Origin of the sequence: Gimesia chilikensis (assembly GCF_007744075.1) — a bacterium.
Taxonomy (GTDB): Bacteria; Planctomycetota; Planctomycetia; order Planctomycetales; family Planctomycetaceae; genus Gimesia; species Gimesia chilikensis_A.
The window spans coordinates 5349318-5406988 of the sequence record NZ_CP036266.1; the positions used below are offsets into that span (position 1 = coordinate 5349318).

The 57671-nt window shown below is 49.2% G+C and carries 56 protein-coding genes, 1 tRNA gene and 3 pseudogenes (2 of these 60 cut by a window edge); 40 read left to right on the forward strand and 20 right to left on the reverse strand.

Going from position 1 to position 57671, the window contains the following annotated elements:
• On the reverse strand, positions 1-823 hold the 5' portion of the coding sequence (locus HG66A1_RS20230) for a hypothetical protein (protein WP_145188108.1). The gene continues 521 nt to the left of window position 1, outside the view; the window shows 823 of its 1344 coding nt (coding positions 1-823); its start codon is at positions 821-823; its stop codon lies beyond the left edge, outside the window.
• A 48-nt stretch (positions 824-871) separates the two neighbouring features.
• The gene (locus HG66A1_RS20235; protein WP_197996704.1) at positions 872-2671 is read right to left on the reverse strand and encodes an ArnT family glycosyltransferase; all 1800 of its coding nucleotides are present in this window, start codon (positions 2669-2671) and stop codon (positions 872-874) included.
• A gap of 364 nt (positions 2672-3035) precedes the next feature.
• On the opposite strand from HG66A1_RS20235, the gene HG66A1_RS20240 reads away from it, so the two are divergent.
• The 6 genes from HG66A1_RS20240 to HG66A1_RS20265 all read left to right on the forward strand — a co-directional run bounded on the left by HG66A1_RS20240 (position 3036) and on the right by HG66A1_RS20265 (position 7732).
• Entirely contained in the window at positions 3036-3353 is a 318-nt protein-coding gene (locus HG66A1_RS20240; protein ID WP_197996705.1) for a BON domain-containing protein, read from the forward strand.
• 235 nt (positions 3354-3588) lie between these two features.
• The gene (locus tag HG66A1_RS20245; RefSeq protein WP_145188117.1) at positions 3589-3831 is read left to right on the forward strand and encodes a hypothetical protein; all 243 of its coding nucleotides are present in this window, start codon (positions 3589-3591) and stop codon (positions 3829-3831) included.
• 62 nt (positions 3832-3893) lie between these two features.
• Positions 3894-3980, forward strand: a tRNA-Ser gene (locus tag HG66A1_RS20250).
• A 120-nt stretch (positions 3981-4100) separates the two neighbouring features.
• Complete coding sequence (locus tag HG66A1_RS20255) at positions 4101-5459, forward strand: tyrosine-type recombinase/integrase (RefSeq protein WP_145188120.1); 1359 nt, start codon at positions 4101-4103, stop codon at positions 5457-5459.
• Between the two features lie 68 nt (positions 5460-5527).
• Positions 5528-7492, forward strand: coding sequence for a hypothetical protein (locus HG66A1_RS20260; RefSeq protein ID WP_145188123.1), 1965 nt, complete (start codon positions 5528-5530; stop codon positions 7490-7492).
• Between the two features lie 57 nt (positions 7493-7549).
• Positions 7550-7732, forward strand: a complete 183-nt coding sequence (locus tag HG66A1_RS20265; RefSeq protein ID WP_145188126.1) for a hypothetical protein — start codon at positions 7550-7552, stop codon at positions 7730-7732.
• 369 nt (positions 7733-8101) lie between these two features.
• Here HG66A1_RS20265 and HG66A1_RS20270 read toward each other — a convergent pair whose 3' ends face one another.
• From HG66A1_RS20270 to HG66A1_RS32840, 3 genes and pseudogenes are all read right to left on the reverse strand, one after another.
• Entirely contained in the window at positions 8102-9325 is a 1224-nt protein-coding gene (locus tag HG66A1_RS20270) for an IS91 family transposase (protein WP_145188128.1), read from the reverse strand.
• Entirely contained in the window at positions 9322-10191 is an 870-nt protein-coding gene (locus HG66A1_RS20275; RefSeq protein WP_145188130.1) for a tyrosine-type recombinase/integrase, read from the reverse strand. The genes HG66A1_RS20270 and HG66A1_RS20275 overlap by 4 nt, the downstream gene beginning before the upstream one ends.
• 648 nt (positions 10192-10839) lie before the next feature.
• Positions 10840-11066, reverse strand: a pseudogene (locus HG66A1_RS32840) (helix-turn-helix domain-containing protein).
• A 365-nt stretch (positions 11067-11431) separates the two neighbouring features.
• Between HG66A1_RS32840 and HG66A1_RS20285 the strand changes: the two are divergent.
• From HG66A1_RS20285 to HG66A1_RS20350, 14 genes are all read left to right on the forward strand, one after another.
• Positions 11432-11881 (forward strand): hypothetical protein, encoded by a 450-nt coding sequence (locus HG66A1_RS20285; RefSeq protein ID WP_145188133.1) that lies wholly within the window; start codon positions 11432-11434, stop codon positions 11879-11881.
• Positions 11882-11956: 75 nt separating this feature from the next.
• Positions 11957-12490 carry a hypothetical protein gene (locus tag HG66A1_RS20290; RefSeq protein WP_145188136.1) on the forward strand — a complete coding sequence of 178 codons (534 nt, stop codon included), beginning with the start codon at positions 11957-11959 and terminating at the stop codon, positions 12488-12490.
• 477 nt (positions 12491-12967) lie between these two features.
• Positions 12968-13540 carry a hypothetical protein gene (locus tag HG66A1_RS20295; protein WP_145188139.1) on the forward strand — a complete coding sequence of 191 codons (573 nt, stop codon included), beginning with the start codon at positions 12968-12970 and terminating at the stop codon, positions 13538-13540.
• 1 nt (position 13541) lies between these two features.
• Positions 13542-13910: a DUF1257 domain-containing protein gene (locus HG66A1_RS20300; protein ID WP_145188143.1), complete on the forward strand. Its 369-nt coding sequence runs from the start codon at positions 13542-13544 to the stop codon at positions 13908-13910.
• Entirely contained in the window at positions 13907-14101 is a 195-nt protein-coding gene (locus tag HG66A1_RS20305; protein WP_145188146.1) for a DUF2997 domain-containing protein, read from the forward strand. The genes HG66A1_RS20300 and HG66A1_RS20305 overlap by 4 nt, the downstream gene beginning before the upstream one ends.
• Before the next feature lie 59 nt (positions 14102-14160).
• Complete coding sequence (locus HG66A1_RS20310; protein WP_197996707.1) at positions 14161-14766, forward strand: hypothetical protein; 606 nt, start codon at positions 14161-14163, stop codon at positions 14764-14766.
• Positions 14767-14810: 44 nt separating this feature from the next.
• Positions 14811-16307: an AAA family ATPase gene (locus HG66A1_RS20315; protein ID WP_145188149.1), complete on the forward strand. Its 1497-nt coding sequence runs from the start codon at positions 14811-14813 to the stop codon at positions 16305-16307.
• A 31-nt stretch (positions 16308-16338) separates the two neighbouring features.
• Complete coding sequence (locus tag HG66A1_RS20320; RefSeq protein WP_145188152.1) at positions 16339-17277, forward strand: hypothetical protein; 939 nt, start codon at positions 16339-16341, stop codon at positions 17275-17277.
• 9 nt (positions 17278-17286) lie between these two features.
• Positions 17287-17532, forward strand: coding sequence for a hypothetical protein (locus HG66A1_RS20325; protein WP_145188155.1), 246 nt, complete (start codon positions 17287-17289; stop codon positions 17530-17532).
• A gap of 95 nt (positions 17533-17627) precedes the next feature.
• The gene (locus HG66A1_RS20330; protein WP_145188157.1) at positions 17628-17843 is read left to right on the forward strand and encodes a hypothetical protein; all 216 of its coding nucleotides are present in this window, start codon (positions 17628-17630) and stop codon (positions 17841-17843) included.
• Positions 17844-18044: 201 nt separating this feature from the next.
• The gene (locus tag HG66A1_RS20335; RefSeq protein WP_145188160.1) at positions 18045-18269 is read left to right on the forward strand and encodes a MoaD/ThiS family protein; all 225 of its coding nucleotides are present in this window, start codon (positions 18045-18047) and stop codon (positions 18267-18269) included.
• Positions 18270-18358: 89 nt separating this feature from the next.
• A complete protein-coding gene (locus tag HG66A1_RS20340; RefSeq protein ID WP_145188163.1) occupies positions 18359-19375 on the forward strand; it encodes a hypothetical protein in 1017 nt (338 codons plus the stop codon).
• Positions 19376-19487: 112 nt separating this feature from the next.
• Positions 19488-19955, forward strand: coding sequence for a hypothetical protein (locus HG66A1_RS20345; RefSeq protein WP_197996708.1), 468 nt, complete (start codon positions 19488-19490; stop codon positions 19953-19955).
• On the forward strand, positions 19952-20611 hold the full coding sequence (locus HG66A1_RS20350) for a HesA/MoeB/ThiF family protein (RefSeq protein ID WP_315851611.1): 660 nt from the start codon (positions 19952-19954) through the stop codon (positions 20609-20611). Before HG66A1_RS20345 ends, HG66A1_RS20350 begins: the two co-directional genes overlap by 4 nt.
• Before the next feature lie 519 nt (positions 20612-21130).
• On the opposite strand, the gene HG66A1_RS20355 is transcribed toward HG66A1_RS20350, so the two are convergent.
• Both HG66A1_RS20355 and HG66A1_RS20360 read right to left on the reverse strand, forming a co-directional pair.
• Entirely contained in the window at positions 21131-21433 is a 303-nt protein-coding gene (locus HG66A1_RS20355) for a hypothetical protein (protein WP_145188166.1), read from the reverse strand.
• Between the two features lie 996 nt (positions 21434-22429).
• Positions 22430-22777, reverse strand: coding sequence for a hypothetical protein (locus HG66A1_RS20360; protein WP_145188169.1), 348 nt, complete (start codon positions 22775-22777; stop codon positions 22430-22432).
• Between the two features lie 212 nt (positions 22778-22989).
• Here HG66A1_RS20360 and HG66A1_RS20365 point away from each other — a divergent pair, with 212 nt between their 5' ends.
• Entirely contained in the window at positions 22990-23250 is a 261-nt protein-coding gene (locus HG66A1_RS20365) for an integrase core domain-containing protein (RefSeq protein ID WP_409999451.1), read from the forward strand.
• Positions 23251-23294: 44 nt separating this feature from the next.
• Positions 23295-23756, forward strand: a pseudogene (locus HG66A1_RS20370) (integrase core domain-containing protein); the annotation flags it as partial.
• Positions 23757-23811: 55 nt separating this feature from the next.
• Here the strand turns inward: HG66A1_RS20370 and HG66A1_RS20375 are convergent.
• The 4 genes from HG66A1_RS20375 to HG66A1_RS20390 all read right to left on the reverse strand — a co-directional run bounded on the left by HG66A1_RS20375 (position 23812) and on the right by HG66A1_RS20390 (position 27513).
• Complete coding sequence (locus HG66A1_RS20375; protein ID WP_145188174.1) at positions 23812-24186, reverse strand: hypothetical protein; 375 nt, start codon at positions 24184-24186, stop codon at positions 23812-23814.
• A gap of 3 nt (positions 24187-24189) precedes the next feature.
• Entirely contained in the window at positions 24190-25029 is an 840-nt protein-coding gene (locus HG66A1_RS20380) for a toxin glutamine deamidase domain-containing protein (RefSeq protein ID WP_145188177.1), read from the reverse strand.
• Positions 25013-26172, reverse strand: a protein-coding gene (locus HG66A1_RS20385) for an IS3 family transposase (RefSeq protein ID WP_409999452.1) whose coding sequence is annotated in 2 segments (ribosomal slippage) — positions 25013-25914 and positions 25914-26172 — 1161 coding nt in all. Because the reading frame shifts where the segments join, the coding sequence is not laid out codon by codon here. The genes HG66A1_RS20380 and HG66A1_RS20385 overlap by 17 nt, the downstream gene beginning before the upstream one ends.
• A gap of 60 nt (positions 26173-26232) precedes the next feature.
• Positions 26233-27513: an RHS repeat domain-containing protein gene (locus tag HG66A1_RS20390; protein ID WP_197996709.1), complete on the reverse strand. Its 1281-nt coding sequence runs from the start codon at positions 27511-27513 to the stop codon at positions 26233-26235.
• Between HG66A1_RS20390 and HG66A1_RS20395 the strand changes: the two genes are divergently transcribed.
• Positions 27497-30535, forward strand: a complete 3039-nt coding sequence (locus tag HG66A1_RS20395) for an RHS repeat domain-containing protein (RefSeq protein WP_197996710.1) — start codon at positions 27497-27499, stop codon at positions 30533-30535. The two genes, HG66A1_RS20390 and HG66A1_RS20395, sit on opposite strands and share 17 nt — an antisense overlap.
• Positions 30536-30542: 7 nt before the next feature.
• Positions 30543-32024: a leucine-rich repeat domain-containing protein gene (locus HG66A1_RS20400; protein WP_145188185.1), complete on the forward strand. Its 1482-nt coding sequence runs from the start codon at positions 30543-30545 to the stop codon at positions 32022-32024.
• Positions 32025-32453: 429 nt separating this feature from the next.
• Here HG66A1_RS20400 and HG66A1_RS32845 read toward each other — a convergent pair whose 3' ends face one another.
• Together HG66A1_RS32845 and HG66A1_RS20405 are read right to left on the reverse strand one after the other, a co-directional pair.
• A complete protein-coding gene (locus tag HG66A1_RS32845; protein ID WP_409999485.1) occupies positions 32454-32744 on the reverse strand; it encodes an integrase core domain-containing protein in 291 nt (96 codons plus the stop codon).
• A pseudogene (locus tag HG66A1_RS20405) lies at positions 32702-33355 on the reverse strand (DDE-type integrase/transposase/recombinase); the annotation flags it as partial. The pseudogene HG66A1_RS20405 and the gene HG66A1_RS32845, both read right to left, overlap by 43 nt.
• Between HG66A1_RS20405 and tnpA the strand changes: the two are divergent.
• From tnpA to HG66A1_RS20465, 13 genes are all read left to right on the forward strand, one after another.
• Positions 33346-33693 (forward strand): IS66 family insertion sequence element accessory protein TnpA, encoded by a 348-nt coding sequence (tnpA, locus tag HG66A1_RS20410; RefSeq protein ID WP_145188191.1) that lies wholly within the window; start codon positions 33346-33348, stop codon positions 33691-33693. The pseudogene HG66A1_RS20405 and the gene tnpA sit on opposite strands and share 10 nt — an antisense overlap.
• A complete protein-coding gene (gene tnpB, locus HG66A1_RS20415; RefSeq protein WP_145188194.1) occupies positions 33687-34049 on the forward strand; it encodes an IS66 family insertion sequence element accessory protein TnpB in 363 nt (120 codons plus the stop codon). The genes tnpA and tnpB overlap by 7 nt, the downstream gene beginning before the upstream one ends.
• Before the next feature lie 44 nt (positions 34050-34093).
• Positions 34094-35257, forward strand: coding sequence for a transposase (locus HG66A1_RS32465; RefSeq protein WP_232106626.1), 1164 nt, complete (start codon positions 34094-34096; stop codon positions 35255-35257).
• Entirely contained in the window at positions 35254-36123 is an 870-nt protein-coding gene (locus tag HG66A1_RS20425) for a HesA/MoeB/ThiF family protein (protein ID WP_145188197.1), read from the forward strand. Before HG66A1_RS32465 ends, HG66A1_RS20425 begins: the two co-directional genes overlap by 4 nt.
• Positions 36111-36614, forward strand: coding sequence for a Mov34/MPN/PAD-1 family protein (locus HG66A1_RS20430; protein ID WP_145188200.1), 504 nt, complete (start codon positions 36111-36113; stop codon positions 36612-36614). The genes HG66A1_RS20425 and HG66A1_RS20430 overlap by 13 nt, the downstream gene beginning before the upstream one ends.
• A 485-nt stretch (positions 36615-37099) precedes the next feature.
• Positions 37100-38164, forward strand: coding sequence for a hypothetical protein (locus HG66A1_RS20435; RefSeq protein WP_145188203.1), 1065 nt, complete (start codon positions 37100-37102; stop codon positions 38162-38164).
• 437 nt (positions 38165-38601) lie between these two features.
• Positions 38602-38940 (forward strand): hypothetical protein, encoded by a 339-nt coding sequence (locus HG66A1_RS20440; RefSeq protein ID WP_145188206.1) that lies wholly within the window; start codon positions 38602-38604, stop codon positions 38938-38940.
• A 161-nt stretch (positions 38941-39101) separates the two neighbouring features.
• Positions 39102-39278: a hypothetical protein gene (locus tag HG66A1_RS32105; protein WP_197996711.1), complete on the forward strand. Its 177-nt coding sequence runs from the start codon at positions 39102-39104 to the stop codon at positions 39276-39278.
• A gap of 341 nt (positions 39279-39619) precedes the next feature.
• Positions 39620-40033 carry a hypothetical protein gene (locus HG66A1_RS20445; protein ID WP_145188209.1) on the forward strand — a complete coding sequence of 138 codons (414 nt, stop codon included), beginning with the start codon at positions 39620-39622 and terminating at the stop codon, positions 40031-40033.
• Between the two features lies 1 nt (position 40034).
• A complete protein-coding gene (locus HG66A1_RS20450; RefSeq protein ID WP_145188212.1) occupies positions 40035-40634 on the forward strand; it encodes a toll/interleukin-1 receptor domain-containing protein in 600 nt (199 codons plus the stop codon).
• A 613-nt stretch (positions 40635-41247) separates the two neighbouring features.
• Positions 41248-42099, forward strand: coding sequence for a toll/interleukin-1 receptor domain-containing protein (locus HG66A1_RS20455; RefSeq protein WP_145188215.1), 852 nt, complete (start codon positions 41248-41250; stop codon positions 42097-42099).
• Between the two features lie 732 nt (positions 42100-42831).
• Positions 42832-44172 carry a DUF4339 domain-containing protein gene (locus tag HG66A1_RS20460; protein ID WP_232106875.1) on the forward strand — a complete coding sequence of 447 codons (1341 nt, stop codon included), beginning with the start codon at positions 42832-42834 and terminating at the stop codon, positions 44170-44172.
• A 72-nt stretch (positions 44173-44244) separates the two neighbouring features.
• On the forward strand, positions 44245-45573 hold the full coding sequence (locus HG66A1_RS20465; protein WP_145188221.1) for a PrsW family glutamic-type intramembrane protease: 1329 nt from the start codon (positions 44245-44247) through the stop codon (positions 45571-45573).
• Positions 45574-45778: 205 nt separating this feature from the next.
• On the opposite strand, the gene HG66A1_RS20470 is transcribed toward HG66A1_RS20465, so the two are convergent.
• Genes HG66A1_RS20470 through HG66A1_RS20480 form a run of 3 tightly spaced genes read right to left on the reverse strand, consistent with a single transcriptional unit; the run spans position 45779 to position 48771 of the window.
• Positions 45779-47344, reverse strand: coding sequence for a nucleotidyltransferase (locus HG66A1_RS20470; RefSeq protein ID WP_145188224.1), 1566 nt, complete (start codon positions 47342-47344; stop codon positions 45779-45781).
• Between the two features lie 15 nt (positions 47345-47359).
• Entirely contained in the window at positions 47360-48493 is a 1134-nt protein-coding gene (locus HG66A1_RS20475) for an SAVED domain-containing protein (RefSeq protein WP_145188227.1), read from the reverse strand.
• A gap of 44 nt (positions 48494-48537) precedes the next feature.
• Positions 48538-48771, reverse strand: a complete 234-nt coding sequence (locus tag HG66A1_RS20480; RefSeq protein WP_145188230.1) for a DUF2188 domain-containing protein — start codon at positions 48769-48771, stop codon at positions 48538-48540.
• Between the two features lie 165 nt (positions 48772-48936).
• Between HG66A1_RS20480 and HG66A1_RS20485 the strand changes: the two genes are divergently transcribed.
• Complete coding sequence (locus HG66A1_RS20485; protein ID WP_145188233.1) at positions 48937-49389, forward strand: helix-turn-helix domain-containing protein; 453 nt, start codon at positions 48937-48939, stop codon at positions 49387-49389.
• A 4-nt stretch (positions 49390-49393) separates the two neighbouring features.
• Positions 49394-50338 carry an ImmA/IrrE family metallo-endopeptidase gene (locus HG66A1_RS20490; RefSeq protein WP_197996712.1) on the forward strand — a complete coding sequence of 315 codons (945 nt, stop codon included), beginning with the start codon at positions 49394-49396 and terminating at the stop codon, positions 50336-50338.
• Between the two features lie 459 nt (positions 50339-50797).
• Here HG66A1_RS20490 and HG66A1_RS20495 read toward each other — a convergent pair whose 3' ends face one another.
• Complete coding sequence (locus HG66A1_RS20495) at positions 50798-51913, reverse strand: hypothetical protein (RefSeq protein ID WP_145188239.1); 1116 nt, start codon at positions 51911-51913, stop codon at positions 50798-50800.
• Positions 51914-52091: 178 nt separating this feature from the next.
• On the opposite strand from HG66A1_RS20495, the gene HG66A1_RS20500 reads away from it, so the two are divergent.
• A complete protein-coding gene (locus tag HG66A1_RS20500; protein WP_145188242.1) occupies positions 52092-53660 on the forward strand; it encodes a tyrosine-type recombinase/integrase in 1569 nt (522 codons plus the stop codon).
• Positions 53661-54326: 666 nt separating this feature from the next.
• On the opposite strand, the gene HG66A1_RS32110 is transcribed toward HG66A1_RS20500, so the two are convergent.
• From HG66A1_RS32110 to HG66A1_RS20510, 3 genes are all read right to left on the reverse strand, one after another.
• Positions 54327-54467, reverse strand: coding sequence for a hypothetical protein (locus tag HG66A1_RS32110; protein WP_197993579.1), 141 nt, complete (start codon positions 54465-54467; stop codon positions 54327-54329).
• 170 nt (positions 54468-54637) lie between these two features.
• A complete protein-coding gene (locus HG66A1_RS20505; RefSeq protein WP_145188245.1) occupies positions 54638-55144 on the reverse strand; it encodes a hypothetical protein in 507 nt (168 codons plus the stop codon).
• A gap of 141 nt (positions 55145-55285) precedes the next feature.
• On the reverse strand, positions 55286-57671 hold the 3' portion of the coding sequence (locus HG66A1_RS20510; RefSeq protein WP_197996714.1) for a recombinase family protein. 62 nt of this gene lie beyond the right edge of the window; the window shows 2386 of its 2448 coding nt (coding positions 63-2448); its start codon lies off the right edge, out of view; the stop codon is at positions 55286-55288.

Below are 57671 nucleotides of genomic sequence, written 5' to 3' on the forward strand. Positions count from 1 at the left end.
TGGGCAGGTCCAGTTCAGCCAGCCGCTTCGTGAGAATAATATCCCAGATTCGCTCAGTGCTGGCATGAGATTCATCCCCTGAGTCATTCACACCAGGATGGCCGTTATAGACTTCAAAGAAATTGTCGCCGATCACCTTCATCAGCTCTTCTGCGGTGACCCCATAATGAAAATTCGGATGGTTCAGGTGAATCATCATCGTCTTCCCCGAACGCTCCCGCTGGGCCAGTAGTGCGTTGGTATTGTTCTGCATCACCTCATACACGCTCTGCCCTCCGCGTGGCGTCAACAGGGAATGCACATTGGTCGCATTCATATGCACGGGCATGTTCTTGTAACGGTCCGTTACCTCTTCGCTCAGAATCAGCAGGAATTTCCCGGGCTCTCCCAGTTTTTCCGATACCTCTTCGAAAGTCCGCATCCGAACTTCGATCTGCCCTTCTTTATTTTTCCGCTCTTCAATCCAGTCGGGAAAACGTTTCTTCAATTCTTCGTATGCGTGCAGTTTGCCTTTGTTTTTTTCGGGAACGGTCCACCGTTCACTGGTTGAGAGCACGTTATGGTCCGTGAATGACAGGAAGTCGTACCCATGTGACTTATACCAGTCAGCAATCATTTCCAGGTAATCATCGCCATCGCTCCATAATGAATGCGTATGCAGATTACCTTTGTACCATTTCTGCTGCTCAGTCTCTTCCAGCACGACCGGGTCAGCTGCGAGAGTCATCGAGCTCAATCCAACCACGAACAGCGAAAGTAAAGAAAAGCAAACCACGGCCTGCCGGGCTCGTGAAGAATAAGCGAAAAGATTCAGAAGTTTCATGTAGCTGACTCCAAAGCAAAAAATCACGAAATGATTGAGATAACTAATTCAGAAACCAGGTGGTGCTTTACTGACGAGATCCGCCTGCAGTTCCTGATTTTTGTAAACATCGGGTTGTGCAACAGGCTTTAAGACAAAATCCGCGTTCAGGATATTACGTAACGCAACAGGAGATGCCCCCCAGCGAATGATCACCTGCTTCTCACCAGGTTCATCTGCATGAGTGCGATCAGGAATCTGGAGATCCTGGGGCAACACCGCCCCCTGGATCTGTTTGAGTTCGATATCCCCCCACAGATAGAACACCAGAAATTTCAGTTCCAGAGGCACCTGGTCACTCTTGCTGACCAGAAAACAGTCTCCCACATTTTCAGTCAATCGCAGTTGATTCTCAAACTGCAGCAGCCGTTCGCCAGCTGGGTGAGGTTTAGGAATGGAAAAGACACCATAGACCACATGCAGCACAGACAACGCCAGCACCAGCGCGACTTCGACAATCCTGTGGGCATGCTCTTTCTTGAATCGATGACTGTACCAGAGCACCATCACCAGTGATAATCCCAGAATGATCAACTGCCGCAGAAAACGCGCGCTGATCAATGGACTGAGCGTATCCGTATTAGAAGCGTTGATGAAAATCACCGCCAAGACACCCAGGGTAAATACCGCCAGCACAGTCGGATAGCCGACTCGTCGTAGAGCGATCTGCTGGAATTCCCAGGCAACAACTGCCATCATGGGAATGATGAAGAACAGCTTCCACATGGCCCGCGTACTGGTATTCATCTGCGGCAGGTATTGCACGCCCCACCAGAATAAGGCACCACACAATGCCCAGATTACGACCAGACGCAACCAGGCGATCTCCTGCAGATTTCCTCCCTGTGGGTTCAGTACTCGTTTGATACCGTGAAACAGGCCGAAAATGGCAAACCCCAACAGGAAGCCCATGGAAGAAATGATATCCCGGGCCAGATACGACGGGTAAAATTCCGCCTTCCAGTAAAAGCTGATCGTGGGCTGACCGGTGCCTGCAAACCAGTTGGACCAGAAGCCTTCGACCTGAGAAGCCGCCATCAGTTCCCACCAGCCCCCGACTGCAAAACCCGTGAAGGCCAGAACCAGGAGTGATTTCCAGACTCTCAATACCTGCTTCACCCCGGGCAGCTTCTGTTGATCTGCCAGGGACCGACCGCGAGGCAGATACAGGGGGTTGATAATAAACACCCCGAGCATCAGTAACACTCCCAGTGCCAGGACTCCTCCCGACAACAGACAGAGCCCCAACGATATCCCTCCGCACATGAGTTTGTACGAGACCACACCCGATTCAGACTGCAAGTGCGTGATGAAGCCCCAGATCGTCAGCAGGGCAAACAGAATGGGGAACGCAGGCGCCTCTATCAGTTGAATCTGCTTGAGCACCACCGGATGGAATGCAAGTAAGAAGCAATAGACCAGCGCATACCGCGGATTACAGACTTTACGCGTCAGTCGATACGCGACATACAACATGGCCGCTGTGGAGAAGTAGGAAAACAGAACCAGCGAAGAAGACCAGTGCCCGATGATCGACAACAGACCAGAGAAGATCCAGCCGACCAGGGGGGGCTGAGAAATCAGCGCATTGCCGCTGTCCCCCAGCAGATGCGACTTCCCAAGGCACTGTAATCCAAACCAGGCAGACAGTTCATCAATCCGGTAGGAATGGAAGGCCAGTAACCCCGGTCCCAGCGCCAGCAACGCCACCAGGGGCGACATTACGGAAGCACGACGCATCACGGGAAATAAATCATGAGCAGGTTCTGCTGATCGCTGCAAAAGCTCCTGATCACTGATGATTACCAAGGTTGTTTCCTTCTCAGAATCTCGAACCTGACTTGGCAGGGCAACCGTGATGTCTAAACCCACAGAACCCCTGACTGATTGATACTCCCTGATTGTACATGACAACAAAACACAGGAACACCTCACTGTCAGAAAAGCCTGGACCGTCGGGTGATCACATGTACGCAACCGGAGCGTGGGGGAGATCTCCCTCCTGATCAGGTCCTTTCGTACCTTTTTTTCTGATTCTAATCCTGATTCCTGACCAGCTTTACGGAACCCTTGCATTCCTCATCTTTTTCCTGATTGGGGAAAAATCAATCAGCCGAACAGTCAAAGAGTGCATGAACTGATTGCACCCATTTCTAACCTCAGGATGAGAAGCATGTATAAGGATAAGGTGAAATTTTTAAAATCCTTAAAGTATTGGTCTCCCATGACGCAACACATCAGCATTGACCGCGCCCATCAGTTGCATGAGCTGATCAGCCATGCCATTTCGCAAACCAGTCTGGCTTCTCGTCAGAATGTGAAATATCGAGTCGAACAGGAACAGGTCTATTTGACCGGAATTGTCAGCAGCTATTATGAGAAACAGCTGGCTCAGGAGTCAGTCAGCCGCATCCAGGGGGTCAGACAGGTCCACAACAGCCTCAATGTGGAACCAGCCTCCCGAGCGGCTCTCAGCGTGGATATCCCCTGAATCCAGCCCCGAGCAATCCTGCTAACATGTTCAATTGCAACATTTTGAGCAAAAAACGGGACAATACATCAGGTTACGTCCCCTGACCGTTGTCAAATCCGGGCTGATCTTGTTAGAATTCTCGTTCCTTCGGCTGCCGGCCTTGGGAAGTCAATCATTTTGCGCATAGTAAGGGGCCGAACCCCTTCCAGAGATAAACGGTCAATAACTACATCAAAAGGGACATGGGAAGACAATGTCTTTACGCAGAGAACAGTTAGAACGTCAGTTACAGAATGCAGAAGCCGCTATTTCAGACTACGCCAAAGTCCTGGATGAGCAGAACATTCCTGCAGAAGCGCGTAAGAAACACCCCAAATGGCGGCAGATCAACGCTCAGAAAACTCAGGTTAAAAACCGGCTTAAATCCCTGAAGAAGATTGAAGACCGGGAAGCTGCGATCAAAGCAGGCGCTTCCGCAGAAACTGCAGATGAATAAGCTGCCCCATTTCGAAGTGAATCAAAATACCTGAGTCGCCTCATTACGAGTGCAACTCAACCGGAGAGGTGGCAGAGTGGCCGATTGTGCAGCACTGGAAATGCTGTGTCCCGGAAACGGGACCGGGGGTTCGAATCCCCCTCTCTCCGCTTATCAAACTGACCAAACGCGCTAAGTTATTGAATTCAATAGCTTAGCGTTGTTTTTTGCGCGTCGTAATAAACCCCCTGGTGCACAGTTGGTGCACACAGCGTGCACAGGAGGTTTTGATGAGACGACGCAAAAAGTCTGCGCAACGCAAACGCGTTGGTCGCGTTTCGTACTATCTGCATCACGGTGCCTGGTATCTTTACTACCGTGATGGAGACCGGCCAGTCCGGTTGCGAGTCGCTGACACAGAGGGTGAAGCCGAGCAGATCGCGGCGCAAGTAAACGCGCAGCTGGCTTCGTCCAGCCCTACTCTGTTTTCCTTCACGTCTGTCAGTTTTTCAGAACTGCGACAGGCCTTCCTCAATCATCACGAAACCGTGGCTCCATCCTCTCCGGCCACGATCAGGCGCTATCGATCGGCGACCCAGCATCTTGAGAATTATTTCAATGAATGCCGTCCATCTGACCTGGCGCATGCGATACGTACAGACCATTTTGTAGCCTGGCTGAGGAAGCAGAAAGTTTCCCCAAACGGCCATCCCAACACGGCCAAACGGGTACTTCGTGATAAAGGCCTGCGCTTCGTTTTGGAAGTCTGTCGGTCGGTATATATCTATGCCGCCCAGCAACGATTTCTTCCCCCCTACTTCGAAAATCCTTTCTCCAAGCTCAACCTGGAGCGGATGAGAATCGAAGATGCCAAACCCATCTTTGTCTTCGATGCGGAGGATGAACTGAGATTCTTCCAGAAAGCGGATGACTGGACTTTTCCCATCCACTTTATTCTTGCCAAGACAGGATTAAGGTCGGGCGAACTGATCCATCTGCTGATCGAAGACGTCGACCTGGAAAACGGATGGCTGCATGTTCGCAACAAGCCAGAGTTGCACTGGAAAATCAAAACCAGACGCGAACGCTCTGTCCCCTTGATTGAGGAAGCGGTCGCCGTCTTACGCAGGGTGATTGGTAATCGAACAGCGGGTCCTGTCTTTATCCGGCACCAGTTTGATCCCCTCAACTCGCCTTTGGGAAACCTGGACCAGATGGCACTCCAGGAAGAACTTCGGCAACGCATCTCGCATGCTGACTCAGGAAGTGTGCTGACTCTTTCGCAAACCATGGAGGAGAAGCTCGCCCGAGCCGTCTGGCGTGAAGCCGGCGTGATTCGCTCGGAGCGTGTGCGGACATCGTTTATCCGTACCGCCAAGTCTGCAGATCTGAAACAGTCTTCCTGCCCCAAAAGCTGGCGGCACTCTTTTGCCACACTGCTTCAGGATGCCAACGTCGATCCACTCATTCGTCAGGTCACACTGGGGCATAAACCGAGCGAGGACGCCCGCAGTGGCGGTCTGGGGATGACAGGCGTGTATACGCACACTCGCGCCACCACGCAGAAGCGAGAGATCGAACGTGCTCTTCGCTTCTGGCCCCAGTCTCTCGCTTATGCGAGGCAATGGACCAATTCTAACAAAGCCTGAGTCTCAACATACTGACTCGCTTTGAACGCATTAATAAATATATATCTATTTAAAAGGGAGTTTTAAGCATGAGCTATAGAGAAGAAAATGAACTCAAACCACGGAATGGTCATACACTGGTCGTTGGGATTCTAGGACGTATTTCCGGTTGTGTAAACCAAAAAGAACTCAGTCTGGAAGATCAAGTAGATCATGGAAAACAAGTTGTCTATGAAATGTACGATGGAGAGATCGACTTCAGGACAATCACAACCAAAGGAAAAGGTGAGCGACTTGACCGTCCGGAACTTCTTGAGATTGAGAACTGGCTCAACTCAGATGAATTGGATTTATTAATTGTCGAAGATCTTGGTCGCCTGGTACGTGGCCCAGCAGCTCATCGTCTGTGTGGCATTGCGGTCGACCATGGAACCAGAGTCATTTCTCCCAATGATTTTATTGACACTAATAATGAGAACTGGGAAGACGATGTGCTTGATGCATGTAAAGAGCACCTAAAACACAATACGCATGCCTCTCTTCGATTGAAACAAAAGTTAATGAATCGGTTTGAAAAATATGGAGGTGCCACCCCTTGCCCCATCGCTGGATATATCAAACCTGAGAATGCCAAGTCGTACTCAGATTGGGTCAAGAAGGAAGATGCAACTATATTCATACGCGAAGGTCTTCAAATCCTCAAACGGACTCTCAATGGCGAAGCCGTTGCGGAATACTTTAACGAAAATGGATTTTCACCAGGTCCCTATTGTAGTAAGGATCAATGGGACGGACGTATGGTGCTACGCTTCTACCGTAATCCGACACTTAAAGGATTTCCGCAACGTGGAGATAAGCATTCCATCAAACATCATGAAACCGGCAGAAGAATCTCAGTCCGTAATCCGAATGGTCCCCGGTATCGGGAAGAACCTCACCTGGCATTTTTCTCTCCTGATGAAATTGATCCCGTTCTCAAAGCGTTAGCTGAGAAAAATGCGAATTATAAACGTAAGAAAAATCAGAATGGCACTGACTCACGGCATCGGGTCCCCAAGAAACGGACCCGGGCCTTTGGTCAGCATGCCACCTGCTTCTATTGCGGTTTTCATTACGTGTGGGGAGGGAACGGCATGACGAACAACCTGATGTGCTCCAATTCCCGCGAGTGGCACTGCTGGAACTCTGTTGGGTTTAACGGGCCTGAAGCCGCACAGAAACTTCTGGAGGTGGTTCTGGATAGCGTTGCGACTCTGGATGAAATTGATTCTCAGTTTCGAGAGATTGTGCAGCAGACGCATGCCGGTGGTCCTGAAAAACTTCTTGCCCGTGAAAATCAATTAAATCGGGAAGAGGAAGTCATTGAACGTGAACGCGCTAAGCTCAAAAAGTTTTTCAAGGAGATCGATGATATCGATGGTGAATTTCTTTCTGAGATGCTTGCCGAGTTAAAGGGTCGAGAAAAACAGTTATTACTTGACCGGAGGGCATTAGAGCATGCAAGATCTCGTCAACTCGATCTTCCGAAATCCACATTAGAGCTCAAGGGGATTTTGCAGCATCACCTCGAAGATGTCGATATCCACTCTCATGAATTCGGTGATTTGATCCGGGAATTGGTCCCGGAAATTCATGTCTACCTAGTACGGCTGATTGACGGTGGTCATCTACTGCCTCGTGCCAAGATCTGCCTTAATCTTGCAGGGAGCATTCCGGATGCAGCTGCGTCTACTGAGTTACAGCAGTTACTGTCCAGGGAACTGACTCTGGATCTCTTTGAGCCCCCTCAACGTGAATTGATCCGACCGGAAGCCGTCAAACTGGCTGCTGCCGGTTTGGAACAGCGAGAGATCGCCCGTCGGATAGAGCCAAACCCCACCCAGACGGCAGTCTCGAATGCCTTGAAGCTGCATCAGCAGATGCTGGAACAGGGACTGACAAGTCCCTACATATTTTTGGATGAACCGCCTGATGACTATAAAAAACTGCGCAGGCACAAGAACAAAAAGTATTCTTTTCAGGCGAAGGCCGGTTATCAGCGTCCTCCGCTCTGAAATTGAACACCCCCATTGATTCCTGATCCGACCCCGGCAAGTTGCCGGGGTTTTTTAATGCGCTATCTGAAAGGAGCTATTTTGAAAGCCAGACACTCCAAAACCAAAAAGAAAAACGTGAAGCCAACCGGCCCCGTCATTCCGGGAAGCCCCGTCCATCGGCTGTTACAGCTGATTGCCAGATCAATTGTCAAAAAGTATGAACCGGACGACGCAGAACGGGATTCCCGTAAAAACTAAATATTGGCCCAAAACGTGTCATAATAAGTAGGATTATATGCAGCGTGTTAGCATTCAGGTGGAGCGGTTTTTCGGGGTGCTCAACACGCTGCATATGATCTATTGGACTGAACCGCAGGGGCGTTTTCGACTATGGGGATTGAATGCCCGCAGGGTGAAAACAGCGTTCTGTTTTCTCTGCGATTGCGGGCATAATTGTCCGACGGGATCGTTCGCTCAAGTGTCGAGGCAGGCCGCTGTGGCGGGTTGTAATTGCCAAGACGGTTGTGCGGGGCGTCCCGGAGGCGGAATCCGTCACCGGCGCAGACCCCGACCGGAACACTCTATAAAGGGAGATCAAAACGAGGGGCCGGTTCTCTTGCAGAAGACTCATGAGGTATCACAGACCTCCCAGAGTTCGGAAGCCGGAAGCGAGGCACGAACCAAATATGGAGCAGGAAGTCGCTCCCAGCGGGAGTGCAATTCCTGCGACCTCTGGAGCGCGGCCTGTCCGCAGGAGGGACAGATGGCAGACGATTCCCCGGGAACCGGAGACGCTGCCCGAGGACGTTTTTCGCTCAGAGGCCCCGCTCCTTCCAGCAGTCCGCGGCACAGCGCGATCTTCTCTGCCCGGAAGCGATTGGCCAGAAAGCCATAATGCCGAATCCGCATCAGCCCATCTGGAAGCACATGCTGCAGGAACCTGCGGAGAAACTCCGTGGCGGCGAGCGTCATGGTCCGCTTCCGACTGCCTTGGGCGTAGTCTTTATAGCGGAACGTGACCTGGCCGTCTGCGACGTTCAACAGCCGGCTGTTCGAGATCGCCACGCGGTGCGTGTAGCGTGCCAGGTATTTCAGTACCGACTCGGGGCCGCCGAAAGGCGGCCGGGCATACACGACCCATTCGGTCCGCACGGACTGGTTGAGAAGACGCTTGAAGCCCTGGGGATCGGCGACGGAAGCCAGCCGCCCGGGGAATTCCAGTTTTCCCGCGACATACGTCTGCTTGAGCAGGTCCAGAAACTTGCCGCGAAACAGCCGGCTGAGTACGCGCACGGGCAGGAAGAAATCGGCCCGTCCCGCGACCCAGCGTGTGCGGTCGGGCGCCAGTCCGCCGGAAGGGACCACGCAATGCAGGTGGGGATGCGGCATCAGGGTCTGTCCCCAGGTATGCAGCACGGCCAGAAACCCGATTTCCGCCCCCAGGTGCCTGGGATCGGCGGCGACTTCCAGCAGCGTCTGGCTGGCCGCGCGGAACAGCATCCCGTACATCAGCCGCGGGTTGGCAAGTGTCAGATCCACCAGCACGTTCGGCAGTGTGAACACCACGTGGAAGTAGGGCACGGGCAACAGTTCGGTCGCCCGGCGCTGCATCCACTGCGCACAGGCGGACCCCTGACACTTGGGGCAGTGGCGATTCCGGCAGGAATTGTAACTGATCTGTCGATGGTCGCAGGAGCGGCACGTTTCTACATGCCCGCCCAGGACCGCAGTCCGGCAGTTCTGCAACGCCCGCATGACGCGGCGCTGGGCAACGGACGTGGGATAGCGCTTCAGGTATTCCGCACCGTACTGCCGCACGACGTCAGCGAGTTCCCACCGGGGACGCGTCATGAGTCCTCCTGTGGCGTGTCTGGCTGGTCTTGCTCATGGAGCAGTTCCAGGGGACTGCGGGTGCCGCCGATCAGGTGCTTGGAAACGTGCGTGTAGATCGAGGTGGTCCGCAGGCTGGCATGGCCCAGGAGTTCCTGGATGACCCGCAGTTCCGTGCCGGCTTCGAGTAGATGCGTGGCGAAACTGTGACGCAGCATGTGTGGCGTGACGGCTTTGTCCAGGCCGGCCTCACTACAGGCGTCCCGGCAGACCCGTTGCACCGACCCCACAGCGATCGGCTTGATCCGTGAGGGACCGAGAAACAGCCAGTCGGCCGGACGGGCGGCCCACCAGTAGTGCCGCAGCGTTTGCAGCAACAGGGGTGAGAGCAGTGTATAGCGATCTTTGTTTCCCTTGCCCTGCACGATGCGGATCACCATCCGCTGGCTGTCAATGTCGCACACCCGCAGACGCACTGCCTCGGAAATCCGCAATCCCGACGCGTAGGCCGTCATCAGGATGGTGCGGTGCTTGAAGGAGTGCACCGCCTGAAAGAAGCGACGGACCTCGTCAAGACTCAGCACTTCCGGTAAATGCCGTTCGGGCCGGGGGCAGCGAATGTCCTGCACGATCTCGCCGCGCTGAAGTGTATTCCGATACAGAAACCGCAGTGCCGCCAGTGCCTGATTGTAGGTTCCCCAGGCGACTTGCCGGTCCTGGACCAGATACAGCAGATAAGTCCGGATGGCCTCCGGTCCCAGGACTTCCGGGCTTTTACCGAAGTGCCGGGCAAAGCGGGACACGTTGTTGACGTAAAGCTTGATCGTTTTCGGGGACAGGTTCCGCAGTTCCATGTCCTCGATCATGCGCTGCCGCAGTGGAGTCATCACTGGACCTTTCGTGAAACAGAGATTTCAGAGACCGGGAAGGTACTGAAACTATGCCTCACAAATGGCGGAAGCGCAAATCGGAATATTCGGAACAGTCCGTACAGACGGACCGGGGTGCTACGTGTACTTTGCAGTCCGGTGGGACGAGCCCTCAGCGGAGGGATCAATCACAGTTGCCGATCCCAGGCCTACCGCGAAGCGGTTTAGTTCAATAAACAGGGAATACTTAGCTATTGAAATCGTTGAGCTGCTCTGTATCGGCAGTGTGCTTGATTGACGATGGAGTTTATGCCCTGATAAAAAGTCCCTTCGACAGAAAGGAGAACAATGATACAGAAACAAGATTTCATGTTGATCCGAGCGGCCCTGCAGTTCTGGTACGAATAGATGGATCTCAAGGACGCAGACGTGTTCGCGATCTATTCAGGTGGCCGCAGAATCAAGCCATCCTGGCAATAAGAAGATATTCAACAACTTCGCCAGCAGTTGCTGGCAGCACGGCTGCGCTATGCTGTGTCCCATCCTGACGCAGCCAGCGTAAAGACTCCCCGTCCCTTTACCTCTCCGGAGGCTGCCAGACAGGCGATGGCAGACGCGTCTGACCGCCTGGGAGTCGTTCAGGTCGCCCCAGCGGTCTGAGCTCCCTCAAATCCCTTCCATCCGTTCGGCTAGGCTGATCTCAAGTGTCTTTGCGATCCGCTCAATATTTCGCAGGGACAGTTTCTCTCCCCCCGTTCGATCCCGCCGAAGTAGGTCCGGTCCAGCTCACATACGCAAGCAAAATTCTCCTGCGAGTAACCTTGCTCTTTGCGCAGTTCACGGACCCGCTGTCCAAATCTCACCAGGAGAGTCCTCCAGGATTCAGTGGGAATGCAGCAGAACAAGCAGTCCCCAAGCAAACGTAAAAACAAAATATTTCAGCTAGATAAGATTGGTAGGTTTTATGCACGAAGAAAATAACAAAACAATGGAAAGTCCCCAGAGCCAGTGGTGGCTGGCAAAGAATGGTGTGGCTGAAGGTCCTCTATCTCACCAGCAAATTAGAGATTCCTTATAGTCAAACAAAATCAGTCTGGCTGATTATGTTTACTCATCAGATTCGAAAGAATGGAAGCCACTGTCTGACTGGAATAACTTCGAGCCTGATACTGTAGATGCCGCTCTGCAATCTCCTCCAGCTCCCCCTCTGGAGAGCTATCCCACCGACCCTCTGATCACGAATCCCAGGCTGCCCACCATGGCAAACTGGATCTGTATCTACACTCTCCTGGTGTCTCCCTGGTTATGGTGGTTCTATGTAGTATCAGCTCTGACTAGTGGTCTCACGTTTGTAGAAAACGCTCCCCTGGCGGGCGTGGATGCACTAGTAATGTTCGTCGATATGCTCACATCACTGATTATCACCGTTGCCCTGTTCATCGGTGGGATGCGACTTCGAGCATTACGTCGTTCAGGAACTACGATCATTATTCTCAGTATCGTCGTGGCCGTTGCGGTCCAGGTTCTGATGCTTTTCGGGGTGATGCTACTTCTCGCCATGTCTGATCCGATTCACTATGCCACTAAAACAGTGGCAGTCGAATTGATCGATTTCTTAGCTGTGATTGTCGGGTTGTGTGAAGCAGCCTTTATGGTCACTGCACTTCTCTGGCTGCGACGCAATGAACGGTCTCTCCCCTTAACCTGAGTAAGCGGTACAAACAGGACAGAGAATTATGTTGTTTCAATCTGGTAACAAAGAAAGGCTCTTATGAGTGATAATATGATTCCTGAAAACAGGAAAACCACTGAATGGCGGTTTGATGACCAGGGCCTGCTTGCAGGCCCTTACTCTTATAACGAACTGATAGAATATGTTGAGTTGGATTACATCCAGCCTGATACGGAGATCATTCACGAGGACGGTCGGAAATATCAGGCATTTGAAATCGGATTATTTCCCGGCTTTGTCCCTGTAATTCCAGAGCCTGCCGACGAGCACAAAAAAGTCCCCCCTTTGCCTGGCTGGAATTTTCTGGCGGGAGTGGCATTCTTGTCATGGATTACAGTCAACGCACTGGCGTTGATCCCAGGTGGTCACTGGTTCCACGGAGTGAAACCCTATTCGATGATCATTGGGGGCTGCGCTGTGCTATTGATTGGCTGTTACACGATGCTGACCGGAACAGCCCATGATTCCGGAGGGAACCCGGAACATAGACCGGTGGCCAACAGAATTGCAGGGCTGTTTGTAATTCTCATTGGTGTTTACCTGATCGGTGGTGGAGTCAGCTTCTTTATACCCGTAGGTAAATAACTGGAGCCGTTGCTCAGAGAGTCGCTTCGGCTATTTGTATCCACCGAACCTAAATTATGACGAAAAACGCGTCATAATAGATGGAAGAAGAGAGAAAGAGCCAGGAGAAATAACAAGCTGGAAAAATTAGATATCAGGTACGCGCGGTGATTCTTGCCACACTATTGGACGAGTCCCCATATCTTAATTTTGGCCTAAAACGTGTCATAATACATAGGGGATAGATTACCTATTGTACGATGGTAGTCGATCTCCAAAACAAATTCATCGTCAGTAAAAACGCCCCGCATGCCACAGGAATGCGGGGCGTTTTGTGTTTACACATCCCCAATAGAAAGGAGCCTTGCTTGGAATACATGGTTTTAACGTTCGTCTCTGTCGCCCTGTTGCTGACTGTCGTCTCTTTCATCAAGGAACGGCGGTTGCGGCTGGCGCTGCAGGGAATTCTCAGACACCTGATTCAACGCTGGAGGGCACATGGAAAAACCGACTCTACCAATCACACTAACACTGATCCTGCTGACCGGAGCCGGATGTAGTTCCGACGAAAACAGCCGTGTGGCCGAACTGGCCACGCGGCAATTGGAGCGCCAGGCCGAACAGAACCAACGGATGACGGAACTCCAGCAGGAAGTTGCCTCCGGATCACGGAAACTGGTAGAAGCAGACGCCAGATCCCGGCAGGAGCTGGTCTCGCTGCAGCGTGAGATGCATACCGAGCGAAACGATATCGGATACCAGCGGGACCAGCTGGAAGCGGAACGCCGTGAAATTGCTGACAGCAGAAATCGTGACCCGATCATTGCGGCGGCGATATCCAGGGTGACCATGGTGGTGGTTAGCCTGCTGCCCTTACTCATCTGCTGGTTGCTACTCAGTCAGAAAATCGAACCCGCAGACGAACAGCAAATGACAGAGCTGCTGCTGGAAGATCTGGTCTCAGTGGAACCCCGGCTGATGCCACCGGCCAACACAAATCCAGACAAACCGCGGTTGCCGGATTTCCCGCAGCCCCCCGATCCTGAAGATCCCACAGAAAGGAGCACATGATATGTCACATATTGTCACGATTCAGACAGAGGTCCGCGACGCGGAAGCCCTAGGGCTGGCCTGCCGTCGTCTCGAACTGGGAGAGCCCGTTCATGAAACCGTCCCGCTGTTTAGTAGAGAAGTTACTGGTTACGCGGTCCGACTCCCCGACTGGCGGTATCCTGTCGTCTTTGACGTCGAACAGGGCCAGGTCCGCTACGACAACTTTGAAGGCCGCTGGGGTAGGCCGACTCACCTCAATCGTCTGCTGCAATCGTACTGCGTGGAAAAATGTCGTCTGGAAGCGCGCCGCAAGGGACATTCCGTCCTAGAAAACCGGCTCAGCGATGGTTCCATCAAACTCACTATTCAGATCGGAGAGGGCCAGTGAAAACCATTGAAATCATCATTTCAACCAACGGTCAGTCCCGGCTCGAAACCCGCGGCTTTACCGGTTCCCATTGTCGGGATGCCAGTCGGTTTCTGGAAGGAGCTTTGGGAAAAGTCTCCTCGGAACAGCTGACTGCCGAATACCACCAATCCATTCAACACCAACCCAACCAACTCAAACAGGAGAATTAGCTTTCAATTCACAACACATACAGGAATTACCTGAACGAATTGACGAAGCCCCCTCACGGGTGCGTGTGCTGGTGGTCGTCGAAGGGACACACGACATCAAGTTCCTGAGACGCATCTCGGCACTCCTCCATTCTGCGCATCCCGCACTGCCTGATCTGGCCGCAATGGAACGTAATAGAGAACTTATCTTCCTGCCGATCAGTGGACATCCTCAAGCTTGGATTAGACGACTGTCGCCCCTCAATCTGCCAGAGTTTCATTTGTACGATCGCGAGCAGTCACCGGTTACGGAACAACGTCTGGAGACCGTCGACAGGATCAACCAACGCTCTCGTTGCCGCGGCATGTTGACGCAGAAACGGAGTCTGGAGAACTATCTGCATCCCCACTCGATTCAGGTTATCACTAATGTTCCACTGGAATTCGATGACCATGCTTGTGTGGCAACTCTGGCAGCACAACAAGTTTTTGAGAGCAGTCATGGAAAATCCACCTGGCAACGGCTCACTCGTCGTGCTCGGGTGCGACTAACGAATCGGGCCAAGCACTGGCTCAACACCAGTGCCGTTGAGGAGATGACGGTTTCCCTGCTGCAGGAACGCGATCCAGACGGGGAAATCATCTTCTGGCTGGAGACGATCCGTCAACTGGCTGAGACCGCTTAAGCACACTTCACACACCTATTTCTTTCAACCTGAGAGGAACACTTATGTTACTAACCGAACGACTAGCGGAGAACGTACGTGCCTGCTTTACCGGCATCTGGATTCAGAGCCACGAACATGACGAGGCGTTGTTGGAAATTACCCGACTCTGCCACAGTGAAGACTGGGGCCTGCTCTCCTGGGACATTGACCGGGGGCTGCAGGGAACGCAAGCCATTGGAGAGAGTGATGCATCGTACCCTGATCCCCTGGCAGCCATACACAGTCTTAACAGCCAGGCCGATTCAGACCGGCCCACGCTGCTGGTCCTCAAGAATTTCCACCGGTTCATCAATTCCCCTGAAATCATCCAGGCCCTGACGCAACAGATCGGTCTGGGAAAGCAGACCCGGGCCTTCGTGATCATTCTAGCCAGCCTGATCCAGATTCCCCCGGAACTGGAAAAACTGTTCGTCTGCCTGGAACACGATCTTCCCGACCGGAGCCAGCTGGAGGAGATCGCTCGCAGCATTGCCACGGAACCCGGCGAATTGCCGGAGGGAATGGAACTGGAGCGTGTCTTGGACGCCGCCTGTGGACTGACCCGCTATGAAGCAGAGGGAGCCTTTAGTCTCTCCCTGGTACGTCATGGACGCATCGACGTCTCCGTCGTATTGGAGCTGAAGGCCCAGACGCTGCTGAAAAGCGGGCTGTTAACGCTCCATAGCGGTTCTGAGTCATTTGACGACCTGGGCGGCCTGGAATCTTTAAAAGCCTTTTGCCGGCGTGCGCTGCGTCCCAGATCACAGGAATCATCCCATGTGCGTCCTCGGGGCGTTCTGCTGTTGGGAGTTCCCGGGACCGGGAAAAGTGCCTTCGCCAAAGCCCTGGGCAGGGAGACCGGACGGGCCACACTGACTCTTGACGTGGGAGCCCTGATGGGCGCGCTGGTCGGTCAGACAGAGGAGCGAACCAGACAGGCGCTCCGTATTGTCGATGCAATGCAACCAGCAGTCCTGTTTATCGATGAGGTCGAAAAGGGGCTGAGCGGGGCCACCTCGTCCGGACAGTCCGACAGCGGTGTTTCCACACGCATGCTGGGGACACTTTTAAGCTGGCTGAACGACCATACTTCAGACGTGTTCGTGGTCTGTACTGCCAACGACATTTCAAAACTTCCTCCCGAGCTGATCCGTGCCGAACGCTTTGACGGTCTCTTCTTTCTGGATCTGCCCGGAGATTCACAGAAGCAGGTGATCTGGAACATCTACCGGGAACAGTATGGACTCACAGAGGAGCAGAAGTTGCCCGAAGACCGGCACTGGACCGGATCGGAGATCCGGGCCTGCTGCCGTCTGGCGGCCCTACTGGATGTCCCGTTAACCCAGGCTTCTGAAAACGTGGTGCCCGTGGCCGTCACAGCCGCAGAATCAGTGGCCCGACTCAGACGCTGGGCCAGCAACCGTTGCCTGTCTGCAGAGCAGCCAGGCGTCTTTGTTCACGGAGAGCGGTCGAAAGGCCGAGCGCAGCGCAAACTCTCCCGTGATCCCCGTAGAAACTAAACCTGACTCTTATCAAGGAGTAACAATCACTATGGCTACAATAGAAGAAGAAGTGGAAACCCGCCACGATCCGATCGACTTACTCAGGGCGACGATGTGTGCGACGCGGGTCAGTTTTGAATGGTTCGGTACCCGGAAGTCGCTCACACGTGACCAGAAGGCCCAGGCCGCCGAATCGTTTGGGGCGGAAGGGGAGTTCCTGAGTGCCGGTAAGAAGCTGCTGGATACGGGACATCCCCGTTTTCGAGCCGTGAGTGCGGTTCGTAACCAGGTGCGGAAATACTGGACCTCGGTCAGTCTCCCTTTCCCGGAACCGGGTATCCGCTTATTGCGGCAGGATGCGCTAACCGCGTTTCAGAATCAGATGCACCAGTTTACGGAAGAACTGGCCGACTCGGTTGCGGAACTGGATGAACAATACCTGTCCTTGAAATCGGCGGCCCGGGAGCGTCTGGGAAGTCTGTTCAATGACGATGATTACCCCACAACGCTGGTCGGGCTATTCGAAGTGACCTGGGAGTTCCCCAGTATCGAACCGCCGAATTATCTCAGACAGCTCAATCCCGAACTCTACGAACAGGAGTGCCAGCGAGTGCAGTCGCGATTTGAGGAGGCGGTCAGGTTGGCGGAAGACGCTTTTCTGGATGAACTGTCTAAACTGGTGTCGCATCTCACGGATCGTTTGAGTGGACAGGCCGATGGCCGTCCCAAGGTCTTCCGGGATTCGGCCATCGGGAACCTGCACGAGTTCTTTGAACGCTTCCGGTCGCTGAATGTCCGCTCCAACGAACAGTTGGATGCGCTTGTCTCCCAGTGCCAGCACATTGTGGAGGGAATTCAACCCCAAGAACTGAGGAAGCGGGACGCCCTCCGGCAGCAGGTGGCTTCCGATCTGTCGGGCGTCCAGGCCGCCCTGGATGGTCTGCTGGTCGACCGGCCGCGGCGTCAGATCATACGAACTCCGAAGTAAGGAGGTCTCATGCAACTCATTATCACACCTGAGGGACAAGTCCGCTGCATTTACGCGGAAGCCATTGTACTGGCCACCATCGGTCGACTGCAGATCTCACGCGGCTCGTTTGTTGAACCGAATGCGGCTGGTCAATGGATCGTGGATCTGTCCCCCGTAAGGGGGCCACGGCTGGGGCCGTTCGCACAGCGGAGTGCGGCCCTGCAGTCAGAAATCGACTGGCTGGAACTGCACTGGCTTTCTTCCGACCACTGAGAATGGAATGTACCCACACCGTGCCCCGGTCTTGCAGAATTGTCTCTGCAGGGCCGGGGCTTTTTTATTGAACCCTTGTAATTAGGAAACGACAGATGAAACAGACAGACTTGAATCGGGCTGTCGCCCTGGCCACCGGCGAGACAATCGCCACCGTCAAACGCCTGGGCTTTTTATTAGCGGAGCCCCAGGAAACCGTTGATCCGGATTCGGAGATGTCGGGCCCACTGGTGATCGACTGGGACGAACTGGACAACCTGCGAATGGCTCCACAGACAGAGGGATTGAATCATGTTCCTTCATGGGTGTGATTCCGATCTCAAGGGATTTCACTGTCTCAGTCAGGCAGATGCTCCCTTCCACTCAAATCGACTGCAGTTGCTCCGTAGTGGGCGGCAACGGGGACGACGCGCCGTTAAAAGTCAACGTCGAAAAAGGCGTCGCAAACGAAAGTTGCTTGGTTAAAGCATTACTCCTTTTACATCTCCAATTCAATTCCAGAAAGGAATGCTATGAAAGTTTTATTGATCAACAACGATGGTGGTGGATTTGCGGACTACATCGAAGTCGCCACGGGGACCACGGTCTCTCAATTGTTCGAACAACGCATGGCGAATGCGAACGCCTCGGATTACCTGATCCGGGTCAATCGCCAACCCTGTCCTCCCGATCAGACGTTACAGGACGGGGACCGGATTTCGATCACTCCGACAAAAATCGAAGGTGCGAAAAGCTAGCCTTTGTTGAAGTGAATTATATTGTCTCTGACAGGCTGCCGGGATCTTCGTCCCGGCAGCCTGTTTTCTATTAACAGGAGTGAACGACTATGAATCAGAGTCCGAAAACGGTCTGGCGGATGGCCAGTCTCGTTGAGCAACAACTCAGCTCACTGGGCAGTGATACATACACCGGGCTGCCAGAAGCGGCCTGGTTAAGCTGTCTGCGGTTGATCCGCAGGCGACAGCAGGCTCAGGAACGAGGTTGGTTTCGTGCGGCCACCAAGCTGGAGCGAGAACTTACCAGAGAGGTGTTTCAGCTGACGCGGCAACTGATGACGTTGCAGCAGGAACTGGAATCAGCTACTGATGCAAATCCTGTCTCTGCAATACGCACCATCTACGAAGACCTGCTGGCTCTGGAAGAGGAGTTCGGTGATTACAGCATTGACCTGAAGAACAAGACGATTTCGGTGGTCACAGAGCCAATTGTGCTGGAAGGTGTCTATCTGGGGGCGTTTGAGATTCGGCTGGAGTTTACGGACCTGAATTCAGACTCGCCCTTTCACTACCAGGTATTTGCTCAAGACCCGCAGTCGCCGATCACCGATGATGCAGTCACGCATCCGCACGTGCAGTCTGACAACGTCTGTGAAGGAGACGCCCGTATGCCCATCAGACGCGCACTGGAACAGGGACGACTGCTGGATTTTTTCGTGCTGGTGTCCCGTCTGTTACGCACCTACAACCCGGAAAGTCCCTATGTCGCCCTCAGCGACTGGCACAGTGCAGAATGCAGTGATTGTGCGGATGTCGTGACCACCGATGAGCAGACTCACTGCACCAGTTGCGAAAACCGCTTGTGTCGGCAATGTGCGAATAGCTGTACCGACTGTAGTTCCTCATTTTGCCACGACTGTGCGACTCGCTGTGAAATCTGCCGTGATGACTGTTGTGAATCTTGCCTGAAAGAGTGCGCGCTCTGTGGTTCCAACTGTTGTTCAAATTGCCTCGATAATGAAGAAAGGTGCCCGATCTGTGAAACACAGGAAGACGAAGAAACATACGAGCCGGACCAGGAAACCATATCGCCGGAGACGGTCCCCCCTGCCGGCGATCCGCTTTAGCCCAACCGCCTGGGCCAAACTGCTGTTCCTACGTGATTATGGTGATACGGAAGTTGGCGGCTTTGGAATCGCAGCCTCGACGGATTTGCTGCTGGTCCAGGACCTGCAACTCGTGAAACAGACCTGCTCGCTGGTCCATGTTGCCTTCGATGATGAAGCGGTGGCGAATTTCTTTGACGATCAGGTGGATGCTGGACTCCGCCCGGAGCAGTTTGGTCGGATCTGGATCCACACCCATCCGGGAGCCTGTCCGGAACCCAGCCCCACTGATGAGGCGACGTTTGAACGTGTCTTCGGTCGATCCGACTGGGCCGTGATGTTCATTCTGGCTCGACAGGGTCGGTCCTATGCGCGATTGCGGATGAATACCGGCCCCACGTTTGAGTGTGAGATCCCGGTCAGGCGGGAATATTCAGAACCTTTCCCGGGCTGTCAACCCGAAAACTGGGAAGAGGAATATTTAACGAACGTGCATCCCGAACAACTCCAACCTGGCAGGCGGTTATCGGCGTTCGACGGTTTTGACTGCAATGCGGATTGGTTTTTCAATGAATCTAATGTGGAAGGAGACTTGAAGTGACAAATACAACGATAGATCGTTTTCAGAGGCAAAGTAGTCTGGTACCCGCTGAACGGCTTTCACAGATTTCGGTGACTGTCATCGGTGTGGGAGCCATCGGACGACAGGTGGCCCTACAGCTGACGGCGATCGGGATACCGCGGATTCAGCTTGTTGATTTTGATTTGGTCGAATTGACCAATATCACGACACAGGGATATCGGAGACAGGATCTGGGGTTAGCTAAAGTCGAAGCAACAACTCAGGCGATCCTGGAGCTCGATGTTTCGGTTCAGGTGGAGATGATTTCAGATCGGTTTCGTGCATCCATTAGTACAGGAGAGGCTGTCTTCTGCTGTGTGGATTCCATCTCGGCCCGTGCGGCGATCTGGCGATCCATCAGCAGAAAATGTGAGTTCTGGACAGATGGAAGGATGCTGGGAGAAACGATCCGGGTGCTGACTGCCACAAAGGATTCAGGAATAAATCAGTATTCAGAGACTCTCTTTCCTCAAGCCCAGGCACAAATAGGAAGTTGTACCTCACGAAGTACTGTGTATGCAGCCAGCATTGCAGGGGGATTCATGGTGCATCAGTTTTGTCGCTGGCTGCGTGGGATATCCATAGATCACGATATTTCTCTAAATCTATTGGCAGGCGAAACTGTAGTTAGCTGACCACTTGCTATTCGATATTATCCATCGTCGTTAAAAAGGAATACCTAGAACAGGCAGGCCACCTTAGCTGGTGGTCTGCTTCCATTTTTTTATCTATCAGAAAATTCAGAATATGTTTTGTGTCAGAACGAAGAAATAGGCCTTGTAATTTTAGTCTTCTCTATCCATTTAATTCGTAACTCTCTAACTATCCAATAATTGAAACTGGACTTCAAAAGTGGAGTCCTCGGCATCGTTTGAATTGCATTGTGCTTGAATCATGAAACTCGAGCAGCGTCATAAGCTTCAGGATCCAGTTAAGCCTGTAGCTTATTTTGACCCGACGTAGTCAGAAATAATTCTGACGATGATACACATCCTTCTGGCTACAGATAAGGTACAGAAAAAGTTGCCACCTTTGAACCACTGAAGGTCTTTTCAACAAAGAGTTATAGATAGTTTAATTCAAAGTGCTCAAGAGTCTGTCGGCAGGTAACGACATCCTACTTCTATTTATGATTGGATAACTATCTGGTACTTCTAGTTGTATTCATCAGTAGTTTGCTGGGCTAATTCAACTCGTCGTGAATGGTCTTTATCAGCAATTAATTCTTTTATACCAACGCATACTGCAGTCCAACCGTACCGATTTGTGTAATCTTTTTTAAATTCATCTGATGATTGAAGATAGCGATGCCATTTTTCTAAATCGTACCCAAAATCTTCCCCCGTCAATTCTTGAAGATAATGCAATGCTCTTCTCATAGCATCAATTCGATCTTCTTCCTTAGCTATGTCGCTTGGCACCCCGCAAAGTGCACCTCCCAAATTCAAGACGTACATTTGCAAACTTCTCATTCGACCAAGACCATATGTCCTCATCTTCTACCTCAATCCTGAATGAATATCTACCATAGTCCTGTTTGTTCAATTTTTCTTTTTTACTATAATCCATGATGTCATCTAAACAGTTGCACCAGGTATCATTTAACTCGTCCCCAACTCTGTACCAGTTGGAATGCGAGTGAACAAGGGTTTTCAGACCAGGTATGCCTGGTCTGAAAACTTCGCAAACTCCTGAGGCGTCCTGTTACCCAATGCACTGTGGGACGCCGCTCGTTGTAATCCTTTCGCCAGGAATCCAGTTTTTCCTAGGCGTCTTCCAGTGACAGGAGCCAGTGCTGGTTCAGTCATTCCTGTTGCAGTTGACCGTTGAAGGATTCAATAAACGCATTATTTGTACGATTTCCCGCACGACTAAAGTCTAGCTTTACCCAGCTTCAGTAAGCCAACCAGTCCAGACTCTTCGAAATAAATTCAGGGTTGATGTCGACTCGAATCGTTTTTGGATGAATACCATGCTGCCGCGTGACCTGTTCCAGAATCTGAACAACATCATCACCGGTTAGACGATAGCCGGCCTGGATCGCAAGACACTCAAGGTTAAAGTTATCGACTAGTAAACACTAGTTAATAATATTTTGTCATTCACTTCCAGCATTCCGATTTCCTTATCAATAAAATGCATCTCACAGAGTTTGCACAATTGTCCAGAATAGCGAGAGTGATTCTGGATGGAACGCATCGGAATTTTAAAAATACATTGAAATGGCAATGGCATTTTGATGGGGATAGAGTGAAGTGAAGAGACATGTGTGATAAACACTTTGAGAAAAAGGGAAACAAACGGCCAAGCTCTACAATCGGTTAGGTCCAAGCCGTGATGACTCCATCCGAATTCAATGCCAGTATCGCTTATCGGCTACGTGAGAATCACTACCGACCCTCTTATTTATGGATTATTTTTGGCAATAAATAAAATGGATGGACTAAAACATCTCAAGAGATGTTCTCATCCTCATCCAATTTCTGGGCTAGCTCAACTAGTTGTAATCGTTCTGGGTTATCAATTAATTCATTCACGTTTTTAAATACTGCATCCCAAGCGATAGCGCAAGTATATTCCGCGCTGAATTCATCTGAAGACTCTAGAAAATGATGCCATTCTTCTAAATCGTAACCAAAGTCTCGTCCAGTTCTGTTTTTCAGTTTACTTAGGGTTCGTCTCATTGAGTTCACTCGGTCCTGCACCTGCCCTTCATTCTGAAATGGGCTTAAATCAGCACCACCTAGTCGTAATAGTTGCGATTGCAACGGCGTCAGTTGCCCATATCTCGGTATTGTCATTATAATCCTCTCTAACTTGTATTATTGACTTATTCCTGAGGCACTCACGGAATGCCTCAAGATAATTCAACATTTGGCACTCTGTTTCTTTTGGAACTCTGGCAGAGCTGTTTGCTTCCAGAGGAGTCCCGCAGTGCATCCGAAGTGACAACGGTCCGGAATTTGTCTCGAAAGCGATTCGACACTGGCTGAGTCAACTGAAGATCAACTCGTTGTATATCGAGCCGGGCGCTCCATGGGAAAACGGTTATGCGGAAAGTTTCAACAGTCGATTCCGCGATGAATTCCTGGCAGTCGAAGTGTTTGAGAACCTGGGAACAGCCCGCAGGCTCACAGTTGTCTGGAAGGAAGATTACAACGGGCAATGCCCACACAGTTCGCTGGGATACGTTACCCCGGCAGAGTTTGCGAGTCGCTGTGCAGTTTCCAACCGGGCTGCGCCCTCATTCCAACTGCACAGCGAAATTACCTAAACCAACCTTCATAAGACCTGGTACAGGTATTTGAGGCAGGTCACGATCAGCTGTATTCTGGACGGAGATTTCGACTACTGACGTTAGTTGATAACTTTATCCGTGAGAGTCTGGCGATCCAGGCCGACCAGCGTGTGACCGGTAATGATGTTGTTCAGATTCTGGAGCAGGTCACGCAGCAGCGTGGTGCTCATTCAGAAAAGATTCGAGTCGACAACGACCCTGAATTTATTTCGAAGAGTTTGGACTGGTGGGCTTACTGGAACCGGGTGAAGCTTGACCTCAGTCGTCCGGGAAAGCATACAGACAATGCGTTTATTGAATCCTTCAACGGTCGACTGCGACAGGAATGTCTGAACCAGCACAGGTTCCTGTCACTCGAAGACGCACAGGAAAAACTGGATTCCTGGAGGACGGATTACAATGAGTGTCGTCCCCACAGTGCATTGAGCAACAGAACACCTCAGGAGTTTGCGAAGTTTTCAGACCAGGTACGCCCGGCCTGAAAACACTTGTTCACTCGCATTCCAGCTGGTACAGAGTTAGTAGAGGTCACAGGATTCAACCTATCCCTTCATCGGTTACCTCTTCCCAACCTAATTTAGCCTGTCTAGCAAAATCAATAGCTAAAGCTGAATTATTATCGAATTCCAATTCTTCGGAGATTGTGTTTATTCCTAACCCACCACAGTATGGAACTAATAATATACCGCCAGCATAATCATTTACTTCTTCTTTGACCCAATCATTACATTGTATATTTGCGACGATAATACAACTAGGAATATCAACTGAGTCAAGATTTAAGAGCTGTTTTCCAAGTGTCGTCTGCTGCCAATCTTCAGTATCAACTATAGCAAGCCAAATCAACAGGTATTTCATTGATAACTGATGAATCAGTTCAGGGCCTTCTCCATTTGCATTAATTATTTTCATGATCTACCTCGTGCTCATAAATAAAAATCCAATATATCCATTAAGATTGGCTGCTTTACCAGTTTGACCATCAATAAAACGAATAGTACCATTTTGATTCACAACATTAAAGTAATGCCCCGTCTTACCAACTCGAAGCCCTCCCACTATACCACGAGCACCAGGTTTTTGAACTAATCTCTTAATCTGATTAATTGATAGTACCTGCCCTATCCTACCAGGTTTTGCCCCATACCAATTACGCCCTGTAAACTTAGGAAAGTCCTGCCATCGAATTTTTCGAACATTTCGTATATTTATAGCTGATGCAGCCTTACCACCTAATGATAGATCTGTCGCTATAGCGCAACTTCCACAATTTTTGTTTCCACCAACGACATTTATCTCTCGTAATGAGTGCCCGTGTCCATGTGAGTGAAACTTGCGTGAACCAGCGGCACCTGATCCGACTGGGGTGGGGCATTTTCGTGTTCCAGGAAGCTTAGATGGTATTTTTCCTGGTCCACTTGGGCCAGGTTGCACTGCAACTATCATCTCTCCCGCCAGGCAGAATGCTTCTCCCGCTGGAAGCATTTGCTCACTGGTCGCATCTTCGTAACAAAGCGTCTTCAGTTGCCCTGCGTTTGTTACGTTGTCCGGTAAAAAATCGCCGGCATCAACTATAGTTCCCTTATTCTCAAAAAATGTATCCCACTCTTCCTCTCCCCACCCTCGAACTTTATTTCCATAGTCAAGATTAACTCGTAGGCCAATTAGTGAGATATTTACGCAATATCCAGCACGGTTACTATGAAGTTCCCCAGAAATAGTGGGCGCTGGGTTTAGGTTATACTGCTTGTTCAAACATTTCGGGGCTTTGGTATCCCAGAGACGAATGAAGCCTCTCACGATTGTAGAACACTTCGATGTACTCAAAGATGCTGTGCCGGGCTAATGCCCGTGTTTCGTATTTCTGGCGATGAACCAGCTCTTTCTTGAGCGTCGCAAAGAAGCTCTCCATCACCGCATTGTCCCAACAGTCTCCCTTGCGACTCATACTGCATTGAATCCCGTTGACCTTAAGGGCTCGCTGATACGCTTCGCTGCAATACTGACTTCCACGATCCGAGTGATGTAACAGACTTCCTTTTGGGCAGCGTCGAATGATCGCCATCTGCAACGCATCCAGCACCAGTTCCTTTGTCATCTGTGAAGACATGCTCCAGCCGACCACTTTGCGTGAATACAGATCCACAACGCAGGCCAGATATAACCAGCCCTGATTGGTCCAGACGTAGGTAATGTCTGAGACCCAGATCTGGTTCGGCTCCGTGGACTTGTCGAACTGGCGATCCAGCACATTCGCTGCCACAGGATGAGCATGGTTGGAGTCGGTAGTGACTTGAAACTTTTTCTTGGATTTGGCCTGTATACCAGCTGCCTGCATCACTTTGGCAACGGTGTTCTCACTACAGGGGATGCCTTGAGAAAGGAGTTCCCTGTGGATGCGAGGCGAACCATAATTGTCTTTGTGCTTCGTATTGTGAATGACTTTAATTTTCTCCTGGAGAGAATTCCGAATTTGTGAACGACTGCTGAGAGGCCTTCGTCGCCAACGATAATAGCCGCTACGTGAAACTTGAAGAACCTGACACATCAGAGAAATACTCCAGACGGTTTCATATTCTTCGATGAAGCGGAATCTCATTAATTTTCTCTGGCAAAGAAGGCCGTCGCTTTTTTTAATATATCTCGTTCCATTCGCAGACGCTTGACTTCTTCACGCAGCTGTTTGAGTTCTTCATTCTCGGTATCACTTTCCGGCTGGGAGAACTTTGCCTTCCAGCGATGAATCAGGTTCTCGTTGACATCCAGGCTGCGTGCCACTTCAGCAGCTTTGAAGCCTTGCTCGGTGACCATCTTGACTGCTTCGATCTTGAATTCATCGGTAAATGACCGTCGTGTTCGTTTGGGTTTAGATTTTGAATTCGACTGCTGCTTGCTCATGTTGTTCCTCCTCAGAATAGTTTACACTCTTTTTGGAGCGCCCATTATTTCTGGGGAACTTCAATCTATACCTATTACAAACCCCTCTAAGCCTGCTTGGAGTAGTCTTTTTATCCAAGGCTTCCTTCCTTCATATTCAGCGAAATCAAAGGTTCTCACTGTACCCGGATTAGAATAACCTTGCGGAATATAGGCTTGGATTGCCCTGCCATAAGCCATAGCAAACTCTTCTAATTCTTGCGTCTTCGAAATAAGTAAGTCAATATCCTTATTACTGATTCCAAAACAATTCAATGCATCCTTGTTATTAGCAAGAAAAGCAGTTTGAAATCTGGCATCAACAATTACCTTTGACAAGACTTTTAGTTTCTCAATTTCTGCATCATCTAATGCCCAGCTAATTGTACCATTACAAAAAGGAAGATAATCCCATATACCTCCATACGGTACCCAGATCGCTTTTTTCAGCCCTGAAGGGTCCATCCCATTGACCGGGTTATTCCCGACATAGGCGAAGAAATTACTCTCGCCACTCTCTAAGCCAAGTGGGTCTTCGCTGAGGAATCTCCCCTGGCCGGCCGAATAACGCCGGTTGCGGATCAGGGTCTGGCCGTTTTCGTCCTGGTAGTAGCCGATTTCCCCTTTCCAGGTGAAGGGGTTGACTGTTGTGCCGCTGCTGCTGATCGTTTCGCCGAAGGCCGCGTATTTGTATGCGTCCGTTTCCGTTTCGGATGCGTCTGTCAAAGCACTGGCGGAAGCATTTCCATCATAGTGGTAGAAGCTGGATTCCGCGTCGCGGTACTGGCTGATCAGGTTGCCGTAGGCTTCGGGCTGGTAGTTGAACTGGGCTTCGGTAGTGACATCGTATTCCTGCAGAATGTTCTGGTTGTCCCAAATGTATTTGACCGTCTCTGCATCCGTCTGTTTCTGGACGACGTATTCATCCTGCTTGTTCGTCGGATCGTAGATGTACGTTACCAGGCTGTCGTCCGGCAGTTCGATCTGTGACAGGCGGTTTTCGTACTCCCAGCTGTTTGTCGTGACGTCATTCGTCGGCGTTTCGATGGAACGCTGGTTGCCGTTATTATCGTACGTGTAGGTGGTGATGCCGCTGGTCTCTTCACTGGTAATCAGTTCGTTCGCGGCATCATAGACTGATGTTGTGACTCCCGTCGCAGTCTCTTTCAGCAGACGGTTGCCCACCGGGTCGTAAGCGAAGGTGGTCACATCAGTATCAATGTTTTCTGAGATCAGCTGATCGATGCCATCGTACGTCCAGGTGGTGATTTCCCCCGTATCATCGGTAACAGGCACCATCTCTCCCATGCTGGAACGAACCACAAACACCTTCGATCTGGCTGGTCGTCAAATCGCAGAAACAAATCCACGCGGATTTATCACAACTACTGTTTACGATGCCAATGGCTGGGGCGCTGCAACGATCGACGCCCTCAGTAATCGCACCAGTTTCGCTTACGACAACGTGGGACAGGAAATCGCTGTTCAGGATGCGCTCGGCAATATCATTACCACAATTTACAGTGCACAACGACAGCCGCTCGTCACCATTAATCCACTCGGTTTGCGCACAACCATTACCTATGATGCCCTGGGACGAAAATTAACTGAAACAAATCCCCTGGGAGAGCTCACCACTACGATCTACGATGCCGTGGGGAATGTGTTGACAACCATCAATCCTTTGGGAAATCGGACTTCAAATACCTACGATGTCATCAATCAGCAAATCAGCCAGGAAGATGCCGAAGGGAATACCAGTGAAACGATCTATGACTTGGCCGGCAACGTGATCACCTCGGTCAATGCCAATGATGACCGCACATCCTTTGTCTATAATGCAGCTAACTATAAAATGGCACAAATCGATGCCAAAGATCATCGCACGACATATGGCTACGATCCCGATGGGCTGTTGACATCCATTGAAAACCCACTCGGTGAAATCACATCCATGTCGTACGATATCGCCAGCCGGAAAAAGGCTCAGGTCGATCCCCTGGGACGAATCACCAGTTATACCTATAATTCTAATGGCCAGGAGATCGGCAGGCAGTATAGTGATAGCACGCGCGTCACGATGTCTTACGATGCGAACGGCAATCGGATTCAGTTACAGGACACAACCGGTGACACCAATTATGCTTATGATGCTCTCGATCGCACTGAGTCGGTCACAAACCCCGACAGTCAGACCGTCACTTACAGCTACGACGCTGTCAGCAATCGCACCTTAATGGTCGATCCCGATGCCGGGCAGTTTACCTACAGTTACGATAATCTCTATCGAGTCGAAACCATTCAGAATCCGGAAGGCGATTCCACCAGTTTTGTCTATGATGATGCTAACCGGCCGATCACGAAATATCTGGCGAACGGTTGTTGGGCATCATTCACCTACGATGCTGCCGGGCAAGTAACGAATCTATTCCATCTCAAGTCCGATAACAACGTTTTCTCGGCGTTCACTTATACCTATGATAAAACCGGCAATCGAACACAAGTGGTCGAAGACACGGGTGACCGAGTGACCTGGACCTACGATGATACGTACCAGCTCACCCGAGAACACCGTAGCGGCACCGATGCCTATAATGTCACCTACACCTACGATCCTGTCGGCAATCGGCTGACTTCGGACGATGGAACCACCATTACCACCTACGTCTACGACGAAGCCAACCGGACCAAAACTACCGACGATGGTACCGTGGTGACCACCTATTCGTTCGACGCCGCGGGCAATCAGCGTACGGTGGAAGACTCAGACGGTGTGACCACTTATACCTGGGACTTGAATAACCAGAACACAGGGGTCGAAAAACCGAACGGGGATCTATTCACATTCACCTATAACGGCGACATGGTTCGCGTGCAGTCCGAAGATCCCAACGGGACAACAAAATTTATCTACGACGAGCAAAACGTACTGCTCGAAACTGATGATCTGGACGCCACCCAAGTTGTCTACACACTCAATCCCCGAGAGTTTGGGAATTTGATCAGCCGCTACGATGTTGTAGCCGCAGATTCGGATATTTACCATTATGACGCTTTGGGCAGCACAGTGGCGTTAACCGATTCATCTGAAGTGGAAACGGACACCTACGTCTATTACGCCTTTGGAAAAATCAAATCATCCAGTGGCACAACTGACCAACCTTACCAGTGGGTAGGCCAAATCGGCTACTATGCTGAACCTGAACTGGACCGCTACCACATTCGTCGCCGTGATTTTGGTCCTGGTTCTGGACGATTCCTCTCTCAAGACCCGGTACGAGATGATAAGCAGAACCTGTATCGATATGTCAAGAATAATGTAGTTAATGAAAGTGATCCGAGTGGACTGTACGATGAAGCGGGACATTTCTACACCACGTATATAGTGGCAATAATTGTTGGATACTCAGCTGATGATGCTTTTAAACTTGCTTATTATTCCCAGTTGCCTGACGAGGTTGGTGAGCATGAGGCAGTGCCAAACGTGTTAGATATTCCCAGAATCGAAACAAAGAAAGCCGTTGGTGAGATTGAGAGTGTCGCGAATCCCTCAAGGTTATCAAAAACAAAACAACAAGCCCTCCGAGAAGAACAATTTGCATATAACGTAATTGAGATAATCCACTCGCTTCATGGAGGAGGTCCAAAAGATGTCAGGATTCGGAAAGAAAAGCTTAAGAAGTTAATTATAGATTCAAAACGTGAACAACGAAAAATATGGGAAGTTGGTTATATCATTCATGCTTTTGGGGATGCTTATGCTCACACCTTCGTAAGCAACAATCAAGAAACCAGAGTTAAACAACCCCTAAGCGAAAAAGATTCACCTCGTCATGCATTTAGTGCTCCATTAGGACACCTAAATACTGGCCCAATAAACACAAGTGATTACGGCCATGCCCCAGATATAATTCCTTACGACATTGAAAATTACGTTAAATATGTGAATGCACTTGCTGAGGCCCTCGCGAAACGAAGAGGGGGAAGGGTTCCCGAGAATAAAATCAAACTATTTCTTGATAAAGTTCGATCAACTCTAAAAATATCATATGATGGAGGTAAATCAGCAAGATCTGGCATGAGAAGTATTGCTTGGAATGATTATGGTTATAAAGACCAAAAATTAAAGTTTTACGATCCTGAAGGAGCAAGTAAAAGATTAGAATCAATTTTACCAACACCTACATATGAACAAGTCGAAGGATTAGTTTCTGATTTAGTATCTGCGATATATGCTAGAGATAATCAAAAAATTCTGGAGCGAACCTTTAAGGGCGTAGGAGATAACGTTTTTGAAGGGCCGTCGCTATTGGATCTTTTTAAGGATCAATTTAGGAAGAAATAGAATTGTTATGAAAATTTTGATAATTCTACAGCTTTGGTTATCTCTATTATTAATATCACCGCGTTTGGTAGAGACTCATTTAGTTGTAATGGCTAGTCCAGAAGTACAGCCAAATAGAAAAGAAATTCTCTTGCAGAAGAAAGAGGCAACTACTACCCCTAACAAACGGGCTAGCCAGGCAATAGAAGAACTAGGGGGGACTGTGCAATATGCCCAGTCCGGAAAAACTATTGTTGGAATTCATGTTTCCAATATAAAGATAGACAATAAGATTCTATCTCTTCTCAAAGGTTTACCGTCCCTGCAATTACTCATCCTCCAAAAAACCACATTCACACCTCAAGATCTGCAACAATTAAGTCAAATAAATTCTTTAAAAAGATTGAATCTATTTGAATGCAAATTAACATCTAGAGATATCGATGTTCTGGCTCACGATTTCGATCTGGATTATCTTGGGCTAAGTGCTACCAATCTCACCGATGAACAGCTAATGCTTTTAAAAGATGAAACTAGCCTGAAGAGTCTTGATTTAGCCTATACCAAAATTTCAGATAAAGGATTAAGAGCTCTCAAAAACCTTTCTCAGCTAAAATATCTTGATCTGACTAAAACGAAAATTTCAGATGCAGGATTAAGCGAGCTGAAATCGCTATCTAGCCTCCAGATCTTAGATCTTACCTGGAATCGAATTGATGGTCAGGGTTTAGAATCGATTGGAGAATTAGGCCAACTGCGTCAACTGTATCTAAATGCTACGCTTATTAGTGATACAGGAATCAGCCATCTTAAATCTTTAACAAAACTGGAACTGCTTGATCTTGGAAATTTAGAGATTACAGATAGCACTTTAGATACTATTGGCTTACTACAAACATTAAAAACGTTATCCCTCAGTGGATCGAATATCACTGGTAAGGGTCTTCAGAAACTCAACACCCTATCAATGCTCGAGGACTTGTATCTTAGGAAGACGGATCTCAGAAATAATGACCTGATATATTTAAAACCATTCGACAAACTTGAACGCCTCAATCTTAGCCAAACGAAAATTACAGATGCAGGATTGCAGCATCTTGAAAAATTAACAAATCTTAAGTTTCTGAACCTCTCCAATACAGACATCAGAGATCCTGGTCTTATTTTTTTGCGGCCTTTAAATAAATTGAATACACTTTATTTAGACCTCACTGAGATTTCGGATATAGGTCTGAAAGAGGTCGGACGACATGTCCAAATTGAGAAATTGATGTTAAGTCATACTAATGTGTCTGATAAAGGGCTAGCATATCTCGACCAGATTCAGAATCTTCAAATACTCTATCTGGACTATACCGAAGTGACTTCTATGGGATTGGTATACATTAAAAAACATAATAACTTAAAAGTTCTTAGTCTACTTAGAACAAAAATCAGTGATTCAGAAGCAGCCTTGTTCCAAAAAATGCTTCCCGATTGCGAAATTCGTCATTCCCAACTCAGAGAGTAATTATGAGACAAAGTTGTATTACTTTATGTTTCATATGATAAGGTGCTGTAAAATGATAAGACACAATAATCTCGACTCTTAAAATTAACTGACTTGATGAGATAACACTAACATTGAATTATAAAACACAAACATGAAAATTGCCTTCGGTCTCTTAATGCCGGAGTTTGTTCCTTGGCAATAGATTAGTCAGGATCAAGCAGCGGAAATTGATACCGACTGGAAAGCTCTACATCAGTGCGACTGTGTCAATTCTCATGCCCCCCTTTCAAAATATTTCGTATGATTACATATGTCGAATTCCTGGATTATCATCTCAAGTTTACGATTCCCCGTCAGCTCAAGCACAAAACGAATTACCTCATTTTCAGGTCTAGTAATGCCGGTGACCTGCCTCAAAAACCTGTACCAGGTCTTATGAAGGTTGGGTTAGGTAATTTCGCTGTGCAGTTGGAATGAGGGCGCAGCCCGATTGTAAACTGCACAGCGACTCGCAAACTCTGCCGGGGTAACATATCCCAGCGAACTGTGTGGGCGTTGCCCGTTGTAATCTTCCTTCCAGGCAGCCGTGAGGCTGCGGGCTGTTCCCAGACTCTCAAACACTTCGACTGCCAGGAATTCATCCCGGAATCGACTGTTGAAACTTTCTGCATAACCGTTTTCCCAGGGGCTCCCGGCTCGATATAAAACGAGTTGATCTCCAGTTGATTCAGCCAGCATTGAATTGCTCTGGAGACAAATTCCGGACCGTTGTCACTCCGGATGCACTGCGGCACTCCCCTGGAAGAAAACAGTTCAGCCAGAGTATCAATCACATCCTCGCTGCGAATGCTTCGATCAACCTTCAAAGCCAGACACTCCCGGGTAAATTCATCGACTATGGAAAACCACTTCAGGGAACTGCCCGAGGCGGTGCGATCAAACACAAAATCCCAGCACCAGACATGATCTTTCTGTTCTGGCCGCAGCCGGTGACAGCCATTACGGGAGTCACCGGTCCTGCGACGTTTTCTCTTCTTTTGAGGCACTTTCAGCCCTTCCCGACGCCATAAACGGTACACACGGGTGAAACTGGCCTGCCAGCCTTCCCGCTGCAGTAGCCTGGCGATCCGGCGATAGCCGAACCGGGGCCGTGACCGCACCAGTTCATACATGCGTTTGACCAGGGACGGCTCATCATTGCGTGGGCTCGACTGGTAACGCTGAGTGGAACGTGGCTGATCCAGAGCCACACAGGCTGTAACCGGCCCACAAAATACACCTTGACGGCTGTAGTATTCTGAATGTGTTTCAACCACCAGCATATTCAGGAGCAAAAGCGATGCCCGCATCCCAGCCAACCCCGCGTGCCGACCAGCGACGGAACCCGAACCGTGAAGCGTTCTGGCGACAAACCCTTTCAGACCGACTGCAGTCCGGACTCTCGATCCGTGCCTTCTGCCAGCGTGAGGGACTGAGCGAACCAGCTTACCACTACTGGCGACGGGAACTGAAAAAACGGGATGCCGAGACAACCGCTGCAGCTTCCTTTCTTCCCGTTGAAGTCCAACTCCCTGCCACGCCGATTGAAATCGTGTTCTCACAGGGCACCACAGTTCGCGTCGGAAACGGCTGTGATCGGACCACTCTCGAAACCGTGCTCGCCGCGTTGGAGCAGCGCACATGCTGAATCTGCCGACCCGCATTTATTTCTGCACGGTCCCCACCGATATGCGAAAAAGTTTCGACGGTCTGCTGCGAATGACCGAAGTCTACCTGCAGCAAAACGTACTCGACGGGGGACTGTTTGTGTTCCTCAACAAAAAACAGGATCGGATCAAGCTGCTGTATTGGGACCACGATGGTCTGGCCATCTGGTATAAACGGCTGGAAGCGGGCACATACCAGAGTCTCTCCAGCCCGGAAGGCATACACGGCCTGCAACTTTCCTCCACCGATCTGGCACTCCTGCTGCAGGGCATCGACCTGACCAGTGTGCAGCGCAGAAAACGCTATCAGATTTCAGAAAAAGTATCGACTTCATAAAAAAACAGTTCCCGCCTGACAACGATTATGTTAAGACGAGGAACATGAACCAGAAACGATCCTCATTGCCGAACGACGTCCAATCCTGCCATGATATGATTCACCAGTTGGGTGAGACCGTGGGAGAGCAACAGCGGGAAGTCGAGCAACTCAAACATTTCATTGATCGGCTACTGCGACAACGCTTTGGTGCCCGTTCTGAAAAGATCGCCCCCAATCAAATGAACCTGTTTGACGAACCCGATACTCCAGAGGAAGCGGCCGAGCCCGAGGACGATGAACCTCCTCCCACGACGGTTTCCGCACATCGCCGTCGTGGCGGCGGCCGCAACAAGCTACCCGATCATCTGCCTCGGGAACGGGTCGAACATGACCTGACCGACTTAGAAAAACGTTGTCCCTGCTGTAACCAGACACGGCAGCGCATCGGAGAGGTTAGCCACGAACAGCTGGAATTCATTCCTGCCAGCCTTAAAGTGATCGAACACGTGCGTTTCAAATATGCGTGCCGGAAGTGTGAAGAGCATGTAGCACTGGCTCCTGCTCCTGTCCGGCCGATTGCCAAAGGCTTCGCCGGCCCCGGCCTGCTCTCGACGATCCTGGTGGGGAAATACTCAGATCATCTCCCCCTGTATCGTCATGAATCCATTCTCAGCCGTAACGGCGTACAGCTTTCGCGGAGCACGATGAGCCGCTGGGTACTGGAAACTGCGGAATTACTGCAACCACTGACTGATCTGATGAAAAGTCGCGTTCTGCAATCCAGTGTTGTGCATACGGATGATACGACGGTTCCGGAACGTTTCATACGAGGTTTGATGTCCGAACTACGGTCCAGAGACGGAAAGACTCTGTTAAATTCAGACGTCACGGTTCTTAATTCATCCAAACAGCAACCTTTAGATGGTTGCTGGCTCAGAGTCCAGGAGCCAATTAAACACTGTCATCAAAAGCTCTTTCTTGAAGAGATGATATCACGCAATGATTTTGCGCGTACGGCTCCCCCGAATCGTATTGAAGGTGGCTACGTGAAATTGTGGGGAGTTCTGTTTCCGGAGGAAGTTGGCTGGCGAACTGAGGGGGAAGGCTGGATTTTCCTGTGCGTGTTCAATGTAAATCAAACGAAATTGATCCGATTTGATCAACCCATGAAGTCCCCAAAAGGCCCGAAAAATAAACGAAATAGTAAACGGAAGAAACGAAATTGATAGATTCAAATCAAGCTTATTTTTCTCGGCAGGGGCGTGTCGGCAATATGGATGTCATGGTAAGGACACCGGAGTTGCAGACAATGAGAGAAAAATCGATTGCCGTCTTTGGCGTAGGGTGCCTGGGATCCATTAGTGTGCTTGAATTTGCTCGCGCTGGCGTTGGCAACTTGAGATTGATGGATCATGACTTCGTAGATCCGGCTACTATGGGGCGTTGGCCCCTTGGGTTGATCGAAGCTGGGCGATATAAAGTGCACGCAATTTCCGAGTTTCTTAATAGCAATTACCCATCGACACAGGTGACCCCAGTTCTCCATCGCATTGGGGGTGTTCGGGATTGTTCTAACTCAGACTCCGATAATTCGGTCATTCAGAATTTTGTATCTGATGTCTCCTTAATTTTTGATGCGACTGCGGAAATAGGTGTGCAGCATTATTTATCAACACTGGCACGAGACCTGGAGATTCCCTACATAGCCGTATCAGGAACATATGGTGCGTGGGGAGGGAAGGTCCTGTCAATCATACCAGACAAAACCGTAGGTTGCTGGATGTGCTATCGATATGCCTGCAATGACGGTACCATCCAAGAACCGCCGTCTGATCCTCAAGGAAATGTACAACCTCAAGGCTGTGGTGAAGTCACATTCACGGGGGCGGGGTTTGATATGGCAGAAATTTCGCTTTCTGGTGTTCGTACTGCAATTTCCACACTTTGCAATCAGCATCGGGATGGTTACCCCTCTACTCCTTGGGATGTCTTAACAATGGCATTCAGGGACGATTCAGGGCAGCTTATTGTCCCAAAGTTCACAGATTACCGACTGGAACGCCATCCAGAGTGCTCCCTATGTCACAATTAATAGATAAGCCGGATATAATTTGGATCGAAACGTCAACCGTAACTGAGTTAATCTCTGAATGCGAAAAAACGACACCGAATGAAACTGGGGGCGTGTTGATGGGTTATTGGGGAAGCCCAAAAGCTGAGCCAGTCATTACCCATGTCATTGGACCCGGGCCTGCTGCAATTCATGAACCCTGCCGTTTTGTGCCTGACCACGATTATCAGCTAAATGAAATTGCCAGAGTTTACGAATTAAGTCAAAGAACTCTCTGCTATTTAGGCGACTGGCATTCCCATCCTGGCGGCACAGGGAACCTTAGCTACCGTGACCTTTTGACTTTACGTCGGATCGCAAACAGTCACACTGCGCGTGTTGATTACCCTTTAATGCTGATCGTGTCTGGAGGATCAAAGTGGGAATTAAATGGGTGGCAGTATGAAATTCATAGGAAATGGTTCTGGAGCTTCTCTGGGATACGATCAATGCAGATTACTACTTATGAATAATCTGGAATGATGATTGTGATCACTTGCATGAAGGTGTGGGGGATTGTGCTCAAGTTCAATGAAGGTTTAGTAACCATTCTCTGAAGAGAACCAACTATATACCTTCATTGGGTGATATTGCAGCATGCCCTTGTATTTCAGCCACTTACGAGAACGCCAATCGGCGGATAATATTGTAAAAAGGCTTTAATATTACGATTCGGAACCATTAATTGGCCAGCCTGGCTTCTTCTGTTTTAACGATTCACGATTTCCGGGGAACTTCAGCGTTCTAATTGAATACGCTTTGAATACGGTTTTGTCATTAAAAACGATTTATAGTATTTTGACTTCGAATATAGCAAGCTAGTATTCAGCACGTATAGATTAAATTGATGAGACACTGATTTTTTAGCTGTTCGCGAAAACGTATAATAAAACGGACACTGCAAGAGTCCTAAGAAGCTACCCGAAAAAATCCTGATAAATATTAGTTATGCAGTAAAATGTTGGATCACCTCCTCACTCAATTAATTGCCGATCCCGAGAACACCAAACTTGTATTCATGCCAATCTCCCGCCTCCTGGTCGGATCCGTTTGTGCGATCGGAGATATTCGTATTCTTCCCCCCGGCGAGATTGATATCGGCAAGTTTCGTCCCATACCCAATAAAGAACTACCTGCGTCAGGACAAAGCATATCATATTTTGCTGGGCAAGATCTTCGAGAGATAAAGACATCCGCAACCGGGTTCAACTGTGACGTGCTCGCGAACACGCCGTTGGTCGTATTTACTACACAAATCGATTGGAACACGTTTCTTGGTCAGGATCACATATCCGACCTTGAACTCATAAAGCTATTATCGGCAACTGCTGAGCGTGCGTTTGACCTAATACGATTCCACTTTTGTCGCTTCGATTTGCCGGACACCTTGCCGGGCAAGGTGGGCTCGTGGTTTGGTTCCGGGACATTTCTTGGCGCAATGCTCTACACCCTTTCCGATAATGAGAGCTATTTAATTGCTGGTGAGGCAATTGATTGTTCAATTGTGGCAAAAGGATTGGGACTAGACCTTAACGTGAATCTTCCCGACAAACAGCTGACGGTAAATGATGGTGAGGTGGCAAGCGTTGCGATTCATGGTCTATCACTTTTATCAGACGTCATGATTGCAAGCAACGATACAATTAAATTCGTTCGAGCAATGACATTGCTTGAGTTCCTTGCAAATCCTGATGAGTTTAAGAATTGGAAGTCACTCAAGGGAGATATTATCTGCCACTGCGCGTCCAACAAAACTGAATATCACGAACTTGCGTATCGCTTCAGGGAGTTAACATCTTTAGAAGACGCTACTGGCAAACAAATCGGCTTACGCACGCTGGTAGTGCATAACGGACGATTTCTTACTGATATAGTTCCAGACCCCGATGATCGACGATCACTGTTTCGAGAACTCCAATCATTTGCCTCAGGTGTCTTGGGTGACATGCTAGAAAATGCAACGATGAGTTGGAGCGAATTTGAAACCTTTCGGTCTGAGAAAAAGCAATCACTCGGAGTCTAACAAGGCTGCATAACAATCCAAATGAACTGGAGCGGTGGTGGCCAGAATTCATGGATCTAAGCCAACTCTCGCTACTTGGTGATGGCGATAATTATTTCTTCGGATGTCTGGTTATTCGACAGTTAAAACGGTTTCGCACCACTTCGATCTGATCTGAAATTGATTATTACTAGTCCGACTGCTCATTTTGTCTGCGAAACTCATCGTTTGCAGTACAGTAATTTTTAACGAAAAATAAAACGGACACTATAAGCGTCTTGAGAAGCCATACATTTTCTCGGAACACCTTTCGGTCGGTCTGGTGGATTGGTGAATTCACCAAAGCGTATTCACATTGTGTCAATTGATAACAAGCAGAAATTCTGATAGATTTAGACAGAAATATATTCTGCCTATCAATCAGTTAGCATGTAGGGGCTGGTATGAGCAAATACCCGATGGATCGCGAATTAAACCCGGAAGAGTTTGTCGATTTCATCTCCGACCTGATTGTAGACATGAAGGCTGGTCTGCCTGAGGTCGCCTCGGAGTTCTATGAAGCCAGTGGACGAGGGGCGATTGCGCTTCAATTCCAAGATGCGGTGACACCACAGGATCGTCGGATGGGTATCGACTACGTTACACCCGCCCGACTTCCCGATCACAAATATTTAAAGCAACTAATCCAGGAGTACGACCCAACTTCTGAACTTGTGGTATTTGCGACAACGAAGAACGGTCAAGTTCAATTCGTCTCTCATCTTACTTTCGCAGAGTTGCAGTCGGCCCCGGAGTGAGTGAGCACTACCACTGCGAAATATGTGTGCTTGCACAATTTGATTACATAGTTCAATCTAAGTAATTTACAATCGCAGGTTTCATCGCCCCCGAAATGAGCCTGTTTACAACCCGGTCAACCCGAGCGGTAAATGACGCGGCTTTTTGAAATCACAGTCACTTGGCCACCGCCGGTTTACCTCAGGCGTTAGGTGGCTTTGAAGCACTGGGGCAGATATTGACTATCGAGATCGATCACATTTTCGTGTTCACCGTCTTCGGTGCGCCGCAGGCGAGTCGCCTTATCAAGTTCGATCTAACGGAGAAGCGATCGAAAACGAAGGTATTTTTTGCCTGATTATGAAAAAATGAAGAAGCAAAGAAACTGCCGTTTCAACTGTTTGCGTATCATTGTTTCTTCTAGTTGCTCAAGCAGTGTCATTGTTGTACCCCTTGCTCAATTTTGTATTTCATAATTTGAATCAATTATCTTTAAAACGTTATACAGTAGAGATTTATCGCTTGAAATCAATAACAACAAAACTATCATGTACAGTATCAATGTGTGTTATGAAACCCGTAGGACATCATAACTGTACAAAAACAGTCGATTTGCGCGTATTTGTTCCATATCAGCATCTTATTTGAACAAATCCTTGGAATTGAATAAATATTTAACCCCATAGAGACGTACAGCACGTGAACGTCTTCGGACAGCCATACTTTCTGCAATTCTGCGTCCCGTTGATCGCAGTAGGCGCTTCGGTATTCCTGAAGTACGTCACACGAAACGATGCGCATAAAAGCTTTCGCAAAGAAGATTTGGCTGTTGGTCTTGATGTATCTGTGACCGCATTGCTGCTTTTCATTGCAGCGGGATCGAAAATGACGGCACAACTTGCCGCGAATCCACAGGATACTGCGCTGCAATCCAAGCTCGCGGGAGCGCCGTGGATCATTGCGGCATTCACAATAGGGATTTGGGGAATATCTACGCTTGTTCGTAAGGCCGGATGGGATGGCGAAGATCAACTAAAACCGCTCTGGGGAATCGCTGTCCCAGACATCTTTGGAATAATCTCGCTGCTGCTAGTAGTGAATTGGATTTCGTAACATGAATCGATGGTTCATCAAACACTTGACTCACAATGTCTCAATGATCATACCAGTGCTCGCAGCATCAGCGTCTCTGGTTGCATTGATGTCGTTCTTTCTCAAGGATATTGGATCATCCACGACATTTCCGCTTTTAACTGGTGTGGTCGCGTCCATCACGGGAGCAGCAGTCGCATACGCCGCGGCGCTTGCAATGAAAACTGTCTCGCGCCAAGCTCCATCCGTATTCATCTCATATTCACATCAGGACACCGCCTTCACAGACAAACTGGCTAAGTCCCTCAAAGATGCGGATGTTGACCCGATTGTCGATCGGCTGGAACTGAACGTTGGCGATGATATCCGCTCTGCCGTGGACGACATGATCGATAGATCAGATTACTTTCTATGTGTCATCTCAAAGAATTCGGCAAAATCTGATTGGGCAAAGAAAGAGATTGAACAAGCTGTAAGAAGGGGCAAACGAATCTTGCCACTCGTCCTTGATGCTGATGCTATTCCAGAACCGCTATCTGGTGTCTACTACGCCGATTTCACCAATGAGTTTGATGCTGGACTTGCTCAACTCCTCAAAACCCTACAGAGATCAAAAAGGTAGCAAATCTGTGAACCAGGATTGACTCGCTTTTTCGTTCTCAATGTTATTTCCTTCTTTTACAATTCGCACTTGTTCATCCTTTGCTCAGTTGGTCCGCTAAACAGAAAAAAACTATTGACTGTGGATTGTCGCTACGAAAACGAGAGCAATCATAGTGCCCAATAGAACGATGGTATCCACATTGATAAAGGCAGAACTCAAGTCACTGCACGATATAGCCCTTGGGTAGATGAAATCAGATCTTCGCCTCGACGCTTTCTTGCAAGAGACGCGTTTTGCCGATCTCCACGCACGAGGAACTGAAACTATCACCTAACCCCAAACGAACATTTTCGAGAAAACATCTTACGGTCGGTTCAATGGAGCAAGTTCACATTGACCTTAAAATTGCCGAAATTGATGCAAACGAAGTGCGTTTGAGAGATGTCGAATCGCGTTCGAAATTCAATATTCTCCGATTCGAGTCTCTCTCCCTAACGATTTTCTTCATTGCAATTTCCTCTTGACTCTATCATCCTTGGTTAAACAGAATTCTTGAAAATCCACCCTTAATGGGTTAAATTGATATAGTTCTGTATAACTCTAGTTAGCCAACAAAGGTGGAACTCCAAGAGTGTCATCCATATTCATTAGCCATAACACCAAGGACAAGCCGTTTGTCCGCAAGCTTGCAACACGCTTGAGTGAAGAGGACGTCGTTGTTTGGCTGGATGAAGCTGTCCTTAATATCGGCGATTCGCTTATCGAAAAGATCAGCGAGGGAATTCAAGATATGGAATTCGTTGCCGCAATTATCTCGCATAACTCGATTGCTTCGTCATGGGTTCAAAAGGAACTCAGCCTCGCGATGTCTAAAGAGATCAAGGGGCGTCAAGTTGTCGTACTACCGATCATGATAGATGACTGCGAACTCCCAGAACCGCTGCGTGACAAGCTGTATGCAGATTTTCGTGACGTGAATGAATTTGAGACGTCGACCGTGAAACTGCTGAAAGCGATGGGCATCACCCCAAGAACTGCAGCGGTGGGGGGCCCTGAATCCAGCCGTCCGGCCAATCCAACAATGGCACAAGTCGACAAGTTCACGGATCTTCACATCATTGGCGTTGATAAAGAACAGACATATAATCCTGATCCTCGAAAAGCGATGTTCAACGTGTATTTGGAACTTTCCAGTTTGCCCCCAAGTGGTTGGGTTCAGCTTTTCGCCCAAGAACGTTCGTTCCCGCGGCATACGATGTGGCGTCGTGCATGGCTCGAAGGCAGGTACATCGTCATACATTGTCCGATTGATGAGGTGGGCAAGCATCACCTCACTGACCTTAAACAAGACGTTGCAAATACAAATCGCAAGTACCGGGAAGTGCTTGCCAAACACTTACAGCAAGTTGCGCGTGAACAAGAACGACAACGCATTGAAGAACAAGAGCGAAATAACCATCTCGATTCACTAGACTTCTCGTGAAACGAGTTGGCTAGGCTAACAATAAATGTTCCGGAGTTTTCGTTCGGGCAGAGTCTGAAATCAACGTCGCTAGCGGTAACCTCGGGGTTTTAGGCGTTACCCGGCTGCCCCTGGTAAAGCGAGACTCAACGGAATGAAGCCACACGATTTTCAGTCAGGCTTCGCAAACTTGATGCGTCACCCACTACATCCGACTTAGGGAGATATCTATACTTGGGAGCAGCAATCCCAAAGCCTCATCCGCATTAAAATGCCATTGTCATTTGTTCCCACATCTATTGACTCAAGTAATATCGATGCTTATTGTATTTTTGTGCTTGGCATCATAATACAATTGGAGACTGAGACCATATTGTTAGTTTTCGAATGAAAATCGCGGGTAGTTCCTCACCCCGCATTTTTTCGTGAAGGAGTATAAGATTCAATAATCGTGGTTCAGAATGGCCACGAAACGATACAACCAAAATGACGCGCGAGCGTCAAGAACTGCTTCCTCAGAAACGACCAACCTGAGCTCAAAAAAGCTCTTGAATGTACAGAAGCAGTGCTTGTGCCGCGCCCCGTACGGGGCGTTGGCCAGGTACTGTTCTGTACGCCCCTTGGTCGGGGTCTGAGGAGCGGGCCTGGTCCAGCGTCCTATTTTTTTGCTAACCAGCGTTATCGACACTCGCGATCCTCAGTTTCTCATTAGCTGAAAAGAAATGAGAAGTACTATTGATGGGAGTGAGTGATATGGAATTCCAAGAGGTTGATTCCAAATGGTGGCTGGCGAATAGCGATCAACATGAGGGGCCGTTCTCTGTAGAAGAAATACTTGCTCGGGTGGCTCAGTCCGACTTGAGAAACGATCAACTGGCGTGTCCTGTCGGAGGCAGTGAGTGGAAACCGCTCAGAGAATGGGACGCATTTGCTGAAAAGATAGATGACTCTGAACTGATCCCCCCTCCCCCTCCGTTACCGTCACAAAAACCTGGCAAAGCTCCCTGGAACCCGACTCATCTCTGGTACCTGGGACTTCTTTTCAGCCCACTATGGCTGGGAATTCTAACCGCCATTAACAGCAAAAGACTGGGACTGAAAATATCAATCTGGGGTCCCTTGGGATTGGGGATAGGCTGGCTTGTCGCTGACATCTTTTTTGATCAGTTCGTTGTAAGCTCCCTGATTGTCTCGGTATTGCTGCTGGGGGGATTTGCGTTCGCTTGCTGGTACATATTTCTTGAGAAACAACTGAACCAGTTTGAATCGAATACGGCGTCCAACCAGAGCCCCGGTAGTTGGTTAGTCCCTTGCCTTGCCGGATCTCCGCTGGCTCTGCTTCAGTTGGCTGGGATTGCCGTTGCATTTCTTCCAACTGGTCCACGGGATGTCTGTAGTGAGTTTCTAGCCGCTGATACTCCCGATGAAGCAAAACAATATGTCACATCTAACATGATGCCGATTATCCGGCAGTTCGAGCTTCTCGAAACTCTTGCCAAACAGCTTCCAGAATTACAGGAAGACGAAGATGAGATTGAATACTTTCAACTGACTGACGAAGCTGAAGCTGCTCCCAATGTCGGGGGATATTTAGTTGGCTACCAATCTACGATGCCTGATGAAAATGGTGGTACTTTTACATTGGATGGCTATTTTCATTTACTAGAAGTGAAAGGTGAATGGAAAATCGACAGCTGGATCATTACACAATTTAATAATCAGCCTCTGGATAACGGTCCCACATCGATGTTGACTTTTTTCAAGGGTATCACTGATGAATTGCAGCGACAGATTGATCAGAAAACTTCAATCGAAAAAGGTAAAAGCCCGCTAAAACGAGATTACTCATTTTATAACTATGGGATCACACCGACAGACAATTCTCCGCCGTCCACTCCTGTGAAGCAAGAAGACTCACAGCGCAATCCCGCTCCCAAAGACGCAAAGAAAAAGACCGAAACCAAGAGAAACAATCTTCCTGCTCTGATTGTGTCATTTCTCCAAAGCATCTTTGGTGAAACAGGAGGCCGTATTGTGTTTATTCTCATCATCATAGGGGTGCTCTCCTACAATTGGAGAAACAGTCGCTCTTGATTCAGTCCCAGGAATGCTACCAGAAAATCTGAATCACAGATTAGATATATTTTTTATTGCGGGACTTCATCGATGCCAGAGCGAACAGTTGAACCTAAGTGGTGGATTTCGAACGGTAGCAAACCAGACGGCCCATTTGACATTGACATTATACGCGCACGAATCAAGGCTCTCGAGCTCTTTCCGGATAATCTCGCCTGTCCGGTCGGCGGTGATGAGTGGAGACCACTTAGAGACTGGAAGGAAGCATTTGGAGACGCAATTTCTGTTGCTGTATCACGACTTCCACCACCTCCACCGCTCAATTCCACAAATGATCGTATACAGGCGAGTTCTGCTCCTGAAGAGCTAACTCTTCAACCAGGTGGAGAAAGGAAACCAATCGCAGAAAACACAGAGGGGCAGCCTATTACCTCATCTGAATCTCCCCCCAAGATTGCCTACGGAGCAAATGTCACATTCGAACCCTATCTCCAGAATATCCTGGATCTAAAAAAATACGTGCAACCGGGTTGGATCTTATACCTAATGATAATGGTTCCGTTTTTTCTACCAAACTTTGGTTCGACTCCTGGCAGTCCCTGGTTCATTGCCATCGTTGCGACGATCTTCGGTGGCATCCTCTTCTCTGTTTTGATTCAACCCCAGGAAAATGATTACGGGATCGCGATCGGTGCCTTCATCTTTACATTCATCATTGGGTTACCGTTACTCTTTTTCTTCCAGGAGATGGCTACCAAATATGCAGGTACTCCATTTTCGGAAGTCATGAAGACCGGCGGAGGGCGTTTCAAAATCTTTCTCTGTTTAACCTGGTTAATCGGAAATGGCTACAACCAGATCTCTCCAGATGATCTGGGAGCGAGCCTACCTTTCTTTTACCATTTTGTTGCAATGTTCTCGAGTGTCGCTTTATGCGAGGAAGTATTGAAATTCATTCCTGTAATGTACGTGGCAAAATCTACCGCGGGAGACTGGAAGCAGAGAGGCTTGTTCGTGGGAGCCCTGTCAGGGCTCGGCTTCGGTATTGTGGAAGGAGTGATGTACCATTCCCAGATGTATCAACCCCAGGAAATGCCGCTCTCGATCTATTTGCTGCGATTCTTCTCAGTAGCAATGTTGCATGGCTGCTGGACAACAATTTCTGCAGCCTGTTTTTATTATCTATTAGAAAATCCGGATGATTATTCTCATAAACCGCCAACAGACATCTTTGAATATACGTTTTTGATTCTAGTTTCAGTATTAGCTTCGATGGGACTGCATAGTCTCTATAACGTTCTCGTTGCGCGGTCGTTGTTTCTGGGTTTACTAATAGCATGGTTGACTGTATTTATCACTGTGCGATTATTTGACTCTCGACATGAGCCCCAGAACCTGCATTGTGCGGATCCAGCTTAAACGGAGTGATCCGCCTGTTTCCTTTGGCTGGTGCAACCAATCCCAGGCCTTGGAACACAATCGGCCCACTCTCGACGGCCGATCAGTTCGAAATCCCTGAACGGTATGGCTGCTGCCGCCACTGTGCCTGTGCGGTATCCAGGCACAGCAACGTGGACGTCGCTGCCCCTGATGCCAGCAGATTGTACATTCTGTACTGCATGTCTCATTCAATATTGACGACGAATTCACCGCTTCTCGCGACACAGACACCGTTCTTGACAACGAAACATTCCACCCAATGCATCCCTGGGAATTTAGTTGACTCAGTTCGCTGCTTCCCGGACTTGTTACTCTCGTAGAAGTCGCCTCGCAACTGGCCAGCTCTGGCAGCCTCTAGGCCAGTATTAACCACCTGCCAATGCATTTTGTATGGCTTCGGCACATTCGTGTTCGCCTCGAAACGCAAATCAACACCTTTAGGCAGCGGAGAGGAATTGCTGACAAATGGTATCGGTCTGAAGCCCCGTCGAGTGTAGCGTGCTTGAACCGAGGCCGAGTATCTCGTACTGGATACATGCCATTGGGGGGCCTGTCGGTGCCCAACATCAAAACGCAGAAACCCTCTGGTAACACGACCGAATAGAGATTGCGGTTGTTGGTGTGCCCCGGGCATCGCTCCTGAATACTTATTTGCAACCCGGCTGCCTGCGGAAGCACCGAATGCCTTCTGCAATCTGTCACTCAGTTCCAGTGGAGTAGCTGCGTTGAGAAGCTCATCAATGTCTTCCTGGACCCAGTGCAGCCACTTGAAGAATGCATCAGGTTTGCGACTGCCGGTTTCATTCCAGCGATCAGCAAAATTCTCATCCGGATTCACTGGGTTCGGTATGTACCATTGCTCGTCAATGCACTTGATCACTCCCGTGTCGGTGTAGCGCTGCACCCGGTCCAGAAATGTGGCCAGCGTTGAAAAAACGTCGCTTTCTTGTGCATAGCAAGTGGCTGCCAGCGTGGTAATGATCATCGAAATCGGCTTGTCACCTTCAAGATCGTCTCCCGAAAAACGCACGTCTCGGTGTCGCTTCAGGATCTGAATCGCCCTTTGCAGAGGCGTCCGCACCAACTGATCTGGAACGTCATCGACGCTGGCGAAGATGTGCGAGTGCTGGCGTTGAAGTTCGGTTTTCCGCAACGCAGCCACCCGGGTAAAGACCGGCCGCTGTCGTCCGAAGAACCAGTCAGCGTAACCAGCAGGATTAGTGGACCCCCAGCCGTATACTGCTCCATCGTCGTTTCGGTCCGTGAGGCTGACGGCCTTCAGGCCGTGTTCCGTGCCGGTCAACTGGTGCGGATTCGGAATACAAGGCAGGACATCTAGATGAAATCCGATTCCATCGTCCTCGGCGTACAGCAGCGTCCAGCACCGGCGTCCTTCCTTAGTCAGGAGTTTTTTGTAGGTGCCGTGCTCTTTCAGGCGATCGCCCACCGAATGTTTCACCTGCCGGGCCGAAGTATCACCCGCCCGCACCGGCAAATTGCACACCAGATCGATGTCGTATTCTGCTTCAACTCCGCCCCGCAGCGGTTTTACGACCGTCCCCAACCGAAACGATCCCTGGGGATAGATGACCGGTGTGGCGACAACGGCTGGATACTCGCCGTCTTCCAGCCAGTTGCCGACACTGGTGTATCGTTCCACCGCTTCCTTGTACTTCGACGGTGGAATGTCGAGTTCTTCGGCGATCTCCCGCAGGAGCGTATTAACAATGAGGATACGGTTGTCAGCCATAATTTCTCCGCTTAGTTAGGTATTGGAAATACGAAGTGCTCGACTGAATCCCCCCGTGCTCCGATTCTGGTCGTAGACTTCGATCGGTAGGTCTGCTTTGGGCATCCACACGCGCCCGACCTCTATTGCACAAGCTACGGGGACTGCCGGAAACAGATGAAGTTCCGCTTCTTCGCCGTGTTTTTTCTTGATCTCATTGAAGACAAAACGTAGCGTCTCCCTGAATTGCTGGAGCTGCTCACGAGACTTAAGGAAGTCGTTGCCCGGGTTGCTGTGCGTTATGGTCCAGCAGGCCGCTTGTTCACCGACAATCGGCCGGACGCGATCCAGCACGACGTCAGCACTGAGCCCGAGTATGAGGGCAACCGTCTGAGATGTCTCATCACCGTCGCAGCCCACTTCATATTTAAAAGCGTCCGGGTTTTTCTGCCAGCCCCAGTCCGGCGGTTCGCGATGTAACTGAAACACATCTGTTGCTGGAATATCCGAAAGCAACCTGCCAAGCTCGATCAGCAGTGGTATCGGCGCCAGCCCGAAGATCGACAGATGCTGGATATCATCTGGCCTGAGCCGGGACTTCACCTCAGTCTGGAACTGCCGCCGCAGATGTTCCGATTCCATTTCCCAGTAGCGATTTTCAGCATCACTGATACTGCGATTGTTAAGGCTCAGCTCTATGGGCCTGGGATTCGCGGGACTACGTTCCGGAACCAGTGCAGCTGCTGCTTTCTGGAAAGTGAGCGGCACGTCGTGATCACCGATACGTGCACCGTACAAGACGATATGTGACTGCCGGTCGGGAGCGATAGATGTCACCAGTTCGATACGTTTCTCGTGCTCGTCCTTCATGTGTCGGAGACGATCTACCGGGTGCCCCTCAACATCTGCAATGTCCACCAATCGATGATGCGCATCGCAGAGTAACATCAGGTTGCTCAGATCGCTTTTCAGCTTCTCTGACAGCACTGGATCGCCACGCGGCCCTCCAGGCTTGTCAGCAATGATGTGGGCAATGTATGCCTTATTAAACTCAAACTGCGTCAAACCGTCTCGGTAGAGTGCAAGATTACAGCCGTCGTACTGGCAGCGGCCAGCGGCTTTTCCCCATAGGCACAGCTTAGTCGGATCGGGAATGTAAGTGACTGACATAGGATTTTCTCTACTAAGAAGATGCAAAGGCGACGACTGACGTTTCAGTGTTTTTTGTCTTTCGGCGGTACTGGATCGTTGCCATAGCTGTCTGAATCCCGGATCTGGCCATTCGGCCGGTGGATGACCAGTTCGGTTTGTTGTTTCTTTGCAAGTTCTTTACCCGCTGTGATGGCGTCGGCCTGAGTCGAGTGTAACGATGATGCTCTTTGAGCATTTTCCCGCTTCAGTGCCCAGCCTTCTCCTTGTGGAACAACGTGATAGTCCTTCTTCGTCATGATCGCGCCTTTCGAAGTAATGAGAGTGACTGTGCGAAGATTCGTAATCGAATCGTCGCAACGAATATATATTCAACTATAACGAATATACCAAATGCACCAACTTATTCAACCCCAGCGAACAAGAATCTTGCCAAGACGAATGATGTTTGATAGACTCTTGGAATGGAAAAAAGTTCGCAACAAAACGATTTACGTTCCGAAGAGTCGGTGATGTCACTGGCTCATCGAATCCAGATGGCCCGTAAACAAGCCGGCCTCACTCTGGAGCAATTAGCCAGTCAGGCCGAGGTATCAAAGACTTACATCTGGGAACTCGAAAACGACCAGAAGGGTGAAAAGAAACCGTCAGCAGATGTCCTGCTTCGCATCGCGAACGCTCTGAAAACTACTATCGCCGAGCTTCTGGGGCTTCCGACTGTCCAGGCCGACGACAGGAATATCGAAATCAGTAAGTCGTTACGTGAATTCTGTGAATGGATGGAAAAAACCGACCGAAAGCTGTCCGAAGAAGAGATTCGTGATCTCGCAGCGATGCGGTTTCGTGGTGGACAACCGAAATCCCGCGATGATTGGGATGACCTGTATAGGACACTCAAAAGAATCACGAAGGGGTAAGACGATGTCGCCGGGCCGCCAGAATTACCATAAACACGTTCAGGCCATTATCGATGAAACCGGAGAGGAGGATCCCTTTGAGGCAGTCAAGGTGAAGGCACGCCGTGTCATCACGGACTACGTTTCGCTCTTCGGCGAACAACCCCCGTTCAACCTCAAGGCCATTGCCAGTGTACGCGGACTACACTGGTCGGATGACGATCCGCGATTCAGCCCGGATTCCGAGATTGCTCCGGAAGCTGATGGGCGAGTTGTATTACGAGTAAGCAAATCGCGGCCGGAATCACGCCAACGGTTCAGCATCGGCCACGAAATTGGACACACTCTATTTCCGGAATACCAACTGGCCGTCCGGTGTCGAAAGGGGACCGAACGCAACTGGGCAGCCCCAGAAGACCTGCTCGAAACGCTGTGTGATGTTGCTGCTTCGGAGCTGATGTTTCCCGATCCCTGGTTTCGTGATCGAATCGATAGCTTCGAACTCTCAGCAGCAAACATCGCAGAGCTTGCAAACTATTATATCGCCTCCCGCGATGCCACGGTTCGACGTTTGGTCGAACTGCATCCCGAACCGATGGCGGCTGTGTTTTTCAGCTGGAAACTGAAACCCACCGAACAACGGCTCGTCAACCGCAACCGGCGTCAAAAACCGTTGTTCGGGGAAGCATTGCGGATGCCGTCACCAATGTTGCGAGTCGACTATGCCATCTTGAACGATGCATTCGAACGCGTCGGCACCAGTCACATCCCCAAAGACAAGTCGGTTCCGAGCGTAGGTCCAATCCATGCTGCATCAGTTAGTCAAACTATTCAGGACGGACATTGTCACCTCGATCTTGGGACACTTCACGGACGTTTTCGTATTCATGCATTGCCCGTGTTCACATCTGAAGAAGCAACCGGTCCCGACGGCGCCTCAAGCATCGTCGCCATCCTGCGTCCCTTGTAATTGCGTTGATGGCCCGCTTACATCGTGACTTCAACTTGAAAGAAACACGTTGGCCGAACCGATTCCTGACATCGAAGCGGATATGATTCAATTGATAGACTTTCAGTGCGGCTGTCCGGATTCAGCTGGAGCCGAGTGATCACACTGCTTCAAATAACCTCAAAAACGCCTTGCTAAACTGAGTATTTAGAGGCACATCCAGGTTCCGGTACAGAAATCTGGTAATATTTAGCTGAGTGAGGCATATTTTTGCTATTTCTCACCTGGTGGCAGTCATCTTTTCCCCATCGTCTCTGTCTTGATCGCCTTATCCTTATCAGTAGCACTTTTGACCTAAATTTTGGCCAAAAACGTGTCATAATAAATAGGATGGAAAATGCTTATCTATTGCTTTTCCAAGCCAATTAAATGGGACTATGAATTCTCAGAATCTTAGTACTTGGTGACTGTTTATTGACTTCATGTTCCCATTGCTTCCCGACATTTTTTCAATCTACGTTGTAATTCTTGTCTGGTTTTTCGAGTACTCTGGAATTTTTTATCCAACTCTAATGGATCGAGCTCAATACCCTCCAGGAATTCTGTAAACGCTTCATCGATATTTCTTACCTTTCGGTTCAATCGCTCTCTGTATCTGGCAAACAAACCACATTCCAGGAAAACAAACATTTTCAGCATGGTCGAAAATCTGTTGTATCCCCACCCAGGTTTATCTTCTCCCCGATTGTCGTTGCCGAACCAACCCTGAAGATGTTTTTTATGACCATACATCAAATGATGATTTGCGATGTCATGTAATTTCAGATCCTGATCAGCAAGCAAATACCAAGGGATGAACAGTGTCAGTCCAGCTGCTCCATCGACTTCCTCGCTGTATTGGGAAACCCCGACTGGATTCGAATGCATCGGAACTGGAAGATGTGGTGTCGCCAGTCTTTCCAGACTCCAATCGTAATAAAACTGAGTATAACCTGCATAAAAGGGTCTCTGACTTTTGGGCAGCGGGGTAGCGTCTCTCAGCATCTTCATAGGAGGCACACTAGGGAACTCTCCCCTTTGTTGAATCATTCCCCACCACTCCCCCAGAAACACTGTGTTGGAAAGCTGAAACCCAGGATCAGTCACCAACCAGCCAGCATATCCAATTTGGCGTTCCTGGGCCTGTAACTTATATTTCTCTTCCTCCTTGAAATAGTTTTTGATCATGAGCTCAGAGCTACCATTGCTTCTCATGCAATCTTCAATCGTTAAACGAAGATCATGACTGATTCTAGTATGCTCAGCCTGGAAATGGCGGGTACCGTCATTAGAAGGAGGAAAATATTCTTTTAGCAGGGGATACCAAAAAGGCTGTTTTAAAAAGAGCCCCATCCCTGCGATCTCATTCAGATCATACTCAAACTGAAGTTCTTGTTTACTCCACAGACCGGGAAGATGTTTATTCAGGGCATGTATAAAATCAACTGGCAAGGCATAAATTACATCTTTATCCAGGCATAATCGATCTGGATATCGCCTCTTCAGCTCGTCCCAAGCGGTATGGTACTTTTCTTGAATCTTTGAGTCCTGCGACATTCTGAGCCTCCTTCAACAGCATGCCATGATGTATACAAAGGTGCAAATAAATATAATCTAATCAATGACTCCCCAATTGAGGTAAACGAATTCTAAAACGCTTACCTCGATATCTTCCGACCATCTTGGAATAGTTCTGCCGGATCTAATATTTTCTTCTAGCTCTCCGGTGTTTCTAATGTCCACAGATGTGCAGATGAATTCTAACCAGCCTGATCGGGAAAAAGAATCTCAGGATGCTGCTCGTGATGATTCTTTAAAGACCGTCCGAAAGTCACCCTCTAAATCTCGCAAGATGGTTCGTTCAGAACTAATGGGAGATCATACCCATGAAACGAGTGTTGGTGTCAACGTCCACATCTACGAAAGAGATGGGAAATATCTGGCGCGTGGCCGTTTTGAAAGAAGACCGTTTGGAGAAACACTAGGAACAGATCTACAGGAAGCCAAATCTAAGCTGAGAGAATTGCTGCATAGGCTTGACTCTGGCACATTTGTTCCTCCGAGTGACGCCCGAAAGCAGATATTAAAAACCAGAAGAATTCCGAACCTGACTCTGCGCCAACTTTGCGATAGATTCTTGAGCGAAAAACGCAAAACCCGGGGAAAAAAAACTACCAGAAGCTATATGAATCGGCTTGCACCTGCCCTGGATTATGCGGAATTAGCTCAATCACTTAAAAAATGGCCCGCTGCAAATTTACTCAACAGAGACTTTACTCTCGGCTTAGTCGAATTTCTATTCAACCGAAAGGTGACCAGGAACGGTAGCACAAATGCTCCCACGAAACCGATGTCCGCACGTCAGATACAAAATTGTCTGGACACGTTAAGGATGGTTTTAAAATGGGCCTGTAGAGCAGACGTACGCAATCTTCCACCTGATTTTGTCAATCCTGTTTCGACCGACCTTTTTGATCAATCATTTAATAAAGATCCTCTCCGGCGATGTGTATTTCCACTTGAACGAAGGCTTGCCCTCTTAAATACCATGGATGACTGGCAATTCATAACGTTGAGCATAATATTCGTTTTGCCTCTTCGTTTAGAAGACGTCGAAGGACTCCTCGTCAGTGATGTAGACTTCGAAAAGCAACAGGTACATTTTGGAAGTCGATTTGGTGGATCAGATTTCAATAAAGGAAAAGTGGAAGTTCAATTCCCGTTACCTGAAGAGCTGATGCCTTTGTTACGTATATCGGTGGGAGAGCGGGTTGAAGGTCCACTTTTCCTGAATCGGAAGATTTACCAAGGGAAATCCTCAATAAGATATGCATTCGACTCGAAGTCAGATTTAGAACAACAGTATCAACTTGAATTAGCTAAGGCTCCGAAAGGTACTATTCTTAACAGCCAGGATCGGAAAGCTGCGTTCCGTAAGTTCTTGAGCAAAGCTGGTGGCGTTACCAGTGACTATGTAGGAAAACAACTGCGTCAGGTAATTGGAAAAGGTCAACCTGGTAAACCACATGACTTCCGCGGTTCCATAACACAGGAGATGAAAGAAGCTGGTGTACCATTTTTAGAATTACGGTACCTAACTGCGCACGCTGTGAATGACATTATTAACGTGTATTCCGGCCTGAATCCCAAACACGAAATCGCTAAATATTACGACAAGATTCGTCCCCTGCTGGAGGCGATTAAGACTCGCACGGAACAACTTGTAACGTCGGAAATAAGTGCTTGCCAAAGTCGATCGAATCCAGTACAAGATACATTACCTGAAGGTGGTCAGAATGTTTAAATTCGGTTGGTGCACCGCTGGTGCACAACTGGTGCAAACGCCAGACAGCCGGATCAAGTGTGTGGTTGCAGAACCGAAAAACCATCGAAGTAAGCAACTGTTTTATTTTCAATTAGTTACGCACCATTAGGTTTATTTTCGTCGCGTTGAAATCAGCTTTGAAACCACCCAGGCGGAGAGTCCCCCTCTCTCCGCTTATTTTTGTACAAGACCGCTTTTGACCCTTTTTTTGTAGGACCAAACGATCAACCGGAATTGAAGATTCTGATTTTGTGCTAGATTTGTGCTGATTAGAAAACCGGTTCACCCTGAGCATTCCTGAAAATAAGGTTTCGACATTGGTGTTATACAAGTGAGTCTGCAGGAACAAGCTGTGAGCTAAAAGCAGCGGACACTCTGAGAATGACGGGAGGCCTGCGATGTTTTTTAAAGCAACCTCTCAAGCACGTTCCTGTCCTGAAGGCTGATAAAGCCAACATCTATGCATGCGGCTGATACTCTCACTACATCGCAGCCTGAGATCTCAATTCAGTGAAATGTGTATAGTACCTTGCGGCGACATACCCCATGGGCATTCTGAAGTCGTCACTCACTTTATAATCAGGCGACTGTAACCAAACCGGCGCCCATTCCGGAAGGCAACCGGGGTCAACTCATTATCGCCAGTCATAACACCACCCGGCTTAAGACTGTCGTTGTGGTCTTCAATCCCACGTACAGAATCCCCGGCGTTCCTTCACGGGTGATGTAGAAGAACGTGACGGTATCCAGAGGTCTGGATTTGTTGGTTTCCTGATCGAAGCTCACCAGCAGATCCTGTTGGTGGCTCTCCTTTCCGCCTGCAGCGCGTTGCTGGGAGTCTGGTTCAAGGATTCTTTCCACCGTGACTTGGGTAACTCCCAAGTACGGAGACCGATGGGCCGCAAGACAAACTGAATCTGCCCCTCTTCACCCTTGATTTCGTCCCCCAGCATATCTTATCCCTGCCCGGCCGCCCATTTCCGGATTTCATTAAATAGATCGTCTAACAGTTTTTGATTACTCCAGCGTTCCGACAATGCTGTCGACCGCCCCGCATCAAGATCATAAAACACGAGCCCTCCCGGTGCGCTACGTAGCGACTGCAGAACCGAGTTGCTCGTGCCACTTTCCGTCATCAATGGTGCAGAGGACGAAACCGAATCGGCGGGTGCCGGAGCAGGCAACGGCGGCAGGTTCACTTTTAAAAACGCGGGGTCATCAGTGAATTCCCATCTGTGCTTCTGCCACCACCGTGCCCAACGTGCTGCAACCTGGTGGAACAGCTCTGCCTTGGCACGTTTCTGACTGGAGAAATCGCTCTCATTCAAAAAGATGTGAAACAGTTGCTGATCACCAAAATTCTGACCGGTCAGCGACCCCAGGGCGCCAAAGATCTCGCGGGCAGGCCGCCCAAATCCATACTCGTTGTCACTGTGTTTCGGACTCAGATCGTGCTCCTGCATGAATTTGAGCAGTGTGACATCGGTGCTCTTCAGCCGCTCTTAAACAACTAAATTAACCCCTCAATATCTAAAAAAAGCACAAAGCCGGCCACCATTACAGGTGGCCGGCCATGCTGACAGGATCTTTATCTGCAATCTCAGCTAAAGGTTTTTCCTGCGGCTTCGCCCGTCTGGAACAGGCAACCCACGTTGCTCATGCCAGTATTTCACAGACTCGGTAACTACGTTTCGGTCAATTTCCAATTCTTTGGCAATCTTGCCGTAAGTCATCTTTCGATCGAAGCGTTCCATCACTTTTTCAGCAACACTCTGATGAAGCAGAGTCTTTTGATGTTTATCGTCCAGTTGCCACCGCCGCTGGCGCCCATCTGGCTTCTTGAGCCCCAGTAGGGCAAACGCTTCATGTAAGAGAGTCGTTACTCGCGTCCTCCCCACTTTGAGAGCAACGGCAATGTTCTTTTCAGGTTCTCCAGCATCATACATCTTCTTTGCAGTCTCGCGCTGAAGGTCTGTCCGACTAGACTGAATGAAGTCGATAGAAATCTGCTTTGTATGTTCAGATCCGTCTCGATCTGGAGCGAAGTTTTTTAACTCACACGAAACACTGTGTGCGGAGATGCAGAATGCTCCACGTAAGGCCTTTCGTTTCCTCAAGGGGATATCAATCTCTTCAAGAATGATGTCACCATCAATCAGACTGCGTAATGCATGGTTTGCGGAGGGCGACGTTTTCTGCAAATCCTCGTAAAGGTTTAATAGCCGCTCCTTCAGCCATGCAGCATCGGGAGCTTCTCCGTCATGTATGCATTCACGACGTAATTCAGTGAGTTCTTCCTGAAGAGCTTTCCGTTCTTCATTTCGTCTCTGTAGCCGTGAGTTCAGGTCCTGAGGGGGATCTCCCTCCTCAACAATATCCAGTAAACGTTCAATCTTCTGGTTCACCTTACTCAGTGCCCGCTCTTTTTCTCTAATTGCTGCCGGCACTCTACTCTCATACTCATGATAGCAGCGTTTTGTCTCTTTGAGAGCATAATCGAACCAGACTGCATCGTTCAGGATAATCTCACCGATCCGGTCCACGATCATTTTCTCTACGTCTTTTATCTGCACAGAAGTGATCACATTGCAAATACCACGCTTGGCATCGCGACACTGAAACCTTCTCCCAGTGTTGTAAAATGGATTGCCGCACTTGGCGCATTTCAAGAGACCGTGCAGAAGCCTTACTTTTCGTCTTCCGTTGGTTTCCGATGACGATCCCTTCAATCGACCTTTAGCTTTTCGATGCTGCTCCCATTTTTCAGAGTTGGCATCCAGCTTCTCTTGCGCTTTCCGAAATGTATGTTCATCCACAATACGGAGATCTGGACGTTCGCGCGTCCATTTTTCAGATTCTTCCTCTGGTCTTATTTCCTGAGTTAGCTTACCTGTTTCCGGATCCCGATCGTTCTGACACTCTCCCCAGGGCCAGATACCGATATACTTCCTGTTTGAGAGGATCCCCACCACGAGGTTGTGATGCCAATCATCAGTTGTAGATCGATGATCTTTGGGAGCTTTTTGCTGATTCAGCATTCTCACAATTTGGCCGATAGAGTATCCCTCATCTACATACCAGGTATAAATCTTGCTGACCCACTCTGCATGTTCCTCATTGATGACATACACCTTCCGCGGCTTACTGTTCCGACCTGATCGAGTTTGCTCCGTCCCCGGTACCGGTTCAGAGCCATATCCAAAACACCAGTCCCCCACGGAGTAGCCCTGCCTTAGTGCCAGCTCCTGGCCATCATGCACAGATTCACTCAGGTCCTTGATGAATTGTTCATGTATGACGGAGAAAATGGATGCAATCACTTCCCAGCCAGTCACTTCTGTGTCAATACCTTCCATGACGCATATGCACCTGACCTTGTAGGTGTGAACGAGTTTTTTCAGGAGTGGCATCGTGATCACAGATTCCCGTGCCAGACGGCTGAGGCTGTATAAATATAAAACGTTAAATTTCCCATCACTGGCTTCCTCAAGCAACCGGTCCAACCCCTCTCGCTTCAGCTTGGTTCCGGAGACAGCCTTATCTGTATATTCCAGATCGTGGGAAATAGAATGCCCGTTGGAAATTGCCTTTTGTCTGCATTTTTCCTGTTGCCTTTCAATACTATCATCTCTCTGAAGCGAAGAACTGAAACGTGCATAACTGGCAGCTTTATCCTGTGCCTCATCCTTCCTGTGCTTTGTATTTCCACGTTTTCTCCTGCGGGGATATACAGATGAGTTCTCCACCGATTGCGAGGACTGATTTACATCAGCCCGCATGAAAGCCCAAACCGAAGACTGGCCATAGAGCAGGAGAACTCCCGCGCACAAAACAAGCATTAAAAGAATCTGGCTCAGATACCCGCTATATGTCTTGCGGCTGGTCTTCGCCGTACCAGTAGAGAATGAAGACAAGGAAAAAGGAGTTCTCCCATGCGCGGTTATTGTTGCTGTCAAGACGGACATCCATTCCAGTGTCTGCCGGATACAG

Excerpts from the sequence above, each read along its gene's own strand:
- HG66A1_RS20335 (WP_145188160.1), top strand. The coding sequence starts at position 18,045 with ATGAAAGTTTTATTGATCAACAACGATGGTGGTGGATTTGCGGACTAC.
- HG66A1_RS20325 (WP_145188155.1), top strand. The coding sequence starts at position 17,287 with ATGCAACTCATTATCACACCTGAGGGACAAGTCCGCTGCATTTACGCG.
- tnpA (WP_145188191.1), top strand. The coding sequence starts at position 33,346 with ATGCCCGCATCCCAGCCAACCCCGCGTGCCGACCAGCGACGGAACCCG.
- HG66A1_RS20485 (WP_145188233.1), top strand. The coding sequence starts at position 48,937 with ATGGAAAAAAGTTCGCAACAAAACGATTTACGTTCCGAAGAGTCGGTG.
- HG66A1_RS20495 (WP_145188239.1), bottom strand. The coding sequence starts at position 51,913 with ATGTCGCAGGACTCAAAGATTCAAGAAAAGTACCATACCGCTTGGGAC.
- HG66A1_RS20440 (WP_145188206.1), top strand. The coding sequence starts at position 38,602 with ATGGATCGCGAATTAAACCCGGAAGAGTTTGTCGATTTCATCTCCGAC.
- HG66A1_RS20330 (WP_145188157.1), top strand. The coding sequence starts at position 17,628 with ATGAAACAGACAGACTTGAATCGGGCTGTCGCCCTGGCCACCGGCGAG.
- HG66A1_RS20260 (WP_145188123.1), top strand. The coding sequence starts at position 5,528 with ATGAGCTATAGAGAAGAAAATGAACTCAAACCACGGAATGGTCATACA.
- HG66A1_RS20300 (WP_145188143.1), top strand. The coding sequence starts at position 13,542 with ATGTCACATATTGTCACGATTCAGACAGAGGTCCGCGACGCGGAAGCC.
- HG66A1_RS20245 (WP_145188117.1), top strand. The coding sequence starts at position 3,589 with ATGTCTTTACGCAGAGAACAGTTAGAACGTCAGTTACAGAATGCAGAA.
- HG66A1_RS20270 (WP_145188128.1), bottom strand. The coding sequence starts at position 9,325 with ATGACGCGTCCCCGGTGGGAACTCGCTGACGTCGTGCGGCAGTACGGT.
- HG66A1_RS20290 (WP_145188136.1), top strand. The coding sequence starts at position 11,957 with ATGATTCCTGAAAACAGGAAAACCACTGAATGGCGGTTTGATGACCAG.
- HG66A1_RS20475 (WP_145188227.1), bottom strand. The coding sequence starts at position 48,493 with ATGTCAGTCACTTACATTCCCGATCCGACTAAGCTGTGCCTATGGGGA.
- HG66A1_RS20490 (WP_197996712.1), top strand. The coding sequence starts at position 49,394 with ATGTCGCCGGGCCGCCAGAATTACCATAAACACGTTCAGGCCATTATC.
- HG66A1_RS20275 (WP_145188130.1), bottom strand. The coding sequence starts at position 10,191 with ATGACTCCACTGCGGCAGCGCATGATCGAGGACATGGAACTGCGGAAC.
- HG66A1_RS32465 (WP_232106626.1), top strand. The coding sequence starts at position 34,094 with ATGAACCAGAAACGATCCTCATTGCCGAACGACGTCCAATCCTGCCAT.
- HG66A1_RS20465 (WP_145188221.1), top strand. The coding sequence starts at position 44,245 with ATGCCAGAGCGAACAGTTGAACCTAAGTGGTGGATTTCGAACGGTAGC.
- HG66A1_RS20480 (WP_145188230.1), bottom strand. The coding sequence starts at position 48,771 with ATGACGAAGAAGGACTATCACGTTGTTCCACAAGGAGAAGGCTGGGCA.
- HG66A1_RS20265 (WP_145188126.1), top strand. The coding sequence starts at position 7,550 with ATGCGCTATCTGAAAGGAGCTATTTTGAAAGCCAGACACTCCAAAACC.
- HG66A1_RS20505 (WP_145188245.1), bottom strand. The coding sequence starts at position 55,144 with ATGCAGGAGCACGATCTGAGTCCGAAACACAGTGACAACGAGTATGGA.
- HG66A1_RS20375 (WP_145188174.1), bottom strand. The coding sequence starts at position 24,186 with ATGAAAATAATTAATGCAAATGGAGAAGGCCCTGAACTGATTCATCAG.
- HG66A1_RS20315 (WP_145188149.1), top strand. The coding sequence starts at position 14,811 with ATGTTACTAACCGAACGACTAGCGGAGAACGTACGTGCCTGCTTTACC.
- HG66A1_RS20460 (WP_232106875.1), top strand. The coding sequence starts at position 42,832 with ATGGAATTCCAAGAGGTTGATTCCAAATGGTGGCTGGCGAATAGCGAT.
- HG66A1_RS20295 (WP_145188139.1), top strand. The coding sequence starts at position 12,968 with ATGGAAAAACCGACTCTACCAATCACACTAACACTGATCCTGCTGACC.
- HG66A1_RS20435 (WP_145188203.1), top strand. The coding sequence starts at position 37,100 with ATGTTGGATCACCTCCTCACTCAATTAATTGCCGATCCCGAGAACACC.
- HG66A1_RS20320 (WP_145188152.1), top strand. The coding sequence starts at position 16,339 with ATGGCTACAATAGAAGAAGAAGTGGAAACCCGCCACGATCCGATCGAC.
- HG66A1_RS20395 (WP_197996710.1), top strand. The coding sequence starts at position 27,497 with ATGCTGGAACGAACCACAAACACCTTCGATCTGGCTGGTCGTCAAATC.
- HG66A1_RS20255 (WP_145188120.1), top strand. The coding sequence starts at position 4,101 with ATGAGACGACGCAAAAAGTCTGCGCAACGCAAACGCGTTGGTCGCGTT.
- HG66A1_RS32845 (WP_409999485.1), bottom strand. The coding sequence starts at position 32,744 with ATGCTGGCTGAATCAACTGGAGATCAACTCGTTTTATATCGAGCCGGG.
- tnpB (WP_145188194.1), top strand. The coding sequence starts at position 33,687 with ATGCTGAATCTGCCGACCCGCATTTATTTCTGCACGGTCCCCACCGAT.
- HG66A1_RS20500 (WP_145188242.1), top strand. The coding sequence starts at position 52,092 with ATGTCCACAGATGTGCAGATGAATTCTAACCAGCCTGATCGGGAAAAA.
- HG66A1_RS20240 (WP_197996705.1), top strand. The coding sequence starts at position 3,036 with ATGTATAAGGATAAGGTGAAATTTTTAAAATCCTTAAAGTATTGGTCT.
- HG66A1_RS20340 (WP_145188163.1), top strand. The coding sequence starts at position 18,359 with ATGAATCAGAGTCCGAAAACGGTCTGGCGGATGGCCAGTCTCGTTGAG.
- HG66A1_RS20400 (WP_145188185.1), top strand. The coding sequence starts at position 30,543 with ATGAAAATTTTGATAATTCTACAGCTTTGGTTATCTCTATTATTAATA.
- HG66A1_RS20360 (WP_145188169.1), bottom strand. The coding sequence starts at position 22,777 with ATGACAATACCGAGATATGGGCAACTGACGCCGTTGCAATCGCAACTA.
- HG66A1_RS20430 (WP_145188200.1), top strand. The coding sequence starts at position 36,111 with ATGTCACAATTAATAGATAAGCCGGATATAATTTGGATCGAAACGTCA.
- HG66A1_RS20285 (WP_145188133.1), top strand. The coding sequence starts at position 11,432 with ATGGCAAACTGGATCTGTATCTACACTCTCCTGGTGTCTCCCTGGTTA.
- HG66A1_RS20470 (WP_145188224.1), bottom strand. The coding sequence starts at position 47,344 with ATGGCTGACAACCGTATCCTCATTGTTAATACGCTCCTGCGGGAGATC.
- HG66A1_RS20450 (WP_145188212.1), top strand. The coding sequence starts at position 40,035 with ATGAATCGATGGTTCATCAAACACTTGACTCACAATGTCTCAATGATC.
- HG66A1_RS20355 (WP_145188166.1), bottom strand. The coding sequence starts at position 21,433 with ATGTACGTCTTGAATTTGGGAGGTGCACTTTGCGGGGTGCCAAGCGAC.